General features: G+C 60.5%; 44 protein-coding genes and 1 pseudogene (1 of these 45 only partly in view). 15 read left to right on the top strand and 30 right to left on the bottom strand.

Annotation, left to right across the window (positions count from 1 at the left end):
* From E4Q08_RS03215 to E4Q08_RS03200, 4 genes and pseudogenes are all read right to left on the bottom strand, one after another.
* On the bottom strand, positions 1 to 185 hold a 185-nt coding region (locus E4Q08_RS03215), incomplete at its 3' end, for an IS4/Tn5 family transposase DNA-binding protein (RefSeq protein WP_169069310.1).
* A 225-nt stretch (positions 186 to 410) separates the two neighbouring features.
* The gene (locus E4Q08_RS03210; RefSeq protein ID WP_169069309.1) at positions 411 to 1,073 is read right to left on the bottom strand and encodes an AlbA family DNA-binding domain-containing protein; all 663 of its coding nucleotides are present in this window, start codon (positions 1,071 to 1,073) and stop codon (positions 411 to 413) included.
* On the bottom strand, positions 1,060 to 1,545 hold the full coding sequence (locus E4Q08_RS03205) for a hypothetical protein (RefSeq protein ID WP_169069308.1): 486 nt from the start codon (positions 1,543 to 1,545) through the stop codon (positions 1,060 to 1,062). The genes E4Q08_RS03210 and E4Q08_RS03205 overlap by 14 nt, the downstream gene beginning before the upstream one ends.
* Before the next feature lie 351 nt (positions 1,546 to 1,896).
* Positions 1,897 to 2,352: pseudogene (locus tag E4Q08_RS03200) on the bottom strand (UPF0758 domain-containing protein); the annotation flags it as partial.
* A 241-nt stretch (positions 2,353 to 2,593) separates the two neighbouring features.
* On the opposite strand from E4Q08_RS03200, the gene E4Q08_RS03195 reads away from it, so the two are divergent.
* The 6 genes from E4Q08_RS03195 (at position 2,594) to E4Q08_RS03170 (ending at position 8,673) form a co-directional block, all read left to right on the top strand.
* Positions 2,594 to 3,649 carry a DUF3592 domain-containing protein gene (locus E4Q08_RS03195; protein ID WP_169069307.1) on the top strand — a complete coding sequence of 352 codons (1,056 nt, stop codon included), beginning with the start codon at positions 2,594 to 2,596 and terminating at the stop codon, positions 3,647 to 3,649.
* On the top strand, positions 3,642 to 4,283 hold the full coding sequence (locus E4Q08_RS03190; RefSeq protein ID WP_034911242.1) for a hypothetical protein: 642 nt from the start codon (positions 3,642 to 3,644) through the stop codon (positions 4,281 to 4,283). The genes E4Q08_RS03195 and E4Q08_RS03190 overlap by 8 nt, the downstream gene beginning before the upstream one ends.
* 39 nt (positions 4,284 to 4,322) lie before the next feature.
* Positions 4,323 to 5,954, top strand: coding sequence for a methyl-accepting chemotaxis protein (locus tag E4Q08_RS03185; protein WP_169069306.1), 1,632 nt, complete (start codon positions 4,323 to 4,325; stop codon positions 5,952 to 5,954).
* Between the two features lie 23 nt (positions 5,955 to 5,977).
* Positions 5,978 to 7,174, top strand: coding sequence for a bifunctional phosphopantothenoylcysteine decarboxylase/phosphopantothenate--cysteine ligase CoaBC (gene coaBC, locus E4Q08_RS03180; protein ID WP_169069305.1), 1,197 nt, complete (start codon positions 5,978 to 5,980; stop codon positions 7,172 to 7,174).
* On the top strand, positions 7,171 to 7,632 hold the full coding sequence (dut, locus tag E4Q08_RS03175; RefSeq protein WP_034911247.1) for a dUTP diphosphatase: 462 nt from the start codon (positions 7,171 to 7,173) through the stop codon (positions 7,630 to 7,632). Before coaBC ends, dut begins: the two co-directional genes overlap by 4 nt.
* A 621-nt stretch (positions 7,633 to 8,253) precedes the next feature.
* Complete coding sequence (locus E4Q08_RS03170; RefSeq protein ID WP_034919130.1) at positions 8,254 to 8,673, top strand: OsmC family protein; 420 nt, start codon at positions 8,254 to 8,256, stop codon at positions 8,671 to 8,673.
* Here E4Q08_RS03170 and coq7 read toward each other — a convergent pair.
* The 3 genes from coq7 to E4Q08_RS03155 are packed head-to-tail and all read right to left on the bottom strand — an operon-like array spanning position 8,670 to position 10,455.
* Positions 8,670 to 9,290, bottom strand: a complete 621-nt coding sequence (gene coq7, locus E4Q08_RS03165; RefSeq protein WP_034919136.1) for a 2-polyprenyl-3-methyl-6-methoxy-1,4-benzoquinone monooxygenase — start codon at positions 9,288 to 9,290, stop codon at positions 8,670 to 8,672. The two genes, E4Q08_RS03170 and coq7, sit on opposite strands and share 4 nt — an antisense overlap.
* Before the next feature lie 47 nt (positions 9,291 to 9,337).
* Positions 9,338 to 9,913, bottom strand: a complete 576-nt coding sequence (locus E4Q08_RS03160; protein WP_169069304.1) for a CNP1-like family protein — start codon at positions 9,911 to 9,913, stop codon at positions 9,338 to 9,340.
* On the bottom strand, positions 9,910 to 10,455 hold the full coding sequence (locus tag E4Q08_RS03155) for an RNA pyrophosphohydrolase (protein WP_169069303.1): 546 nt from the start codon (positions 10,453 to 10,455) through the stop codon (positions 9,910 to 9,912). The genes E4Q08_RS03160 and E4Q08_RS03155 overlap by 4 nt, the downstream gene beginning before the upstream one ends.
* A gap of 216 nt (positions 10,456 to 10,671) precedes the next feature.
* Here E4Q08_RS03155 and E4Q08_RS03150 point away from each other — a divergent pair, with 216 nt between their 5' ends.
* Both E4Q08_RS03150 and E4Q08_RS03145 read left to right on the top strand, forming a co-directional pair.
* A complete protein-coding gene (locus E4Q08_RS03150; protein ID WP_169069302.1) occupies positions 10,672 to 12,396 on the top strand; it encodes a proline--tRNA ligase in 1,725 nt (574 codons plus the stop codon).
* A complete protein-coding gene (locus E4Q08_RS03145) occupies positions 12,384 to 12,986 on the top strand; it encodes a lytic transglycosylase domain-containing protein (RefSeq protein ID WP_034913497.1) in 603 nt (200 codons plus the stop codon). Before E4Q08_RS03150 ends, E4Q08_RS03145 begins: the two co-directional genes overlap by 13 nt.
* 27 nt (positions 12,987 to 13,013) lie before the next feature.
* Here the strand turns inward: E4Q08_RS03145 and ffh are convergent, their stop codons facing one another.
* A complete protein-coding gene (gene ffh / locus E4Q08_RS03140; protein WP_169069301.1) occupies positions 13,014 to 14,369 on the bottom strand; it encodes a signal recognition particle protein in 1,356 nt (451 codons plus the stop codon).
* Between the two features lie 30 nt (positions 14,370 to 14,399).
* Between ffh and E4Q08_RS03135 the strand changes: the two genes are divergently transcribed.
* Positions 14,400 to 15,239 (top strand): cytochrome C assembly family protein, encoded by an 840-nt coding sequence (locus tag E4Q08_RS03135; RefSeq protein WP_169069300.1) that lies wholly within the window; start codon positions 14,400 to 14,402, stop codon positions 15,237 to 15,239.
* A 115-nt stretch (positions 15,240 to 15,354) separates the two neighbouring features.
* On the opposite strand, the gene E4Q08_RS03130 is transcribed toward E4Q08_RS03135, so the two are convergent.
* Together E4Q08_RS03130 and E4Q08_RS03125 are read right to left on the bottom strand one after the other, a co-directional pair.
* Positions 15,355 to 15,798: an outer membrane lipoprotein gene (locus tag E4Q08_RS03130; RefSeq protein ID WP_034917794.1), complete on the bottom strand. Its 444-nt coding sequence runs from the start codon at positions 15,796 to 15,798 to the stop codon at positions 15,355 to 15,357.
* Positions 15,799 to 16,037: 239 nt separating this feature from the next.
* The gene (locus E4Q08_RS03125; protein ID WP_169069299.1) at positions 16,038 to 17,942 is read right to left on the bottom strand and encodes a pyruvate kinase; all 1,905 of its coding nucleotides are present in this window, start codon (positions 17,940 to 17,942) and stop codon (positions 16,038 to 16,040) included.
* A gap of 259 nt (positions 17,943 to 18,201) precedes the next feature.
* On the opposite strand from E4Q08_RS03125, the gene E4Q08_RS03120 reads away from it, so the two are divergent.
* From E4Q08_RS03120 to E4Q08_RS03095, 6 genes are all read left to right on the top strand, one after another.
* Positions 18,202 to 18,855 (top strand): DUF4194 domain-containing protein, encoded by a 654-nt coding sequence (locus tag E4Q08_RS03120; RefSeq protein WP_211203293.1) that lies wholly within the window; start codon positions 18,202 to 18,204, stop codon positions 18,853 to 18,855.
* A complete protein-coding gene (locus E4Q08_RS03115) occupies positions 18,848 to 22,222 on the top strand; it encodes an ATP-binding protein (RefSeq protein WP_169069297.1) in 3,375 nt (1,124 codons plus the stop codon). Before E4Q08_RS03120 ends, E4Q08_RS03115 begins: the two co-directional genes overlap by 8 nt.
* Before the next feature lie 164 nt (positions 22,223 to 22,386).
* The gene (gene tfpB, locus E4Q08_RS03110; protein ID WP_169069296.1) at positions 22,387 to 24,180 is read left to right on the top strand and encodes a type IV pilus assembly ATPase TfpB; all 1,794 of its coding nucleotides are present in this window, start codon (positions 22,387 to 22,389) and stop codon (positions 24,178 to 24,180) included.
* A gap of 181 nt (positions 24,181 to 24,361) precedes the next feature.
* Complete coding sequence (moaA, locus tag E4Q08_RS03105; protein ID WP_169069295.1) at positions 24,362 to 25,435, top strand: GTP 3',8-cyclase MoaA; 1,074 nt, start codon at positions 24,362 to 24,364, stop codon at positions 25,433 to 25,435.
* Between the two features lie 84 nt (positions 25,436 to 25,519).
* Positions 25,520 to 26,809 (top strand): molybdopterin molybdotransferase MoeA, encoded by a 1,290-nt coding sequence (gene moeA / locus E4Q08_RS03100; protein WP_169069294.1) that lies wholly within the window; start codon positions 25,520 to 25,522, stop codon positions 26,807 to 26,809.
* 121 nt (positions 26,810 to 26,930) lie between these two features.
* Positions 26,931 to 28,463 carry a mechanosensitive ion channel family protein gene (locus E4Q08_RS03095; RefSeq protein ID WP_169069293.1) on the top strand — a complete coding sequence of 511 codons (1,533 nt, stop codon included), beginning with the start codon at positions 26,931 to 26,933 and terminating at the stop codon, positions 28,461 to 28,463.
* A gap of 36 nt (positions 28,464 to 28,499) precedes the next feature.
* Here the strand turns inward: E4Q08_RS03095 and E4Q08_RS03090 are convergent, their stop codons facing one another.
* The 20 genes from E4Q08_RS03090 to E4Q08_RS02995 all read right to left on the bottom strand — a co-directional run.
* Entirely contained in the window at positions 28,500 to 29,876 is a 1,377-nt protein-coding gene (locus E4Q08_RS03090) for a hypothetical protein (protein ID WP_169069292.1), read from the bottom strand.
* 171 nt (positions 29,877 to 30,047) lie between these two features.
* Entirely contained in the window at positions 30,048 to 30,998 is a 951-nt protein-coding gene (locus E4Q08_RS03085) for a glycosyltransferase family 2 protein (protein ID WP_169069291.1), read from the bottom strand.
* Positions 30,999 to 31,033: 35 nt separating this feature from the next.
* A complete protein-coding gene (locus tag E4Q08_RS03080) occupies positions 31,034 to 32,161 on the bottom strand; it encodes an N-acetylneuraminate synthase family protein (protein WP_248594650.1) in 1,128 nt (375 codons plus the stop codon).
* 209 nt (positions 32,162 to 32,370) lie between these two features.
* Positions 32,371 to 32,652, bottom strand: coding sequence for a type II toxin-antitoxin system VapC family toxin (locus E4Q08_RS03075; RefSeq protein ID WP_169069290.1), 282 nt, complete (start codon positions 32,650 to 32,652; stop codon positions 32,371 to 32,373).
* Positions 32,649 to 32,912, bottom strand: coding sequence for a type II toxin-antitoxin system Phd/YefM family antitoxin (locus tag E4Q08_RS03070; RefSeq protein ID WP_248594649.1), 264 nt, complete (start codon positions 32,910 to 32,912; stop codon positions 32,649 to 32,651). Before E4Q08_RS03070 ends, E4Q08_RS03075 begins: the two co-directional genes overlap by 4 nt.
* A 59-nt stretch (positions 32,913 to 32,971) precedes the next feature.
* Positions 32,972 to 34,780, bottom strand: coding sequence for a thiamine pyrophosphate-binding protein (locus tag E4Q08_RS03065; RefSeq protein WP_169069289.1), 1,809 nt, complete (start codon positions 34,778 to 34,780; stop codon positions 32,972 to 32,974).
* On the bottom strand, positions 34,768 to 35,700 hold the full coding sequence (locus E4Q08_RS24020; protein WP_211203284.1) for a P-loop NTPase family protein: 933 nt from the start codon (positions 35,698 to 35,700) through the stop codon (positions 34,768 to 34,770). The genes E4Q08_RS03065 and E4Q08_RS24020 overlap by 13 nt, the downstream gene beginning before the upstream one ends.
* Before the next feature lie 148 nt (positions 35,701 to 35,848).
* Complete coding sequence (locus E4Q08_RS03055) at positions 35,849 to 36,856, bottom strand: glycosyltransferase family protein (RefSeq protein WP_169069288.1); 1,008 nt, start codon at positions 36,854 to 36,856, stop codon at positions 35,849 to 35,851.
* 7 nt (positions 36,857 to 36,863) lie between these two features.
* Entirely contained in the window at positions 36,864 to 38,144 is a 1,281-nt protein-coding gene (locus E4Q08_RS03050; protein ID WP_169069287.1) for a glycosyltransferase WbsX family protein, read from the bottom strand.
* A 25-nt stretch (positions 38,145 to 38,169) separates the two neighbouring features.
* Positions 38,170 to 38,973: a class I SAM-dependent methyltransferase gene (locus E4Q08_RS03045; protein WP_169069286.1), complete on the bottom strand. Its 804-nt coding sequence runs from the start codon at positions 38,971 to 38,973 to the stop codon at positions 38,170 to 38,172.
* A gap of 11 nt (positions 38,974 to 38,984) precedes the next feature.
* Positions 38,985 to 40,223, bottom strand: coding sequence for a hypothetical protein (locus E4Q08_RS03040; protein WP_169069285.1), 1,239 nt, complete (start codon positions 40,221 to 40,223; stop codon positions 38,985 to 38,987).
* Positions 40,224 to 40,278: 55 nt separating this feature from the next.
* Positions 40,279 to 40,770 (bottom strand): class I SAM-dependent methyltransferase, encoded by a 492-nt coding sequence (locus tag E4Q08_RS03035; RefSeq protein ID WP_169069284.1) that lies wholly within the window; start codon positions 40,768 to 40,770, stop codon positions 40,279 to 40,281.
* Complete coding sequence (locus E4Q08_RS03030; RefSeq protein WP_169069283.1) at positions 40,767 to 41,900, bottom strand: CDP-glycerol glycerophosphotransferase family protein; 1,134 nt, start codon at positions 41,898 to 41,900, stop codon at positions 40,767 to 40,769. The genes E4Q08_RS03035 and E4Q08_RS03030 overlap by 4 nt, the downstream gene beginning before the upstream one ends.
* A 311-nt stretch (positions 41,901 to 42,211) precedes the next feature.
* Entirely contained in the window at positions 42,212 to 42,961 is a 750-nt protein-coding gene (locus E4Q08_RS03025; protein ID WP_034908750.1) for a phosphocholine cytidylyltransferase family protein, read from the bottom strand.
* Positions 42,958 to 44,049 (bottom strand): 2-aminoethylphosphonate aminotransferase, encoded by a 1,092-nt coding sequence (locus tag E4Q08_RS03020; RefSeq protein ID WP_034908748.1) that lies wholly within the window; start codon positions 44,047 to 44,049, stop codon positions 42,958 to 42,960. The genes E4Q08_RS03025 and E4Q08_RS03020 overlap by 4 nt, the downstream gene beginning before the upstream one ends.
* Positions 44,046 to 45,194 (bottom strand): phosphonopyruvate decarboxylase, encoded by a 1,149-nt coding sequence (gene aepY, locus E4Q08_RS03015; RefSeq protein WP_034908746.1) that lies wholly within the window; start codon positions 45,192 to 45,194, stop codon positions 44,046 to 44,048. The genes E4Q08_RS03020 and aepY overlap by 4 nt, the downstream gene beginning before the upstream one ends.
* Complete coding sequence (gene aepX, locus E4Q08_RS03010; protein ID WP_169069282.1) at positions 45,195 to 46,811, bottom strand: phosphoenolpyruvate mutase; 1,617 nt, start codon at positions 46,809 to 46,811, stop codon at positions 45,195 to 45,197.
* An 18-nt stretch (positions 46,812 to 46,829) separates the two neighbouring features.
* Complete coding sequence (locus E4Q08_RS24370) at positions 46,830 to 48,065, bottom strand: ABC transporter ATP-binding protein (protein ID WP_308240043.1); 1,236 nt, start codon at positions 48,063 to 48,065, stop codon at positions 46,830 to 46,832.
* Complete coding sequence (locus tag E4Q08_RS03000; protein ID WP_034908783.1) at positions 48,055 to 48,882, bottom strand: ABC transporter permease; 828 nt, start codon at positions 48,880 to 48,882, stop codon at positions 48,055 to 48,057. The genes E4Q08_RS24370 and E4Q08_RS03000 overlap by 11 nt, the downstream gene beginning before the upstream one ends.
* 143 nt (positions 48,883 to 49,025) lie before the next feature.
* Positions 49,026 to 49,199: the 3' portion of an NAD-dependent epimerase/dehydratase family protein gene (locus E4Q08_RS02995; protein ID WP_308240042.1), read on the bottom strand. Its footprint extends 903 nt past the window's final position; the window shows 174 of its 1,077 coding nt (coding positions 904–1,077); its start codon lies beyond the right edge, outside the window; its stop codon occupies positions 49,026 to 49,028.

The raw sequence follows: 49,199 nt of genomic DNA, 5'->3' as shown, positions 1-49,199 counted from the left end.
CGCCAGTCCGTCGCGGGATTGTCCAGCAGCCGGTAGGCCGCTTTGGTTTCCGCCCAACCCCCGCAAGCCACCGGGATGCTTCCGGTCGGTTGTGCCGACAGATCATCCACCAGCTTGATCAAGCGCCGCGTCCGCCGCGCATCCCCCAAATCCAGATCCTTGAACTCCTCCGCTGCCCAACCCATGCCATACCTCCGCAAGATTACGAAATATACGTTTTAACAACAGCTTGAAAACTGTTGCCGTTTGCATATATGGGGTGGGTAAGCGGAAATGCAACAGCGTTTGCTATCGCGTTGGAGTCAAGCCACGCCGCGCGCTCCTATGTCAAGTGAGTTGTGGGTAATCGGGTGCCTTCTAGCCTCTCTGTTTGGGAGCCGGTTCGGACAAAGAATTCTTCAACTTCAGGATCATCCTTTTTTTTTCTTGACCTTTGCGAATACCTTCTGATCGCTAGGTATACATTTCACGTAGAACACATGCTTATCTTGAATCGGGACAACATGGCCGAACACGAAGGCTGCGTAAAACTGTATTCCAATCTTCGTCCGCATCAGGTTTGAGAAGTGCTTCTGAAACTCATCGAGGTTCTTGAACTTATCTGCTTCAATTCCTAGGCATTCGCCGTTATCCGTTACTCCTATAACTAGCTCACCACCGTCTTTATTCAGAAATCCACAGACAGTCTTCAGAACTTCACCCTCGATGACATATTGAGGTGTATCTTGTTTAGGCGGCAAGCTTACCCGAAGGGTGGATTTAAATTCGAGATGTGGCCCCTCACCGCGTTTAATGAGTGCGAAAACGTCGCCGGGTTCCGGTGCTTGTCGCCATGAGCCATTCATGCCTTTGTTTTTGTCGTCTACATAAGTATTATCGGATGGAAGCATTTGCTGATCAATTGACGATTCTTTGTTTTCTGTTGCATCTAGCCTAACCTTTAGCGCAGCCAATGCAGCACGCAGCCGTTCAACATGGAATTGAAGAAGCCATCGGTTATAAAGAATGTTTCCAAATTCTTGAGGTGCACTTTCTTCACTTATTTGATCCTTTACGCTGTCAAAAAACGACATTTGCGGACTGCAATTTCGGATCGAGTTCATAGATCAAGACCTGAATCACTTCAATACTGCGATGAGAACCACGCTCGACCAATGCATCAAGAATGCGTAAAAAATGAGTTGGGGTTTGACCGTTGCTAACGTGGTCGTAGATAATTTCTACTAATTGCTTCTCCACATCTTCATCATCAATCAATCCGACGAACCTATACCACTCTTCACGGCAAAGATTAAGAGTTTCCCTTCCTGCATCGAATATTCTTTTGGAGTTGGTCGCTGCAATAACTTTAGAGAGCAATTCGCTTGTAAGCCGGCGGCTCGCTCCTCGCTCGATTGCTTCTGCAATATCAGGTGCAAGCGACTCCGTAAGACGCCCCTGCTGGAGGAGTGTCTCCAGCAATTGCGGTAGTTCATCACGCTGAATTCGCTTTAACTTGAATCGGTAGGATGCGAGTTCTATTTCAGGTATTTGGTTCGACGTCATCTCTGGGCCATGAAATGTAATCAGGTTGCTTCGACATACAATTAGCGCTGAAACCCGCTAAACACAGTCTCCCGAACCAGCAGTGTTGTACTACCGTCACTGACTGCTCACCCCTGGAAACTGTCAGACGCCGCCTAGAACATGGCTCATTCTAGCTTGGGGTACGTGAGCATTACCGTGAGCAGTTCAGCGCCTTCTATAGCCGCTGTCGCCCCTGACAGCCCCCCACTTCTTGAGACTCACGCAGCGCTGTTCAGCGGAACAGGACGCTTCGATTGTATCCTGCCGTGGAAGCGAATGGGGATGCCTGAGCTACCGATCTGTGCTTTAGAATGTTCCTGCGTGTGCTTAGACACTGGTCTGCGTTAGCGTACCGCGGAAGAGCTCTTCAGCGACAATCAGGCGATTCTGTGCATCCAGCCACAAGGCAAGGAAGACCTCGTGCTCCAGGCCCGCGAGATGCAGCCGCAGGTAGTCGCGTACGGCACCAGGAGAGGCAAAGGTGAGTCCCTGGCGCATTTCCTCGCCGAGCGCGCGCCGAGCCATTTCCAGGACTGCCTGCAATTGGGCGTACTTCGCCGGCCCCATGCCGGGCACCGCAGAAAACTCCGCCTGGCTGGCAGCGAACATGCGGTTCAGGCCGCAGAATCGACCGATCAGCTCGCGCCCCAGATCGACGGCGCTTTTTCCCTTGACGCCGACACGCAGGAAAATTGCCAGCAATTCGGCATCCGACAAGGATGCCGCACCATGGGCGAGCAAGCGTTCACGTGGTCGCTCGTCCTCTGGCCAGTCGCTAATCGCCATCTTGTTACCCCCAGCAATGTGCTGCCATGCATTCTAACGGTCATGACTGTTGCAGGCACCCCCGATGATGGAAGTCATGACCGTTTCCCTTCCTTGCAGGGCGCATGATTGACGCAGTCGCAAAGGCAGGCTACTGTCTCGACTCCGAAGAGGTATCTAGCTCTGGACTCTGATGGCTGATTCATCACCAACACTCTCCATTCATCCATTGCTGCAAACCCCCTCTGCTCACTGGCAGGCAATGGTACGCCTCTACCGCGCCGTTACCCTGGGCGGACTGTTGCTGGCCGCGCTGCCGCTGGCCCTCGATAGTCCGCAGCCAGCCGGTCCGGCTGGCCTCATCAGCCTGCTGGTAATCGCCGCGCTACTGCTGCAGGCGCCGCTGCTGGTCATCAACGCCTTCCGTCGTCGGCTGCTTCGGCAAGTATCCGCCGTGATCGCCACCGTACCGGGTCACCCGGTTCAACTGCAGACGGAAACCACCGCCCGCGAGCTCGTTGTCCGCCTGGTCGAGCATCACGATAACGAATCCAAAGAATCGATCCGCATCCGCTGTGACCAGGTCGTTGGCGACAGCGTGCCGCCGACCAATATCGCGGTGGCCGCCATGCAGTATCGCGTCGATCCGGAAACGTCGGCGACAGCAGCTCCGGCCAGGTTCGCCATTGTCTGGGATCGAGGCGTGCTGTGGGGGCAAGCGCCCGATGCGCTGCGCGACCGGTGCAACAGGTGGCTCGGTGTGGCGGTCGTGGTGCTGGTTCTCGAAGGCATCCTTGCGGTCACTGCTGCGACATACTGGAACGACTATCGTACCCTGTCGGCCGAGTGGCAACGGGCCGAGGCCACGCGCGCCTGGCCCGTGACCGAAGGACAGCTACGCAGCATTCGCCTCAACGAAACCCGGGTGAGTGTCGGGCGCGGCTGGCGCCCAGCATGGGTGGCCGAGATCCATTACCGCTATCGCGTCGGCAATATCGTCCATGCTGGCGACGTCATCCGCCTGGGCATGCGCCCGAACCGCGACAAGGTAGCGGTCGAGCAGCGGCTGGAGGCGTATTCAATGCAGCTGCAGGGTGGCGGCACGGTGGCCGTTTTTCACGATCCGCAGGCGCCCGGCAATGCCGTCCTGGAAACGGGAGCAGACCCAGCGCTCGCCACCCTCCTTGGCGACGCGCTTGCCGGCGTCTGGATCTGCGTCATTCTCGGCTTGCTGGTGCTGACGGGCCTGCCGCTGGGGATTCTCTGGCTGACCCTTCGGGCAAGATCAGGAGGCGAACCAGGGCAACCGCATGGCTGACCTGCCAAAGGGCCCCGCGAGGCTGACCAGCGTCGTCGATTACCATGCTGTCGGCAGCGTGTTGCGGGAGGTGCTTTTTCCGCCGATGACTGTCGGAATATTCCTGACCCGGGCTGGCCGCGTGCTGCTGGGGCTGGCGGCCTGGATGGTCACTGCCCTGGCCATCGCCCTGGCCCTGATGAGATTCGATGTCGCGCGCACGACGGCAGGTACGCTCGGCGTGCTTGCACCGGTGATCATCGTGATCGTGCTCAACGGCTTGGGTATCTTCAATCGCCGTGGGGCCGGCGCAAAGCATCTCCGACAATTTCAGGAATGGCTTGCGGCCGTCGCCAGCCGGGGCATCGGCCTGGATGCCGCCCACATCGTTGCAGCGCATGTCGATGCTGACCAGGTGCTGCAGCTGCAGGTCAGCGACGCCTGGCTGCAGCAAGCGACGGACAAGCGGCTGCGCGATCTGTCGCAGTGGTACTATCTGTGGAACTGGAGCCTCGCCAGCCACGAGGGCACAAGCGCTGTGCGTATTGCCCTGCGTGACGCGTCCGGCCAGGCGGTTGGCGGTACCGGACCGCAGGGTGGCGATGAGGTGTGGCTCTCTGTTCTGGCTCGGCAGAGCGCCGACCTGGCGCGGTGACCATCAGCCAACGCCAATCATGCCCCGGAGGTCTTCCCGATGACTCGTTTCAGTCTACGCATACAACTTCTGCTGGTGACCCTTGCCCTGGCTACCGGCTTCCTGGTTTTCGGCGTCTGGACCTGGCATACGATCAACCAGACCAAGGTCGGTGGCCCGAACTACAATCGCATCGTCCTCTACAAGGATCTGGTCGCGGACATCCTCCCGCCACCCAACTACATCATCGAATCCTACCTCACCGCGCTGCAGATCGTCGACCCCGACCGGGTGGACGAACGTGCCGCACTGATTGGCAAGTTGCAGCAACTGCGACAGGACTACGACGGGCGTCACAGGTTCTGGTCCGGACAGCAATTGCCCGAAGGCATCAAGACCCGTTTCCTGAACGATGCACATGCGCCGGCGATGCGATTTTTTGAAATTGCCGACAAGGAGTTCGTTCCTGCCGTCCAGTCTGGTGACGCGACGACGGCGCGCACGTCCCTGAACAAACTCGCGACGCACTATGCTGAACATCGCAAGGCCATCGATGACGTGGTTTCCCTGAGCACCCGGGAACAAACAGAGGTCGAGACTGGCACGGCCGCCACCACCCAATCCGACCTGCGCGTGTTGCTGCTGGTGTTTGTCTTGAGTGCTACGCTCGCCGCCGCCGCCAACTACTTCTTTGGCAAATCGCTGCTGGCGGGCATCAGGGAGGCGAGCCAGCATTTGGGCAATATCGCCAGCGGTGCGCTCGACCAGCAAGCACAAGCCAGCGAGCGCGCCGATGAAATCGGTGACCTGCTGCGTTCCCTCGACACCACGACCAGCAACCTGCGGCGGACAGTCGGGGAAATTCGTGCCGCGGCCCAGACGGTCAGCGCTTCTGCCGCGCAGCTCTCATCGACGATCGCCACGGTCGCCGACAGCGCGCGCGTTCAGAGTGCGTCGGTCAGTGCCATGGTGTCCACTGTGGAACAGATGTCGAGCGGCATCTCGGTGATGGCCGCACAATCCGATGCGGCAAAGATCAAGGTTCAGCAGGCTGGGGAACGCTGCGATCAGGGCAGCGCCGAAATCACCAGCACGACGCGGGTGGTCGAGCACCTCGCGAGCGATGTTCAAGGCACCGCGGATTCGATGCTGTCACTCGGTGAACATTCCCGTGAGATTTCCAGCATCGTTGGCGTGATTCGCGAGATCGCCGACCAGACCAATCTGCTTGCCCTGAACGCGGCCATCGAAGCGGCCCGCGCTGGCGAACAGGGGCGAGGCTTTGCGGTCGTCGCCGACGAGGTGAGAAAACTCGCCGAACGTACCGCCCAATCGACCGACCGCATCACGGCGATGATCACCCAGGTCCAGTCAGGGATCGAGAGCGCCATCGATGCAATGGGTGCGGGATCGGAAAAGGCACGCGAAAGCATTCACTCCGTCCAGGCGACCAAGGCGACGATGGACGCCATTGCCGCCGAAACCGGCATGCTGGTCAGCCATATTCAGCAGATTGCCCAAGGACTCGGCGCGCAAAGCCAAAGCAGTGGCGAAATTGCCGCTGCGGTCGCAAGTATCGCAACCGGATCCCAGGAGAACAGTTCGGCCGCCGCGCAGGTGTCCGCTACGGCGACCGATCTCGCCACGACAGCGCATCGCCTGCGTGCAGCAGCCGAGTTCTTTCGCATTTAACGGTCATGATCTAGAGCAGCCCTATGGAACTCGCGGGAAAACGTATCGTCCTTGGCGTCAGCGGTGGCATTGCGGCCTACAAGGCAGCTGAACTGGTCCGCCTGCTGCTCAGGGAAGGCGCCTCGGTGCAGGTGGTGATGAGCGAAGCGGCGACGCACTTTGTCACGCCGGTCACATTCCAGGCACTCTCCGGCAAGCCGGTGTTTACCGATCAGTGGGATCCGCGAGTAGCCAACAACATGGCTCACATCGACCTGTCGCGGGAAGCCGACGCGCTGCTGGTCGCACCCGCCTCGGCTGACTTTCTCGCCAAAGTGGCCAATGGACTGGCCGATGACCTGTTGACCACTCTGGTCCTGGCACGCGACTGCCGACTTCTGGTTGCTCCGGCAATGAACCGCCAGATGTGGGAAAACCCGGCGACTGGTCGCAACATTGCCAGCCTGCGCGCCGATGGCGTGGACATCCTCGGTCCGGCCTGTGGCGATCAGGCTTGTGGTGAGACCGGGCTGGGGCGGATGCTCGAAGCGGAAGACATCCTTGCCGAGATGATTGCCCACTTTCAGCCGAAGTGGCTCGCCGGCAAGCACGTGCTGCTGACCGCGGGGCCGACCTTCGAGGCAATCGACCCGGTACGGGGAATTACCAACCTGTCGACCGGGAAAATGGGCTATGCCATTGCCCGCGCCGCCCGCGAAGCGGGTGCACAGGTGACCCTGGTTTCCGGCCCGGTCAGCCTGTCCTGCCCGCAGGGAGTCCGCCGCATCGAGGTCAGCAGTGCCCTGCAGATGCACGCCGCGGTGCACCAACAGGTCGCCGGCAATGACGTCTTCATCGCAGTCGCCGCAGTCGCCGATTACCGTCCCGCCAGACCCATCGCGCAAAAGATCAAAAAGGGCGAACAGGCGACGCCGCCGTCGATCGAATTGGTGCAGAACCCGGACATTCTTGCCGAGGTCGCTGCGCTGCGCGCACCACCGCTCTGCGTGGGTTTTGCTGCCGAGAGCGAGAACCTGCACGAATATGCGGAAAGCAAACGGCGTAGCAAGAAAATTCCGCTGCTCGTCGGTAACCTGATTGCCGACGGCTTTGGCGGCGACGACAGCAAGCTGATTCTCTTTGACGATGACGGCCAACACCCGCTGGCACCGGCACCCAAGCTGCAGCTCGCACGCCAGCTCGTAACCCGCATTGCCGCCCTGCTCGAGAAACGCCAATGACCAGCCGGGACCTGCGGGTAGACGTCAAGCTGCTCGACTCCCGACTGCGTGACCATCCGCCGCATTATGCCACCCCCGGCTCGGCCGGACTTGACCTGCGAGCGTGCATCGATACTCCAGTAGAAATCCAGCCGGGCGAAACGCTGCTGATTCCGACCGGTATCGCAATCCATCTTGCCGATCCGGGGCTGGCCGCGATGATCCTGCCACGCTCTGGCCTCGGCCACAAACATGGCATCGTTTTGGGCAACCTGGTCGGACTGATCGACTCCGACTATCAGGGAGAGATCATGGTCTCGACCTGGAACCGCGGCAAGGAAGCCTTTACGCTCTGTCCGCTCGATCGCCTGGCGCAACTGGTGGTGGTGCCGGTGTTGCAGATGGATTTCAAGGTCGTCGAGGAATTCCCGGCCAGCCCGCGCGGTGACGGCGGTTTCGGAAGCACAGGGCATAGCTGAGCCCAGTGCTCAGCAAAAGCGCGGCGCCCGGTATCACTGTACTTGCTGAGCACGCTCTTCCCCGCTCTTCCCCGCTCTTCCCCGCTCTTGGCGCTTGCTGGCCAGGCCCCCAATGCATTGGTAATGCCAAAAAAAAGCGCGGCTCGTTGGAACCGCGCTAAATCCACACCAAAGGAGGAGGGTGGAGGAGACAGGGGAAGCAGGCTGGAAGTGCTTGACTGGCCTAACTGCAAAGTGATTACGTTGAAGAGATTATGGATCATCCTACGCTGAACTTCAAGTATTTTTTGTGCGCTGCGCCATTTTTTTTTCCCGGCCGGGTTCGCTGGATGTCTCTTTAAATTGAAATTATTTATGTTCAATAGTTTGGTGTTAGATTAGTACATTGATTCCATATTTCATAACTGATAATGGCAGTATTTAAGCGCCAGCTCCCGTAGAATTGTTGCGATGCAACAGCAATTTTGCCGGGCTCTGCGGCAACACTTCCAGCTACAATCGATGTCCGCGGCGAAAGTTCAGCGCCCGTTCATTGGTCGCCGACGACCACAGGGTCGGATTTGCTTGTCGAGGTCTGACGCTTGGTCATTTGGTCATGCCCGTCTGGAAAAGGAGCAACGCATGGAATGCAAGGTAAGGTGGACCGGCGACGGGATGTCTTTTGTCGCTGAAACGGGGAGCAACCACACCGTGGTGATGGATGGGGCTCCCGAGGCCGGTGGGCGGAACCTGGCGCCGCGACCGATGGAATTGTTGCTTGCCGGAACGGGGGGATGTAGCGCGTTCGACGTTGTCCTGATTCTGAGGAAGGGGCGTCACGCAGTGACCGGATGTGAAGTCGTCCTGCAGGCTGAGCGTGCAGAGGCCGAGCCAAGAGTCTTTACCCGCATCCATTTCCATTTTCGCGTGAGTGGGAAGCAACTGAAACCGGAAGCGGTTGCGCGTGCCATCGAGTTATCGAAGGACAAGTACTGCTCTGCCTCGATCATGCTCGGCAAAACCGCCGAGATCACACACGACTTCGAGATTGTCGATGCTTAAATGTAGTACGCGGTACGAGTCATCGTTCGCGACGCCAGTTTCATGAGCAGGATGGTCGGCGTCGGCAATTCACGTGCGCCAAGGCGCACGGCGGTTTCGGCGTGCGCGATCTCGTCGAGCCGCATCTGCGTCACGATCGCGCGTGACCGGATGTCCTGGCTCGGCAACTCGCTCAGGTGATGGTCCAGGTGTGCTTCGACCTGTCTTTCGGTCTCGGCGAGAAATCCCAGGCTCCAGGGGTCGCCCAGCTTGCCGGCGGCTATTCCGATACCCAGCGCACCAAGGTACCAGAGCGGGTTCAACAGGCTTGGGCGTTCTCCGAGTTCAACCAGGCGGCGCTCGGTCCAGGCCAGATGTTCGGTTTCCTCGTCTGCCGCTTTCGCCAGTGCTTGCCGAAGGGTCTGATCGTCGCAGCTCAGTGCCTGACCCTGGTACAGTGCCTGTGCGCAGACCTCACCGACGTGGTTGATGCGCATCAGGGCGCCAGCATGGGCACGCTCGCGGTCAGACAATTCGGCTTCCGGCGCCTTGCTCCCCGGCATTTCGCGAGTGGTCTGTGCCGGCGCAAAAAGCGTGCGCAAGGCCTTGTCAAATTCGATGACAAATCGGTCGGTAATCATCAGCAGCCTCTGCCGTCGCGGTTCAAGTGCAGCAATGATCGATACTAGCGGCGCATCATCGATGGGTGGCCACCACGGCGCAGCGCCTCGCGGACTTCGTCAACATTGCGAATGGTGATGCCAACAGGGCAGAAAAAATCGGTATACAGCTCGGCGTGGTGTCGATTGAGCGAGTTGTCCACGATTTTTACCCACTGATCGCCGCGCGCCTTTGACCATGTCCTGTCCGAGCGGCCAAGGGCATAAATCCGACGTTCGGCAGTCGCACAGTTGATTGCCTCGAAGCTCACATTCTGGGCGCCGGAAGGACTGACGATCACCAAAGTGTAGCGAAAGATGCCGTCGCTGCTGATGCTCAGCGATTCGCTGTCAATCATGAACTGGTTGTCGGTCATCGCACTGACCGCAAAAGGGATCAGCTTGTCCGGTTGCGGAAACGCGGGCAATTGCAGCTCGCCCGGTATCTCGCGCTTTTCCTCGAAATCACGCGGAGCACTGGCCGACCAGCCTGCCGAAGGAAGCACCGCAGCTACCACCCCAAGCCAGCCTGCAAACATTCCGATCGACAAGCGTCGGCGGGTTCGCGGGCGCTTCTGCAGCGCTTCCAAAGAACGATTCATTCCTCGTTTACGATTTCAGCGGGCGCAGGATCCTGGCCATGCGGGGAGGCATGGCGCCCACGACGGTGATCCGAATTGAGAAAACGGGCGAGTTCATTCAAGGCCTGCTCATAGACCCGGCGCTTGAACTCGATCACCGCGTCAAGCGAGACCCAGTAGGTGTTCCAACGCCAGGCATCAAATTCGGGATGATCGCAGGAGCGCAGGGAAACATCGCAGTCACGCCCAACGAGACGAAGCAAAAACCAGATCTGTTTTTGCCCTCGGTAACTGCCACGCCATTCGCGTCTTACCCAGTGCGTCGGCACTTCGTAACGCAACCAGTCCTTGGTCCGACCGAGAATATACACGTGCTCGGGCAGCAAGCCGATTTCTTCATGCAACTCCCGGTACATCGCCTGTTCGGGTGTTTCGCCCCGCTTGATGCCACCTTGCGGAAACTGCCATGAATGTTCTCGGATACGCTTGCCCCAGAAGACCTCGTTCCTGGCGTTACAAAGAATGATGCCGACGTTCGGGCGATAGCCTTCACGGTCAAGCATTTCTAGAACCTGCAAATTGATTAGTTAAAGTATTTTTCCATACTTTGCTGCGCTTGCAAAGCATGGCGTAGCCCTTGGGCCAAGGCCGGCCCATCACTTTGCCGCAGCTGTCGCTCACCTTGCCCGGCAACACCGCCTCTTTGTACAATGATTGGCATCGCGGTTTGGCCATCCGTCTAGTAGAATCGCGGCTTCTTTCCTGTCCAAGCCATTGCCATGCGCACTTCCAGGTTTTTCCTGTCAACGCTCAAAGAAGCACCCTCTGATGCTGAAGTCATCAGTCACCAGCTGATGCTGCGCGCCGGGATGATCAAACGGCTGGCGGGCGGGATCTACACCTGGATGCCACTCGGGCTGCGCGTGCTGCGCAAGGTGGAGAAGATCATCCGTGAAGAGATGAATGGCGCTGGGGCGATCGAGTTGTCGATGCCGGCAGTGCAGCCAGCAGAACTGTGGCAGGAGTCCGGGCGCTGGGAGAAGTATGGTCCCGAACTGCTGCGCTGCAAGGATCGGCACCAGCGCGATTTCGTCATTGGTCCGACGCACGAAGAGGTGATTACCGATGTCGTACGCAAGGAGGTGAAGAGCTACCGCCAGTTGCCCGTGCACTTCTACCAGGTACAGGTCAAGTTTCGCGACGAAATCCGGCCGCGTTTCGGTGTCATGCGCGGCCGCGAATTCCTGATGAAAGACGGGTACTCGTTCCACAGCAGTTTCGATGACCTGCAGCGCGAATACCGCAACATGTTCGACACCTATACGCGGATATTCACTCGTCTCGGACTGAAGTTCCGTGCCGTCGCTGCCGACACCGGCTCGATCGGCGGCACCGGATCGCACGAGTTTCACGTCCTGGCGGATTCCGGCGAGGACGCACTGGCGTATTGTCCGGATTCGGATTTTGCTGCCAACGTCGAGCTGGCCGAGGCCCTGGCCCCGTCGGAGGGGCGCGCTGCGGCGGCTGCCGACCTGCAGAAGGTCGCCACACCGGGCCGTATCACCTGTGAGGAGGTCGCCGCATTCCTCGATATTCCGGTAACCCGGATGGTCAAGGCGATCGCCATCGTATGGAATGGCAAGGCCGAAGGTTTCGCTGGGCTTGCGTTGATTCTGCTGCGTGGAGACCATCATCTGAACGAACTCAAGGCTCAGAAGACCATCGGCGAGTTCCGCTTCGCGCGCGACGACGAGATCATCGCCGCTCTCGGCTGTCCGCCCGGCTACATTGGTCCCGTCGGTATAGCCAACATACCGGTCTTCGCCGATCGCAGTGTGGCGGTGATGAGCGACTTCGTTTGCGGCGCCAATGCAAAGGGTTTCCATCTTGTCGGCGTCAACTTCGTTCGCGATCTGGTCGACCCGATGCTGGTCGGCGATTTTCGGGATGTCGTCGCCGGTGACCGGTCTCCGGACGGCCGGGGTAGGATCGAACTGTGTCGTGGCATTGAAGTGGGGCATATTTTCCAGTTGCGCAGCAAGTACGCCGAGGCACTCAAATGCAGCTTCCTCGACGAATGCGGTCAGAGCCGGTTCATGGAAATGGGTTGTTACGGCATTGGCGTGACCCGCGTCGTCGGGGCGGCCATCGAGCAGGGGCATGATCAACGTGGCATCATTTTCCCGGCGGCGATCGCTCCGTTCCAGGTGTGCATCGTTCCCATGGCTTATGCCAAGAGCGATGCGGTGAGGGCGGCAGCCGACGCCTTGTACGCCGAACTGACGCACGCCGGCATCGACGTTCTGCTCGACGACCGCGACGAGCGTCCAGGCGTGATGTTCGCCGAAATGGAACTGATCGGCATTCCACACCGCGTGCTTGTCGGTGAACGCGGACTCGCAGCAGGAAAGTTCGAATACAAGGGGCGGATCGACGCCGAATCGCAGCTGCTGCCGATGACCGAGATTCGCCAGTTCCTGCAGGACCGCCTGTGCGCTGCGTAGCGGCACTGTTCGCGCTGCTGCTGTCACTGGCTGTACACGCCGGAGCGCAGAAGTATGAACCCCTCTCGGCGAGTGTGCAGTCGGCACTGTCGAGAACGGTCTCGGACCGGGCGCCGCCGAGAAGTTCCTTTCAGGACTCGATGGATGCGATCGACTGGTTGACCGAGATGTCAGGCAGGCTTGAAAAACGCATCCCTGACCGTGAAGCACGTTTCGAATTCCTGCGTTCGGTGCACTACGAAGCAACGCGCGCGGGTCTCGATCCCCAACTGGTGCTCGGCCTGATCCATGTCGAAAGCGGTTTCAAGAAATACGCGGTATCAAGCGCTGGTGCGCGGGGTTTCATGCAGGTGATGCCGTTCTGGATCAAGATCGTCGGAAGCGGCGACGACAACCTCTTTCACTTGCGCACCAATCTGCGTTACGGGTGTACCATTCTTCGTCACTATCTCGACATCGAGCGCGGCGACCTTTACCGCGCGCTGGGCCGTTACAATGGCAGTCTCGGCCAGCCCGCATACCCGAACATGGTACGCATGGCCTGGCAGAACCAGTGGTCCTACGCGAAGAGCAAGCTGGCTCTGCGTTGACTTTGCTGAGCAGGGGTTGCCCCGGCATCATCGCATCCCCGGTAACATCCCCTTGATGCCACGCATCAGCTGCGCCATGCCTCCTCTGGAGAACTGCTTCATCATTTTCTGTGCCTGCTCGAACTGTTTGAGCAGACGGTTGACCTCTTGCACCTGAACCCCGGCACCCAGAGCAATGCGGCGCTTGCGCGCGGCCTTGAGCAACTCGGGCCGGCAGCGCTCGGTAGGGGTCATCGAATTGATGATGCCTTCAATTCTCGCGACCGCTTTCTCCTCTCCGCCTGCCGGTAGCTGACCGGCCCCCTGCGAGAATTGCGCCGGCAGTTTCTCGATCATCGAAGACAGGCCGCCCATCTTGCGCATCTGGCCGATCTGGTCCTTGAAATCGTTGAGATCAAAGCCCTTGCCTGACTTCAGCTTCTTCGCGAAATCAAGCGCCTTTTCCTCGTCGATGCCCTTCTGCGCATCCTCGATCAGCGACAGCACGTCGCCCATGCCGAGGATTCGCGAAGCCATCCGCTCCGGGTGAAAGGCTTCGAGTCCCGTCAGTTTTTCGCCGACCCCGGCAAACTTGATCGGTTGGCCGGTGACGTGCCGAACCGAAAGTGCGGCACCGCCGCGTGCGTCGCCATCGAGCTTGGTGAGAATGATGCCGGTCAGCGGTAGCGCATCGCTGAACGCCCGCGCGGTATGGATGGCATCCTGACCGAGCATCGCATCGACGACGAACAGGGTTTCGATGGGTCTGGTGGCGGCGTGAATTTCGGCGATTTCCTTCATCATCGCCTCGTCGATTGCCAGGCGACCGGCGGTATCCACGAGCAGGACATCGTGATAGTGCCGCTTTGCCCAGTCGACCGCCTGGCGCGCGATATCGACCGGCTGGTCAGTCGTCGCCGAGGGAAAGAAATCGGCGCCCGCCTGTGCGGCAACCGTTTTCAACTGCTCGATCGCTGCTGGGCGGTAGACGTCGCAGGAAACCACGAGGACCTTCTTCCTTTGTGTCTCGCGCAACATCTTGGCAAGCTTGCCGACCGTAGTGGTTTTACCGGAGCCCTGCAGGCCGGCCATCAGGACGATCGCCGGCGGCTGGGTGGCCAGATTCAGCCCCGTATGAGCCTCGCCCATCAGCCTGGTGAGTTCGCGATGGACGACACCGACCAGTGCCTGTCCCGGGCTCAGCGAGCCGATCACTTCCTCGCCAACCGCCTTTTCCCGTACGGCGGCGATCAGAGCCTTGATTGCGGGCAAGGCGACGTCCGCCTCGAGCAAGGCGAGGCGAACCTCGCGCAAGGCATCGGCGATATTGGTTTCCGTCAGGCGCGCTTCGCCGCGCAGCGTCTTCATGACACGGGCAAGGCGTTGAGTCAGGTTGTCGAGCATTTGAATTCCGGCTTGGTGTAGACTTCAAGAATGTCAGACATTCTACTTCACCTTCTCCCGCACGTCCTTGCCTCGCTGCTCTACACCGCCCTCGGCATCCATTTCTGGCAGACGCGCTGGCGTGAAACCAGACAGCCACTGCTTACCCTGCCGATGCAGCCCTGGGAGCGCGCGGCCATCTTCGGCGCCCTGGCGGTGCAGGGCATTGGCCTGTACGCAGGGCTGTTCAGCGCGGGCGGCATGCGCTTCTCATTCAGTTTCGCGCTCTCCCTGATGCTCTGGCTGGCCGTCCTGATTTACTGGCTGGAGAGTTTTCGCTCACGTATGGACGGACTGCAGCCGATGGTCCTGCCACTCGCGGCGATCGCTGCCCTGGCGCCGGCACTGTTTCCTCAACTGCGGGAAGTGGCCAATGCCAATGCCTGGGGCTTTCAGCTTCATTTCCTGACGGCAATGCTCGCCTACAGTCTATTTACGCTGTCCGCACTGCACGCCGTGTTCATGGGTTTTGCCGAACGTAAGCTGCACCAGCGGGCGGTCACCAGAAGCCTGACCAGTCTGCCGCCGATCCTGACCATGGAAGCACTGTTGTTTCGCATGATTCTCGTCGCCTTCTGCCTGCTCACGGCCGCGCTGGTCAGCGGCGTCATGTTTTCCGAAGCTCTTTTTGGCAAGGCCATGGCTTTCGATCACAAGACCCTGTTTGCCTTTGCCTCGTGGGGAATCTTTGCCGCCCTGCTGGTCGGGCGTCGCGTGTATGGCTGGCGCGGCCGTGTCGCGCTACGCTGGACACTGGCCGGATTCATGGTGCTGTTGCTGGCGTACATCGGCAGCCGCTTTGTCGCCGAAGTCCTGCTCGGTCGACTCTGAAGCTGCTGCGTACGCGAGACCCGACGCTGGTCCGGTGTGGCGAAAGTCAGGCGGCTAGCGCCTGAGCGTTGTTCGCGAGTATCCCTTTCCAACAGAAAACTGAGTGCTCATCTAGCTAGCGTGGAACGACGCGTGCGTTCTCGCCGCTGCCTTCGACATACACTCGCTGGCCCTGGCGAAGACCCGGATTGACCGGCTGTGTCAGGGAAACCAACACGCCGTTGGCCACCCGGACAATAATTTGCTGGCCCTGGACAGGCTGCTCGTACTTTTTCTGGACTTCGTTGCCGACGAGAGCGCCTCCGACAGCACCGAGCACCATGGCCACATCGCGACCGGTGCCGCCACCGATCAGGCTGCCGATCCCGAGGCCGGCCACACCGCCGACAATCGCACCAACCCCCATATGGTGATTGCTCGGCAACTGCACCAGGGTGATCTGTTCGATCACCCCGCTGCGGATTTCCATCTGCTCCGGTTGCATCCCGGGTGCAGCACAGGCGGTCAGGAACAAGGCGAGGGCGAAAGCTGACAGGTACGACGAGATTTTCTGGAACATGGCGGACTCCTTGACAGGTTGGCGAGTTGAGAAGTGGTATGAAGGGCGCGATCTCGAAATCCAGCAGGAATGCCGCGAGCACGGCCTCCTTGGCCTTGCGCCAGCGGCTTTGCCGTACGCCGTAGCTCATGAGTATATACACAACCCTTGGGTCCAGACAATGGATTGGGACGATTGCCGGGCGCAAGCAGCTGTGGCCGCAAACCCGGCTTCTCCGATGGCCAGATGAATGCCTGTGGCTAGTCCAGTGCCGAGATAGACAACTTGCGCAGCCTGCTGCGCTGTTTGTGCTGGTGGGCATCCATACGCTCCAGCACGCCGTTGAGGAAGCGCACCGCCTCGACGATGAAGGGTCCCTTGTTGAGCATCACCGCCTCGGCCCGGCCGCTCATCACCGCGTCGGAGACCTCCGCACGTGTCGGAGCGCCGGTCTTGGCCAGACCCTCCAGTACCTGGGTCGCCCAGATCACCGGCACGTGCGCGGCCTCGCACAGCCAGAGGATCTCCTCCTGCACCTCGGCCAGCCGCTCGAAGCCCACTTCCACGGCCAGGTCGCCGCGTGCCACCATCACCCCCAGCGGCGGCGAGTGCATCGCGGTCAGCAGCAGCCGGGGCAGATTCTCGAAGGCCTCGCGGTTCTCGACCTTGAGCACCACGCCGATAGCCTGGCCGCCCAATCGCTGCAGATGCTCCTCCAGCAGCAGAATATCCTCTGGCGTGCGCACGAACGACAAGCCGACCATGTCCACGTGCTTCACCAGGAATTCCAGATCGTGCAGGTCCTTCTCGGTCAGGGCCGAGATCGAGAGTTCGGTGTCGGGCAGATTGATTCCCTTCTCCGGCCGCAGCTTGGCCGTGGTCACGCCGGTGTAGGCAATTTGCAGGACGATTTCCTCTCCGTCGTTGGCGAGCACCCGACTGCCGATCTTGCCATCGTCGAAGTGGATGATCTCGCCAGGTCTTGCTGCCGCGAAGGCGGCGTCCAGCGAGCAGTGAATGCGTGCCGCTTCGATCACCCGGCCGTCTGCGTCGCGCACGGCAGCCCGCCCGGGAACGTCATTGCGCGTCAGGATGAGGATGTCGCCGACCGCGAGTTCGATCGGCGAAACGACCTCCGGCAGGGGGCCGAAGCATCCTTCGGCGAGGAATTTCCCAGCGCGCACCAGGCGGGCCGGGGTTCCCTCTTCGACATAGGCGGTCTTGCCTGACGATGCCAATCGGGAGGCATTGCGAAGCTCGGTCACGATCAGCTCACGATGTTTTCCTCGGCAATCCTCGAACTCGATCACGTCGCCCGGAATCGCCTGTTCGAGCACCCCGCGCTCGATCGGCAGGACCAAGGCCACGCCGGGAGGAGCGGGCTCCACTGCATCTCTGGGCGTCAGCCAGATCTGGGCTGGCTCGATCACTGATCCGCGCAGGTCGCGGCGCGGCCGACACTTGAGCACACGCTCGATCGGCCCGATCATGCCGGTACGCAACTTTGGACCAGCCAGGTCCGCATAGATTTTGGCAGAGCGTCCGAGCTCTCTTTCCGCGCTGCGCAGGTTGTTGACCATGCCCAGCCAGGCCGTTTCGTCGTCGTGCGCGCAGTTGATGCGCAGCACGTCCATGCCGGCAGCCAAAAGGTTGCGCACCAGCAGGTAGTCCGATGCCGCTTCGCTGGGCATGGTCACCATGATGCGCACCGAGCGCTTGCCGGCCGGGGAACCCAGCAGAAGCTGGCTGTGGTGATCGAGAACGATCGTTCCGTCATCGATGCTCAACTGCGACAGCGGCGGATAGCCGGGTTGCCAGGGCCGGCCAGCCAGGGCATGCAGCGCCACCAGAAGCGCATCCAGCGAGCTCAGTATTTGCGCTTCCCGGCCGCCCAGTGAGGTCAGCCCCAGCGCCGTCAGCTCTTCCTGCAAGGGCCGCAGATCGCTCTGGCGCAGCGCCAGATAGTGCAGCAGGTTGCGAGCGCTGGCCTGATAACCTGGTTCGATGCTGTGGATCTCGTCGCGGTGGCTCTGCTCGAGCGCGATGGCACGCGCGCGCAGATCCCTGATCTTGGGGATCAGGCGTTCCGCCCGCGGGTGCCCGCGGCTGGCGATGAGCTGCGTGCTGATGAGTTGGCCTGTGTCCACCCGGCTGTATTCATTCATGGTGGGCATGCTTGTTTCGTCCTGCCTTGATGATTCATGGCGCGTTCCCCGTTCCTCTGATCGGCTGAGCTTAACCAGCCTCTGTGAAGGTATTGTGACGGTCGTGCAGAATCTTTCCTCGTTCCGTAAGGGACGACACGATGGCGAGGAAGATGGAACAAGCATGCTGACTTCTGGTATACCCTCGGTGGAGATGTCTTCCAGATGTTCATCGATACGGTTCGCATACTGGGTTTCGGGAGAGTTTTCTGAGGTGATGATGGCAAGGGACGAAAGGGAGACAGCGGCAGGCGGTATTGCCGGCGACGCCGCCGCACATGAGCTGTCGGCGCTGGTGATTCCCCTGCTCAAGGGGGTGATCTACCAGGAGAGCGATGCCGGTCTGTGGAATTCATTGTTGGCACTGCAGGTGCGGGTGCGCGACTATGTCGCGGTGCTCAAGCTTGAACTGGTCCTCGACGAAGCCGAAGGCTACGCTTTTCTGCGCTCGCGCCCCGATCCCGAGGACGCTTCGACGCCGCGGCTGCCGCGTCTGGTTGCACGACGTCCGCTGTCGTTTCCGGTCAGTCTGCTGCTGGCCTTGCTGCGCAAGAAACTGGCCGAGTTCGACGCGAGCGGCGGCGATACCCGGCTGGTGCTGTCGCGCGAGGAGGTCGCCGAACTGATGCGGGTGTTCCTGCCCGAGGGCAGCAACGAGGCAAGGCTGATCGACCAGATCGACGTTCATCTCGGCAAGGTGGTCGAACTCGGTTTCCTGCGCCGCCTGAAGGTCGAGACCGGGCAGCCGACGATGGTCGAGGTGCGGCGAATTCTCAAGGCCTTCGTCGATGCGCAGTGGCTCGCCGAGTTCGACCAGCGGCTGGCGAGCTACCGCGCGCAGCTCGCCGGGCAGTCAGGAGAAGATCATGAATGAGCCGCAAAGCCTCGGGCTGGACTTCGTCGCCGATGACACCCTCTCGGGCTTCCGGCTGCAGCGCCTTGAAGTGTTCAACTGGGGCACTTTCGACGGCCACATCTGGACGCTCGAACCGAACGGCAGGAACGCCCTGTTGACCGGCGACATCGGTTCAGGCAAGTCGACACTGGTCGACGCCGTGACGACACTACTGGTACCGGCGCAGCGCATCGCCTACAACAAGGCTGCCGGCGCCGACAGTCGCGAGCGCACGCTGCGTTCCTACGTGCTCGGCCATTACAAATCCGAGCGCAACGAGATCAGCGGTACGGCTCGGCCGGTAGCCTTGCGCGACCATAACCACTACTCGGTGATCCTCGGCGTCTTTCACAACGCCGGTTACGACCAGACGGTGACGCTGGCGCAGGTGTTCTGGATCAAGGACGCGCAAGGGCAACCGGCGCGTTTCTTCGTCGCCGCTGAACGCGATTTGTCGATTGCCAATGACTTTGCCCATTTTGGCTCGGACATCGCAGCGCTGCGCAAGCGGCTGCGGCGACCGGGCAGCGAGGTGTTCGACAGTTTTCCGCCGTACGGCGCCTGGTTCCGGCGTCGTTTCGGCATCGACAACGAACAGGCGCTGGATCTGTTTCATCAGACGGTGTCGATGAAGTCGGTCGGTAATCTGACCGACTTCGTTCGCAGCCACATGCTCGAACCTTTCGATGTCGAGCCCCGGATCGCGGCGCTGATCGGCCATTTCGACGACTTGAATCGCGCGCATGAGGCCGTCCTCAAGGCCAAACGACAGGTGGCGCTGCTCACGCCGCTGGTCGCCAACGGCGAGCAGCATGGCACGCTGAGCGTACAGGTCGAGGATCTGCGTGCCTGCCGCGAAGCGCTCAAAGCCTACTTCGCCAGCCTCAAGCTCGGGCTGCTCGACAAGCGCATCACCGGCCTCGCCGAAGACTGGCGTCGCCAGGATGCGCAGGTCAAGCGTACCGAGGCGCAACGCGACCTGCAGCGAGCACAGGAGGCCGAACTCAAACAGAACATCGCCGAGAACGGCGGCGATCGTCTCGAACGGCTGGCCGCCGAGATTCGCCGCATCGATCAGGACTGCCAGGCGCGCCAGCGCAAGGCGCAACGCTTCACCGAACTGCTGCGAACGATCGGCGAAGCTCCCTGCCGTGATGAAAGCAGCTTTCTCGAGCAACGGCAGCGCTGGTCATCGTTGGCTGAAGAGGCTCGGGAACGCGAGACGGGCCTGCAGAACGAACTCACCGAGCACGGCGTCAGCCTGCGTCAGGGCAAGCTCGAACACGACCAGCTTTGCACCGAGATCAGCAGCCTCAAAGCCCGGCGCAGCAACATTCCGGCCGAACAGGTCCTGATGCGCAGCGCCCTGTGCAAGGCCCTCGCGTTGTCCGAAGAGGCGATGCCCTTTGCCGGCGAACTGCTGCAGGTGCGCGACGACGAACGCGACTGGGAAGGTGCCGCCGAGCGACTGCTGCGCAACTTCGGCCTGTCGCTGCTGGTGCCCGATGACGATTACCCAGAAATCGCGGCCTGGGTCGACAAGACCCAGCTCCGGGGGCGCCTGGTCTATTTCCGGATACGCCGGAGTTCGCGCAAGGAACTGCCCGACCTGCACCGCGATTCGCTGGCGCGCAAGCTGTCGATCAAGCCCGATTCGCCGTATTACGACTGGCTCGAGCGCGAGCTGGCGCAGCGCTTCGATGTCGCCTGCTGTGCCACCCAGGAACAATTCCGGCGTGAACTGCGGGCGATCACGCGCGCCGGCCAGATCAAGGCTCCCGGCGAGCGGCACGAAAAGGACGATCGCCACCGCCTCGACGACCGCAGTCGCTATGTGCTGGGCTGGACCAACGCCGCCAAGATCGCTGCGCTCGAAGCCAAGGCGAGGACGCTCGAAGCACGGCTCGCCGAGCTTGGCAGCCGCATCGGCAGGATCCAGCTCGAACAGGACGGGCTCAAAGCGCGTCTGACGGCCTTGTCCAGGCTCGACGAGTACGCCGACTACAATGAGCTCGACTGGCCGTCGCTGGCGACCGAGGTCGCCAGGCTGCAGGAAGAGAAGCGCTGCCTCGAATCCGCTTCGGACCTGCTCAAAGAGCTCAGCGGGCGCTTGCACGCAGTGGTCGCCGCGCTGAAGGCACTCGAAACCCGCCTGGAGGAACATCGGGACAAGCGCTCGCGAATCGAGCAGCGGCAAAGCGACGCCGCTGCGTTGCGCGAGCAGACGCAGGCGCTACTGCTTGAGCCGGGCATGGCGGCGCAGGCGTCGTACTTCGATCGCCTCGATGGCATGCGCCACGAAGCGCTCGGCGAGCATCCGCTCAGCGTCGAGTCCTGCGAGCATCGCGAACACGAGACGCGTGCCTGGCTGCAGGGGCGGATCGAGGCCGAATCCCGTAAGCTCAATTTGCTGCGCGACCGAATCATCCAGGCTATGGTCGCCTACAAGGAGCAGTTCAAGCTCGACACCGCCGAGGTCGATGCCAGCATCGAAGCGTTTTTCGAATACCGCAAGATGCTCGACAAGCTGCAGGCTGACGACCTGCCGCGCTTCGAGGCGCGTTTCAAGGAATTGCTCAACGAGAACACCATCCGTGAAGTGGCCAACTTCAACGCGCAACTGGCGATGTGGCGCGAGACGATCAAGGAGCGCATCGCACGCATCAATACCTCGCTGACCCAGATCGACTACAATCCCGGCCGCTACATCGCGATCGAAGCGCAGCCGACGCCCGACGCCGACATCCGCGATTTCCAGAGCGAGTTGCGCGCCTGTACCGAAGGGGCCTTGACCGGTTCGGACGATGCACAATACTCGGAAGCCAAATTCCTGCAGGTCAGGCAGATCATCGAGCGGCTGCGCGGGCGCGAGGGTCTGTCCGAACAGGATCGCCGCTGGGCGGCCAAGGTCACCGACGTGCGCTACTGGTTTGTCTTTGCCGCCAGCGAACGCTGGCGCGAAGACCATAGCGAGCACGAGCATTATTCCGACTCGGGAGGCAAGTCGGGCGGTCAGAAGGAAAAACTCGCCTACACGATTCTGGCGGCGAGCCTCGCCTATCAGTTCGGCCTTGAATGGGGCGCCGTGCGTTCGCGATCATTCCGCTTCGTGGTCATCGACGAAGCCTTCGGGCGTGGATCGGACGAGTCGGCGCAATACGGCTTGCGGCTGTTCGCCCAGCTCAACCTGCAACTCCTGATCGTCACGCCGCTGCAGAAAATTCACATCATCGAACCCTTCGTCTCCAGCGTCGGCTTCGTGCATAACGAGGAAGGGCGCACCTCGAAGCTGCGCAAGCTGTCGATCGAGGAATACCGTGCCGAGAAGGCGAGGGCGGCCGGATGAACTCCCGAGTCATCCTTTTTCTTCCCGACCCCGCTTCAGATCTTGAGTGTCGACGGTGACGGTGCTCCTTCCAGGATCTCCTGTGCTGGCAGTGTAGAATTCTCCATGGAACTCGCATTCCCTATTCGCCTGTAGTACCGGCACATTCTCCTGGAACACTGCAAATGCCCCAAGCAGCCGTCAACACCGTTCATGAACATCGCCTGACGCTGGCGGAAGTCCTTAAGAGCTTGCTTGAAGATGACCTGGTCAGCTCGTCCGACGCCGATGCCCTGCTCAAGGAGAGTCGCCTCAAGCGTCTGGTGGCCCATCCGCTGGTGATCATTGCCGATCAGAAATGGAAGTCGCAGAAAGAGCCGCATCGGCCATTGACTCTCGAAGATCTCGGCGAGTGGCTGGCGCGCAGGGTTGGCCTCGAGTACCAGCACATCGACCCCCTGAAGGTCGATTTCACTGCGGTGACCGAAGTGATGTCGAGTGCCTACGCAACCCGCTTCGGGATGCTGCCGATTCAGGTAACGACGCGTGAAATCGTGGTGGCGACGACCGAGCCTTTTCTGCGGGACTGGGAGAAGGAGATCAAGGCGATTAGCAAGAAGGAAATCCGCCGGGTGATCGCCAACCCGGTCGACGTCGCGCGTTATCTGGTCGAGTTCTACAATCTTGCGCGCTCGGTCAAGAAGGCTGCCCAACTCGGTGGCCCGACCGGCAACCTGTCGTCGTTCGAACAATTGGTAGAACTCGGTCGTACCAATCGCCAGTTCGATGCCAATGACCAGCATATCGTCAACATTGTCGACTGGCTCTGGCAGTATGCTTTCGACCAGCGCGCCAGCGACATCCATATCGAGCCCAGACGCGAAATCGGCATCGTGCGTTTCCGGATCGACGGCGTCCTGCATCAGGTCTACCAGATTCCGATGAGCGTCATGGCGGCGATGGTCAACCGCGTCAAGATTCTCGGTCGCATGGACGTGGTCGAAAAGCGGCGTCCACAGGATGGCCGCATCAAGACTCGCACCGCTGAGGGTCAGGAAGCCGAACTGCGTCTGTCGACGCTGCCCACCGCCTTCGGCGAGAAGCTGGTGATGCGGATTTTCGACCCGGAAGTCCTGGTCCGCAGTTTCGCTGATCTCGGCTTCACCGACGATGATCAGGCGCGCTGGAAGGACATGTCGGAACGGCCGAACGGGATCATCCTGGTGACCGGCCCGACCGGTTCCGGCAAGACCACGACGCTCTATTCGACGCTGAAGCAGCTCGCCACCCCGGCGGTCAATGTGTGCACCATCGAGGATCCGATCGAGATGGTCGAACCGGCGTTCAACCAGATGCAGGTGCAGAACGTGATCGACCTCGGTTTCGCGCAAGGTGTGCGCGCGCTCATGCGGCAGGACCCGGACATCATCATGGTTGGTGAAATCCGTGACCTGGAAACTGCCGAGGTGGCGATCCAGGCCGCCCTCACCGGCCATCTCGTGCTGTCGACCCTGCATACCAACGACGCCCCGGCGGCGATCACGCGCATGCTCGATCTCGGCGTTCCCTCGTATCTGCTCGGCGCGACGGTACTCGGCGTCATGGCGCAGCGCCTGGTACGCATCCTCTGCCCGCATTGCAAGCAGGTGCACCAGGCCAGCGCGGTCGAGGAGAAAATGTGGGATCAACTCGTCGCGCCCTGGAAATCGAATCGTCCGGTGCGTTTCTACCGGCCGGTCGGCTGTCTCGAATGCCGGATGACCGGTTACCTCGGGCGTGTCGGGCTGTACGAGATCCTCCTCCTGTCGCAGGATATCAAGCTGGCGATCAGTGAAAACAAGGACATCGCCAAGATTCGCGAGCTGGCCTACCGGGAAGGAATGAAACCCCTGCGCATCTCGGGAGCGATGAAAGTTGCTGCCGGGGTGACCACCCTTGCCGAAGTATTCAAGGTCGCCCCGCCGGTCGAACATGCTTGATTCTCTGCGGAACACCGTACATCAACGAATCAAGCGACTCTGGCAGGAAGTCGAAGAGCGCCAAGATGGATTGCCCTGGATCATGCGTGAGTAGTGTGCAGTGCGCTCGACGAACTCCGCTATAATCTGCCGCGAACCATTTCTTCCCTTCGCCACGGGCACGCCCGAGGGAGTTTCTCCCATGCGCAATGAATCGCTGACGCCCGAAGTCGTTCCCGATTCGCGGATCGGCTTTACCCCGCCGACTTCGCCGGCAACCTCGCGGCATGCCGACAGGACGCTGGTCGACAAGTATGGCCGACACGTTACCTACCTTCGCCTGTCGATCACCGACCGCTGCGACTTTCGTTGCAGCTACTGCATGGCCGAGGAGATGACCTTCCTGCCGCGGGCGCAGGTGCTGACGCTCGAGGAATGCCTGCGTATTGCCAGTGCCTTCGTCGATCTCGGTGTGACCAAGGTACGGGTCACCGGTGGCGAGCCGCTGGTTCGACACAACGCCATCTGGTTGCTCGAACAGATCGCCCGCCTGCCGGGTTTGCAGGAGCTGGTGATCACCACCAATGGTTCGCAGCTCGATCGTTTTGCCCCGGCCTTGCGTGCCGCCGGTGTCAAACGCATCAACATCAGCCTCGACACGCTGCGTGCCGACCGTTTCCGGGAGATCACCCGCGTCGGCGATCTCGCCAAGGTGCTGCGCGGTCTCGACGCGGCGCAGGCGGCCGGTTTCCAGCGTCTCAAGATCAACACGGTGATGATGCGTGGCAGCAATGACGACGAGTTGATCGATCTTGTCGAGTTTGTCGTCGGACGCGGGATCGACATTGCCTTCATCGAGGAAATGCCGCTCGGCGACATCGGTCACGCGCGCCAGACCTTCGGCAGTGAAGAAGCACTGGCCCGCCTGCGGACGCGCTTCGTGCTTCTGCCGTCTACCGAAACCACCGGCGGACCGGCGCGCTATTGGCGGATTCCCGGCACCTCGACGCGCGTCGGTTTCATCTCGCCGCACAGTCACAACTTCTGCGCCAGCTGCAATCGCGTGCGCGTCACTGCTCGCGGCGAGCTGTACCCATGCCTCGGTAACAACGATGCCCTGGCGCTGCTGCCGCTGCTGCGTTCGCATCCGACGGATGATTCCCCGCTGCGCGCGACGATTGTCGGCAGCATGGGCATCAAGGCCAAGGGCCACGACTTCGGCAGCCAGATGGATGCACCGCAGGTGCTACGCTTCATGTCGATGACCGGCGGCTGATCGCCGGCAGTCTCCGATCGGGGCGGTGCCGCGTGAACCCGCCCGGCGATCCGACAACCCTCCACTCCTCCCGCGAAAGCTGCCATGTGTCTCACTGCCCGTTTCAGTTGTCTCAGCGATTACGATCCCGATGCGCTTTCGGTCGAGCAGGCGCGCGCCTTCATTCGCAGCCAGTTGACGCCGCTGCGAACACACCAGCGGCTGGCGCTGCGCAGCGCGCTGGGGCGTGTGCTGGCCAGTGACGTGATCGCGCCGGTCAATGTGCCGGCGCACGACAATTCTGCGATGGACGGTTACGCGCTGCGTCATGCCGACCTGTCGAGCAGTGGCGAGACCCGCCTGCGCGTCGCCGGGACAGCGCTGGCCGGTCAGACTTTTGCCGGCAGCATGGCCGCGGGCGAGTGCGTGCGCATCATGACCGGTGCGCCGCTGCCGGTCGGTAGCGATGTGGTGGTGATGCAGGAAGTCGTCGAGCCCGCTGGCGACAGCGTCGTGATCCCGCCTGGGCAGCGCCGTGGCCAGAATATCCGCCGCGCCGGCGAAGACCTCGCCGCCGGCCAATCGGCGCTCGCTGCCGGACGACTGATCCGCCCGGCGGAACTCGGTCTGATCGCCTCGCTGGGTTGTGCCGAGATCAGCGTCTACCGCCGTCTGCGTGTCGCCTTTTTCTCGACCGGCGACGAACTGTGCTCGATCGGTACGCCACTGGGCTGTGGCGAAGTCTATGACAGCAACCGCTACACGCTTTTCGGCATGCTCCGCCGCATGGGTTGCGAAATCCTCGATCTCGGGGTCGTTCGCGACGAGCCGGCGCTGCTCGAGGCGACCTTCCGGCAAGCGGCCGCTGCTGCTGACGTGGTGATCAGCAGCGGCGGTGTCTCGGTTGGCGAAGCCGACTTCGTCAAGCCGCTGATGGCGCAACTCGGCGAAGTCCTGTTCTGGAAAATCGCCATGAAACCGGGTCGCCCGATGGCTTTCGGCCGCATCACTGCTGCCGGGACGAGCGGCGAGGAGGGTGCTGCAGCCTGGCTGTTCGGTCTGCCGGGGAATCCGGTGGCGGTGATGGTTACTTTCTACGCCTTCGTCCGCGACGCGCTCTACCTGCTGATGGGCGCCGACCCGTTGCCCGTCGTGCCGCTGCTGCCGGCGCTATGCAGCGTCGCCCTGAAGAAGTCTCCTGGCCGTACCGAGTACCAGCGCGGCATCCTCAGCCAGGAGCAGGGTCAATGGTACGTCCGGCCGACAGGTGCGCAGGGTTCGGGAATCCTGCGCTCGATGTCCGATGCCAATTGCTTCATCGTCCTCGAACAGGATCGCGGCAGCGTCGCCGCTGGGGATTCGGTCAGCGTGCAGGTCTTTGACGGTCTGGTCTGAGGTCCGGGTCGGCTGCAGTCGAGGCTCACCGAAAGATCTGGCCAGCGGCACAAGCGGCAGACTGCTCGAGCGGCCCCAGGAAAACGCGGGCGCCATTGCCTGAGAGGACGAAGGAGAAGCGATGACAGAAGTGATGCAGCGAATCTGGGCCTATTTCTGGCTGCCCGAGACCAAGTACGTCATCGCTACCGTCGTGATATTCGCGCTGCTGTCGCTGCGTCTGCTGCCCAGGGAACGCCGGCGGGTCGGCGGGACGGTGGTGGTGTTCGGGCTCTGCCTGGTCGGGCAACTCTTCGGTGCCTTGCTCGAGGCGCTCGACTATTCGCGCGTCGCGGTGATGCTGCACGAGATCTTCGTCATCGGATCGGGGATGGCGCTGTTTCGCCTGCTGGCGATCTTCGTCTTCCGGATTGTCCTGCCGCGCTTTGGCATGGTCGTCGTGCGTATCGCCGAGGACATCATTGTCCTCATAATCTATGCCGCTTTCATTGTTGGGCGACTGCACATTGTCGGATTCGACCCGTCGAGTCTGCTGACCACTTCGGCGGTGATCACCGCGGTCCTGGCCTTCTCGATGCAGGATACCCTCGGCAACATTCTTTCCGGTGTCGCGCTGCAAGTCGATAATTCGCTGCGTACCGGCGACTGGATCCGGATCGACGACATCACCGGCCGGGTCGCCCAGATACGCTGGCGGCAGACGACGATCCGGACACGCAACGGCGACGTGGTGGTAGTTCCCAACAGCCAGTTGATGCGTGGCAAGTTCACCGTATTCGGCCGCACCGACATTCCCCTTTGGCCCTGGCGACGCTGGGTGTGGTTCCACGTCACCTATGCATCACCGCCGACCCTGGTGATCCAGAAAATCGAGGCGACGATCGGCTCCGCCGAAATCCCCAACGTCGCCCGGGAACCTCGACCAAGCTGTGTGCTGATGGAGTTTGGCCCGGGCTACGGGCGCTACGCGCTGCGCTACTGGATGCTCGACCCGCAGCCCGATGATCCCACCGACTCCGCGGTGCGGATTCATATCTTCGCCGCCTTGCAACGCGCGGGCATGCAGTTGGCGGTGCCCGAACAGTCGCTGCATATCACCAAGGAGAACGATGCTTACCGGGAGTCGCTCCACCGGCGCGAAATCGAGCGACGCATGCTCGATCTGCGCAAGCTGGAACTGTTTGCCGGGCTGCAGGAAGAGGAACTGCGGACCATCAGCGAGCGCATGGTGCATGCGCCGTTCGCCTGCGGCGACGTGATCTTTCATCAGGGTGACGCGCCACACTGGCTGTACCTGCTGGCGGTTGGCGAAGCCGAAGTGTGGATGGATTTTCCCGACCATTCACGGCGTCTGTTCCGCACCATTCATGCCGGCGGCACTTTCGGCGAGAAAGGTGTGCTGACCGGTGAGGCTCGCCGCGCCTCGATCATCGCCAAGACCGACGTGGTCTGCTACCGGCTGGACCAGGCCACGGTCGAAGAAGTCATCCGCTCGCGCCCGGAAATCGCCGAGGCGATTGCCGAAATTCTCGCACGCCGTGAGGCCGAGATGGACGCCTTCATCCGCCAGTTCAGCAACTCTCCCGCCGATAATGCAGCGTCGCAGCCGAAAGCCGGCATTCTTGCCATGATCAAGGATTTTCTTGGGCTGTAGGCATTGGGTGAATGGGAAAGTCGCGTCAGCGACTCACTACTCGTCGCGGACCTTCGTTGCCTGTCGCTGGGCGCGGCCTGGAATGATGGCCGGATCGCGGAGAATCCATTGCAGGTCCACCCGGTCGAAGCGGCCGATGTAGTGTGGTGGAAGCACTCCGTGCTGCTGGTCGACCAGGGTATGGTCATAATTCGGTAGCCAGCGCCGCACCATCACTGCGCGGCCGAATTCATGGATGGGCGTAAAGGCACCAATGCTCAGCATGGCGACGATCAGCCATGGTTTTGTGCCTTGGGCAGGCGGGGTGTTCGCCGGTTGAAAGATGGTCAGTGTCAGGATCAAGAGCATCACCAGCGAGGGCGCTGAAGCTCGTAGCATCAGATCATTGTTCGGGCCGAAAACCAATAGTGGCAGTAGCCCTAGAGTGGCTACCGAGATCCACAGGATGCCGCAGGAGTGCCGCAGCCGCAGCGACATGGCGAGCGACAGTGCGCCGAATTCCAGCAGGGCAAACACCAGGTAGCTCAATACAAATCCCTTTGCCGTTCCCGCTTGCTGGAGACTGCTGGTGGCCGGTATCTCGTCGATGTTCAAGGTCAGGAGACGGCCCATCAATGCCATGACGAGGATCGTGGTGATCAGCGGTGTCAGGGGGATTTTTTGGTTTTGGGAGACGCCATACTGCAGTACGCTGAGCAGGAAAAAAGGGGCCAGGCCAAGCAGCGCAAAAGGGGTCCACAGTGCCAGCAGCGAGCAGAGAAGCAAAGCAAACGGCGGGAATGCAGGGTGTCGCCAGTGCCGATAGAAGAGGGTGGTTCCCAGCCAGATCGGCAGGGCATGATTCGGTGCCCAGAAGAGTTGTCCTGAAAGGGATGGGTAACTGAATCTCGTCCACCATTCCAGCCGGACGGGAAACTCTGGCCATTCTCCCCAGTAGGCGAGCGCACCGAGCAAGTCCATGCCGCTGAACATCACGGCCACAAGCAACAGGAGCAGCAGCCGCAAACCAGGTCGCTGCGGCAGCGGCAGGCTGAGCAGAAAAAGGGCTGCGCCCAGGGCGGTCCACAAATACAGCGCGAGGTCCACCACCTGGATCCCCAACATTTTCGCAAACAGCGCTGCCGGCAGGAAGTACCCGATCGCAGAGCGGAGGATGTAGTGGACACCGTCCCTGATCGCATAGGAGATTGGCCAGTCGCCATAAACCAGGTCCCCGAGAACTACGTCGCGCGCCTGCCAGTCGATGGAAGCGGCGACAAAATGCCCCGCGCCGCCAAATGCACACCAGACCAGAGCGGCAGTAACGATGGTCAGACATACCGATTTGCGGTACGGCAATTGCCAGACGACCTGTTGCCAGTCAATCGCGGTTCTGAACGAGTACGCCAGCAGCAATGAAAAAAATGAGGGCAAATGGCCAGCGTAGCCAGCCGATAAAAAAAAATGAAGTTGGGCAAGGCAAGGTAGGCCAGAGCCGCGATCGTCAATGAATCAGGCGGACGAACCGAGTTGACCCTGTCGTGTGATAGCAGGCTGGCGAGGAGCGCTCTGGTCACTGAGGCGCGCGTGCCTGCCGATCGTGCTTCAGTGAGCGGGTGGGGAGGCATCGAAATTGACACGTTCCTTTTCAACCACCAAAGGCCGCTTCAACACCTGCGTGTGGATCGCGGCGATGTATTCGCCGAGAATGCCGATGAAGAAAAGCTGCACCGAGGCGAAGAAGAAGAAGCCGATCAGTACGGGCGCAATACCGACTGAAAACTGCTCCCAACTCAGCAGCTTGTAGACCAGGTAGGCGATGGCCACCAGCAGGCTGAGCGCCGAAAGTGCGAATCCGGCCATGGTCGCCAGACGGATCGGCACCTTCGAGTGGCTGGTGATGCCGAGGATGGCCATGTCATAGAGCGTATAGAAATTGTTCTTGCTGATGCCGCGGCTGCGCCGGGGCTGTACGAAAGGGATTTCCGCATGTTCGAAACCGATGTCGGCAATCAAGCCACGAAAGTAGGGATACGGATCGTCCATCTGGCGGATGACTTCGACCACTGCCCGGTCATACAGACCAAAGCCCGTGAAATTCGGGATCAGCCGGGTGTCCGAGATGCGTCCGATGGTGGCATAGAAGAAGCGTCGGATGAAGGACATGGCCGTGGTGTGCTGGCTGCTGGGTTTTACCCCGGCAACGACGCGGTAGCCTTGTTCCCACTGGGCAATGAATTCGGGAATCAGTTCCGGCGGCTCTTGCAGATCCGAGGCCATGGCGATCACCGCATCGCCACTTGCCTGCAGCAGGGCATGGATCGGTGATCGAATGTGGCCGAAATTGCGGGTGTTGACGATCAGTTTGACGCGCCTGTCCAGCGCCGCCATCGCCTTGATCTTGCGGACGGTGCCGTCGGTCGATGCGTTATCGATGAAGATGTGCTCGTAGTCGTAAGCAGGGAGCCGTTCGAGTTGTGCGCGGATGCGCGTATACAGTTCTTCAACGTTGTCCTCTTCGTTGAAACAGCCGGTCACGATGCTGATCAGTTTCATTGGGTCCGGTCGTGTCGAAACATCGCGTGATCCGGTCAGAGTCCGCGTTGATAGATGAGGGCCTTGAGCTGCTCATTGTCGGCGTAGGGGCTGTCGATCATGTCGATCAGGATCGCGCCGTCCGCCGCGACGTCGCGCAGCAACAGCTCGCCACGCATCAGTTCGCGGCAGGAGATCTGACCTTTCTGCAAGGGAATCGCGAGGTAGACGTCTTCGTCGCCGAGCGCATGTCCTTGTCGGAGATCCCGTCGGGCATAGACCCCGCGGACCAGGGCATTGAGATAGGCGATTTCCTGACTGGGTGGAATGCGCTTCTGGGTACCCGGTGCGCCGCACATTTCGACGACTCGCCGATGCGCCCTGAACCACTGGTCGATCTGATGAGGCAGGCTGCAATACGCCGCGACCGGGCTGCCGTCAGTGGCGATGTCGATATGCCGTTCAAAGGTACGCGCGCCCTTGGCGTAGGCAATGGCAATCGAAGTCTGCCAATCCCGATGTTCGTGTGTAGAAAAGCCGATCACATTGTGTGGATAACGCCGGCGCAGGAAGTCCACCTGATTCAGCTCGATTTCGTGGTTCTCGGACGGGTAAAGCGAGACGCAATGATTGATCGCCAGCGGAATTCCACGCCGGTTGAAGAACTTGACGAGATCGTCGACATCTTTCAGGGACGAACCGCCAGTGGATGCGATCACCGGACGCTTGGTGCTGGCGATCTTTTCGATCAGCACCCAGTCGTTGATGTCGGAACTGGCGATCTTGATGATCTCGACGCCCAGTTTGACGCACAGGTCCACCGAAACCTCGTCGAAAGGCGTCGCCATCGGGATGCAACCGGCCTGCCGGATGGCTGTCGTGAGCTTGGCGTATTCCGCCTTGGAGAGGCGGCTGTCGAGCGTTCGCCGGATGTAGCGGATATCCGTGCGCTCGCGGAACTCCTTGTGGATGAAGGCTTCGACGTCGCGGAACTGGAGCTTGATCGCCGCCTTGACATTGTTGAAGCGGACGATTCGCGAAAAATCGGTGACGATCCGCAATCCGCGTTCAAGACGGCCCTGGTGGTTGTTTGCCAGTTCGAGGACGAACAGGTCTTCAAAGATCTCCGAAGCTTGCGACTGCTGCGAATGGCTCATGGTCTGGCGGGTGAAGGGATGATGCATCAATCTAGCATGTTCGGGGCCGGTTTGTCGCTCACAAGAGATGGAACGAAAGGAGAAGGCGCGATGCAAAGCGATGCCGGGGCTTCTGCGAGGAGTACATTCAGCCCGCAGTCGCGAGCGAAGGGCGGCCGAACACGGCGCTCCACGCGCGCTTCCATGCTTTTACATGAGTATTGCTGGCATTCTTTATAAGGGAGATTTGCTGCGGGCTATGCGGGAATCCCTCGCCTTGCTTTTATCTTGCGCTTTCTCGCAGCGAAAATCAGACCATCATCGAGCGAATCAAAAGCCTCGATGAGTTTACGCGCGGTTACCGCGTCCAGGGTTTTCATGCGTACATCGCGAGCAATGACACTGGCGAACTCGACACGCGTCCATTGGCTGATGGCCAGCGTACCCGCGGGCACGGTAGCCAGAAAACCCTCGATACGCTCCGAGACTGGCTCCTCGCGAAACAGCGGAGTGAGGAAGCTGGTATCCAGATAGATCATTCGGCATCCCGCAATTGGCGCACGATGCCCGCACTCGGCTCGGTCCAGGCGGGCGTCGTCTTGCGCAACGTAGCCAATTTTTTGATCGGAAGAGGCTGCTTCGTTTTCTCGGCTGGCGATACCCGGGCAACGGCGCGACCATGACGGGTGATGACGAATTCTTCGCCGGCTTCCACCGTATTCAGTAATTCGCTGAGATGTGCTTTTGCTTCGGCGAGACTTACGGTACGCATGTTGCTCTTCAGCCAATGACCAATCATAGGGTCATATTGGGCGATTTTTGAGATTCCGGCAAGCCGTTACGGCTGGAGGCTGGCGATCATGAATTGGAAAGCATGTTACGGGCCAATTCCGCGGGTTCGAGAAAGGGGTACATGTCCTCGAGCGGCGCCGAAACGATGCTGCCATCGTCAAGCTGGCGCGAACTCATCCGGGGTTCGAACGGCTGCGTCTCGTCGAGCACGACCTGGCATAAATGCGGGCCGGGTGCGTCGAGGAGTGCCGGAAGCCGCTTGGCGAAGTCAGCCGAGTCAAGGCGTGACGCCGGAATCGCAAAGGCGGTGGCGATGGCGACGAAGTCGGGCAGTGAAACGCCCGAGTCAGGATCTGCGCCGGCCACGCGCCGGAAGAAGTTCGTTTGCGAACTGCGTATCGACAGGTAGCCGTGGTTGTCGAGCACGAAGATCTTGATCGGCAAGCGATGCTGGGCGACCGTCTGGAGTTCCTGCAGGTTCATCATGATGCTGCCGTCACCGGCGAGGCAGACGACGCGGCCTTGCCTGCCGCGGCTGGCGACCGCGCCGAAGTAGGCGCCGATCGCTGCCGGCAGGTCGTAGCCCATCGATGCGCTGCCCGAGTTCGAGAACATGCGCATACCATGCTTGATCGCGCCGGCCTGGAACGGGAGGATGGTTGCGCTGGCGTTGCCGCAGGCGACGATGTCGTCTTCGTCGAGGCAGTCGAAAAGCGCCTCGACGAAGTGGTAGGGATTGATCCGGCCCCTGAACTCGCGGTGTTTTGGCAACACTGCCGGGTAAGCAAAGAAGCGTTGTCGGCACCAGGCGAGCCAGTGCTCGTGCTCGGGGTTGCGTGGCAGCGGCCTCTCGGCGAGCTGCGCGTTCAGCGCCACAAGGAAATCGCGGAGGTCGCAGCAGATGGCGAGGTCGGGCCGGACCAGCGGTTTTTCCAGTTCGGCGGCGTCGATGTCGACCTGGATCTTGAAAGCGCGTGCTGCAAAACCCGGCCAGTCGTAGCTCACCTGGCGGATATTGAGGCGGCTGCCGAGGACCAGCAAGAGGTCCGCATTTTGCACCGTGAAATTGCCGGCGCGGGTACCGATGGTGCCGGGGCGACCGCAGAACAGCGGGTCGTCGGTGGCGATCAGATCGTGGGTCCAGGCCGTCGTCACCGGGATGCCGAGGCGGTGAATCAGCGTTGCGAACTCCTCGTTCGCGTGCGCCGCACGTACGCCGGTTCCGGCGAGAATGACCGGGCGGCGGGCCTGACCCAGCCGCTTGATCAAAGCGTCCAGCTCGACATCAGAAACCCTGTGCCCAGGTTCTTGCGGAGGAACGAAGCGACGCATGCCGGCTGGTTCCACCTTTGCGCTCTGCACGTCGATCGGGATATCGAGCCAGACCGGGCCGGGCCGGCCCGAAGTCGCGAGGTGCAGCGCCTGATCGAGATGCCAGGCGAGGTCATCGGGCGAGTCGACAATCGTCGCGTACTTGGTGATAGCACGCACCATCGGGATGATTTCGCTTTCCTGGTCGCCCAATTGGCGCAGGCCGCGAACGGGCGTCGTCGCCAGACAGGTGGCGCGCTTGACCTGGCCCGAGAAAACCAGCATCGGTACCGAGTCGGTCCAGGCGCCGAAGACGCCATTGATCGCGTTGATTCCGCCGGGACCGGTAGTGACGTTGAGGATGGCCGGCTTGCCGGCGATGCGGGCGTAGGCTTCGGCGGCCATCGCTGCCGCCTGTTCGTGGTGGAAAAATACGGGCGTGATGTCGGGATGATGACAGAGTGCATCATTCAGGAACATCGCCCCGCCACCGGTGACGAGGAAGACATGGCGGTGGCCGTGATCGGCCAGGCGTTGAGCCAGGTAAGTGGCTACGGTAAGCATGGGCAGGTCTGAGCCGTGGGGATGAGCAAAGGCGCAGTACTCCTGGAGTCTGTCACGCATGCATCGAGGCTGGCCACCGGGACCGCAGTAATTTCCTCGCTCAGTTGCCAAGGCGCGTCTTCCACCAGTCCATCGAGTCCAGAACCCTCCAGTTCCTGAAATGTGACGCGGTCCGCCAGACTCTCGGCGGCACGCCAAAGCAGTTCCGGTGTGGCGTTGCCCAGAATCAGGAAGCGTGCCGGTGTCTCAGTGCGGTCGGCGAGAACCCGCAACAACGGGAAAAGATCCGGTCGTGTCTGGATTTCGTTCAGAACGACCAAACCGGTCAGCGGAAGCGGCACGGAAGCGGGATCGGATCGTCGCGCCGGATCGTCGGGATCTAACGGCAAACTGCTTGACCAGGCTATCCTGGCGTGTCGCAAGCTGTCGCGCCAGGGTGGATTTTCCAAGCTGATGTGGTCCACAAAGAGAGCAGGCTCCGGGAATTGGTACAAGCGCTGAAGCCGCTGGGCAAGATGAACAGAGCAGCATGTTCGCAACATACCATGAAATGTCGGGTTTGGAATTCGATATTCCATCGTAATTGCCTCTGGAAGATGGAGATTTTTTTCGTCGAAGATATCGTTGCCACTCAGGTGCGCGAACAATTCCTCAATGAAATGATAGGGATTGATATTGCCCTTGAATTGGCATTGCCGGGGCTGCACCGTCGGGTAGCTCGCCAGGCGTTGCCGGCATCGATCCAGATCTACTCGCGGTGTGCCGACGGCGCGGTCCAAACCCGCATTTTCCGGTCGAAGGTGGCGAGGAAGCGTTTGAGGTCGGCTGTCACCGCCATGTTCAGCCTGACAGTCGACTTGTTGAATTCGGTGGAGGATGGGCGGCAACGCGGCGATGCGGGCGTCTGCCTCCACGAGCATGGCAGCGGCCTGTTCGTGTGAAAGAACGCCAGGATCAGGCCAGCGATGGCACAAGGCGTTGTTTGAGGAACATGGCACGGAACCACCGCCGATAACGAGAAAAGCATGCCGGGTGTCAAGCCCGGCTGGCTATTGGCGAGATAGTTGGCTACACTGGGCATAGCGCGAATTCTCCACGCAAACCTTTCCTTGCGGCATGGAAAATCAGCTTAAGGCGTCTGGCCGTGGTGCGGATATCCGCAGACCTGAACAGGGCCAGATAGGCAATGCCCAGCCAGAAGCCAATTCCATTAATGAAAAACGCAACACGACTTGTCGTCATTGAGCGATAGAAGATGAAGGCATTGCGCAGATCGAGATAAACCTTTTGATCAGGCGTCTGGGGCGAAAACGCGGGATGCACCCGAGAATCTTGCGCGTGCCATGAGGCCTCCAGATCGTCTACGACTGCGCCGGCACAGAGGAAGATTGTGACACCTCTTTGCGTCAGGCGGTTGCTGAAGTCAAGGTCGTCATAATAACAGAAGTACCGCGGATCAGGGAGCTCGCCAAGCAGAAGCGTTTCCCGGGTAGCGAATAAGCCGCCATAGGCGGCGAGGCCGATTCTGAAAATACCATGGGCCGGTGGCGCCGAATCCTTGCCTGTCGAGTTGGCGCCAAACAGTTGACGCTTCAGCAGATGTCGTTCGTTGAATGCATGAAACCAACCAAAAGTATTCGGACGACCGATCGGCATCACTCCTTGGCTTACTAGGATTCTTTGCCAGGGCTGGGACCGGCGAAAGGCTTGCAACGCCAGAAGCGGACCGCTTCCGAGACGCAAATGCTCGGCGAACAAACTGTCGATGCAGTTCGATACCGGTAAGTTGTCGTCGTCTAGGAAGAGAAAATAATCGCAGTCGAGTTTGAGTGCTGTCTCAATACCCGCGCGGTAACCCCAGGCGCTACCGAGGTTTTCCGGCAGGACGACCGGCACGATGGACACGGACGTCGGAATCAGTTCCGGATGGTAGTTGCCATTGAAGACCACGACGATATGGCTGACCGGCGCGCTGGCCAGTTGGCCGATTACCTGCGCGAGGAAACTGTAGCGTTCGCCATAGGTGACGATCACAGCGCAAAGTCGCCGCTCGACAGAGGCATCAGGGATGGACATGTGCGCGCTACCGCAGCAGAAGGAACTTCACGATACGCTTGATGCGGGGCATTTGGTGAATCTTGAATATCAGGCGGCGTTTGTAACGGAAATAATGGTGGGTGACCAGCGCGGTCAGATGACCAAGGAGCGACCAGCCGCCGGGTTGCTCCTGTTCCGGAATCTCCTTGTCGGAAAAATCGGTCCAGCGGCTGATTCCCAGCACGGAAAATCGGGTGGCTTCCAGAAACTGTCGCCCGAATTTCTGGTCAGGCTCCAGGTGGCAACCTTCTGCCCACTCGTTCCAAGCATTGATGAAGACCAGGCGTTCTTTTCCCGGAAAATCCATCGCCGTGCGCCGGATTGCCTCGCTCAGCCAGTACTCGTAGTTTGCCGGAGTTCCGTTCAGAACAATCAGAGCGCGGTTCCCGGTCCGGGCGGTATTGTCCCAGGACGGGAATACGCAGCGGAACACGTTGGCCGCCGTGTAAGTCCTTTTCAGGTAGCTTTCGGCAATATCATGGAACATTACGGCGTGTCCCAGGAAGGGTTGCGAGAACGCCAATCTGTCATCTCGTCCCCTGACCGTCAGGTTGTGCGGAGGAAATTCAACGCCGCTGTCGAAACCGAACGCCGAGTAGTCGAAATTACCGTGGGTCAGCGCTGCACATAAGTATATTTCGCCGATACCGTTGGCTTTGCAGTAGTCGCGCCAGATCGAGGCAGTCTTCCTAGGATCCGGAAGCTGCTGGGGACGATAGACGATCAGAAGGGGCACACCGTCAAACCTGAGATAGCGCGCATCGCTGAGGTAGGGTGTCAGGTCGCGAATGAATTTCAGATCATCGTCAGGCAGATAGTTTTGGGCAATGAGGATCTCATGCTCGGCTGCATCCCAGCGCCGGGTCCAGTTTTCGTTGGCCCAGCAAAGACAGAAGGGCATATTGCTTTCGCTATCAGCGAGCATCTCGTCCAGCGGTCGATTGAGCAACCGCTTGCCTGAGAACCAGTAGTAGTGGTAGCAGAAGGCGTCGATTCCGTAACTCCGCGCCATTGCAATCTGCTCATGCCGGGTCTCCGTCAGGCGCAGGTCGTAGTAACCCAGATCGGCCGGGTAATGGGGCTGGTAGTGGCCGGGAAAAAGCGCGGCTGCCTTGGTGACATTGGTCCATTCGGTAAAGCCCTTGCCCCACCACGCATCGTTTTCTGGAATAGGGTGGAACTGCGGCAGAAAAAACGCTACCGTCCTGATGCCGCGGGCTGCCGCTGATTGTTTGCTGTCGGGTGTTGCGCTGATTGCTGGATCCATACTGGTTTCCGAATATCACTATCGCCTACATGGCGGTTGAGACGGGAAGTTCAGTGAGCTTTAGTGCGGGGCTGCCTGCCGTCGCTTTTACGACCACTTGATAGACCTTAGCGTGCGGGCCTAGTGCAAGCATCGCGCGCAGAGGCGCCGGCAGATTGTTCCAATGCGCGACGAGTTCGGTCTGCTCGGGTGCTTTGACGACAAAGTGTGCATCCACGATACTGAGCCCGGCGCCATCGAACAGGTTCTGTATGTTGCGCATGCCAAAGAAACGGATATGGGTTCGGTCCAGCAGTCCCCAATCGCGATACTCGAAATCGCCCTCGATCAGGCAGGCAACGATCGCACAGTGCGCTGCATGTGGAAGCGAGACGACCAGATGGCCGCCCGGTGCCAGCAAGCGCTTGGCGTCCTGAAGTACTTGCCATGGATCGTAGAGATGCTCCAGCACGTCGGCGATAACCACCACCTCGAACAAGCCCTCTTCCTGCAAGCTGTCCGTCCAATTCGGCGCGTTCAGATCCAACTTGATCACCCGATCGCAGAACTGCCGGAGTTTTTCGATGGCACTGTCGTCGACTTCGGCCGCCGTCACGTGGCACCGATTCTTTCCGCTCAGGAATCTCGTGATGGAACCGGGGCCGGCGCCGATTTCGAGTACCTTGCGGTCTTGTCCAACAAAGCGCACGACACTGGCGGGCGCGGAGTCATCGGCCAGATCCACCAGGTACTCGTAACGATGGAGCGACCCACTGTGAAAGCGCGTCTTGAGCTTGAATATCAGGGAACGCGCCCTTATCAATATTCGGTTCATTGGACTATCAATCATGGGGCAATCAGCTATTTTCGCCCAAGCAAGACGCGGGCAAGGTATCGGAGCGGCCGGGTAATGCGCCAGGATAGCGAATTCTCGTAAGCTTCAATTCGCGCCACAAGCATTTCAACCTCGCACGCTCTTTCCACGGGTGCCCGCTGCGGAACAGCGTTCGCCAGAGCAACTCGAAAATCATCCCGGGACAGATGGTCATCACGGCAAGCCTCTTGAAAAGCGGTTTCCAGTACAGCAACATCTTCGTACGTGGCGGGTTTGACATCAACATCCATCAGCGAGAGCAATTCGGCAATCACTCCTTGGCAATTTCTGTGTCCGAAATTATCTGGAAACGTGCATTGATAAAGTGTGTTGACAAGGCCACGCAGGATAACCCAAGCCAATGGAATCGGTTCGCGCACATGCCATTCAAGATCAATCATGGTCAAGACCCCTGTATCCGTAACAATCAGATTTGCAGGGATGCAGTCCAGGTAATGGCCCGGGACTAGACGATCACTCAAGGAAACGCCACCAGGGGCGTTACCCTGCAGAAGAAAATCAAGCCATTGACGAGCCAGCTTGGCAAATTTCTCAAGATCGCCATCCGGAGCCAGGCGCTGGAATTTGTGCAGCAGCAGATCGCCCGGTAGGTAGGGCTCGTCGGATGAGAGCTGGTGCGAGAGAGTAAATGATCCAACAGCTATCTCCTTGCTGTTGGCTATCCCAAGACCTGATTTCCCGACCCTCAGACCTGATGAGTTGCGGCGTATGGTTGTTTCTGAAGCCCACGCAGGCTTTCTCGATGCGGCATAAATTTTTGCCAGCCATGGATCATGGAACACAGAAAGGACATTGGTTTCGTCGGTGCTGGCGACGATCAGAAAAGAATTTGCCAGGTCGCCAATGAGGCCGTTACGCTCAATGGCTCGCCAGACGAGATGCTCATCGAATGTTTTCAGGCGATGCCCGGAATAATCTCGACCATGGCTTTGGGTGAGCAAGTTGTACAAACTAAGGCCAGCAGCAGTCTGTGCCTCTTCCGAGATCAGGATTTCGGGAAGCTTATAGTCCGGGAAAGGAAACAGGAAATGGGTATGGCTAAAACCCACAGTTTCAACAAGACGCTTCAGTTCAGTGCGCCCGAAGGTTACAGGCGTAGAGGGACTGTACTGGTCCTGGACTCCGAAGAAAAGTTTGCGCGTGTGATCCTCTGTGCAACCGTTGAAGTACTTCAGACCAAGCTGATTTTCAATGGCGAGCAGCATTGTTCCACCTGGAGCTAACAAATGACGAGCGGCAGCAAGGCATTGCAACGCTGGGTTATCGCCCGCGAAAAAAAAGTGGTGCATATTCCAGAACGCCAATCAGCGTGACCATATCGAATCCACCTGCTGACGTAAATAATTCGATGCTATCAGCCACGATCATGACATTGGCGAGGTCACGACACCGCTCCGCGGCGATGCTCGCACGTACGACGCTGCCCTCAACCGCGGTGACATGTGCCCCGGATTCTCCCAGATAGCGCGTTAGGTTGCCGCACCCGCATCCCAATTCCAATATGCGTTGCGATTTGTCAATACGAAAGGGTCGCAGCAGGTTGGCGCGAGTAGGACTGAAGTGATATTCGGTGGGCCAATCGACAATCTGCTTTCGCAACTCATCCGAGGTCGAACTCAGGTCGCGAGTCTGCTTCAGGATGGACAGTAGGCGGCGCTCGACCTCGTCACCGTCGGAATAAGCAATGCTGTCGTGCGTCGGTGTTCTCCAGATTCGCAGTTCGGAATCGAAGATGTAAGTGCGATCGTTCATCGGCAGTGGCCGAGTGCGCACAGCTTTGACCAGATGCGCGACGGCAGCGAAGTGGGCGCTGCCGAAAGGGGCGCGTGCGGGATCGGTCGGTCTTCGACGCAGGCGTCGAGGACGTCCATGATCCGCGCCGCGCTTTGGCCGAGGCATGAAAAGTGGCGCTCGCGTACCGCGGCGAGTTCTGAGCGTGTTTCGGGTAGGCACTCGATCATGTTGGTTACCATCGCCCGCAGCGCGCCTCGCTCGATCCGGGTGACGAAGTCGAAAGGCACGCAGGCTCTTCGCGCTGGTGAGGTATCGGGAATCAGCCAGTCCATCACGGCGATGCCGGGGACGTCGAGCAATAGTGCCTCGATCAACACGCTCGATTCGTCTGAAACCATCAGGTCGGCGAGTGCCAGGCAGTGGAGGATGCCGACTTCGGGGTCGATGATGTGGACATTGGGACTGGCGTTGCGGTGCAACATATTCATTTCCGCGATGCTGGCCAGTACTTCGGGATATCGATCCGACCACGGGGCTTGCTTGAGCAGCAGGTTGAACGGTAGATCGCTGAGCGCACGGACGAAATCGTCCTGTTTGCCGTGGTTTTCCCATGACGGCGCGTAGAGAATGCTGAAATCGTGGCGTAGCCCAAGCTGGTGACGCAGTTCGTCGGCCTCGCGCTGGAAGTTTTCGCGACAGTTGAATAGCGAATCGGCTTTTGGCCAGCCGAGTTGGAAGACGCCGCGCCTCGGCCGACTCTGCGGCTGCAGCGACGACCGGTACCAGCGTTCACCCCAACTCGGTCCCGGCAGGAAGCCGAGATCGAATTCGTTCCATGGCTCGGTCAGCCAATAGTCCGGCCAGATATCGTGCCGCTGCGCGAGGTCGTGCAGCATGATTGCCGAGAAGCGACTGTTCCTCGGCGAAGGGCTATGCGAGCAGTAGACGCCGATCTCTGAGGGTGCATCGATGCGGTCGCTGAATTCGACGCGGTAGCCACGCCGTTCGGCTTCGACGGCGACCGGCCGCATCGTCTGCCACTCAACCTTGTCGGTGTGGAAGAAGGTGATTTCGCGCTTCATGAAATGCCGCGGCCGTACGTTGACTAGACCTGCGGGGTCATCGATCAGCAGAGTCTCGATATCCATTGTCCGTTCAAGGCGACGGTTCCAGAAATTCCTGTAGCGGTTGCGATTCATCGGCTCGGTTCCCTGCACAGCAGGCAGTTGAAGTGGAAGGCGTTCTACGCGTAGTTATCGATGCACTGGTCGAAGATCTCGACACTGAAGCCATGCTCGCGCGCAGTTCCGCGGAAGCTATCGCGGTGCTAGCAAGCACGTTCGGCGATGCACCCGGCGCCTTTATCAAAGCAGCATCGAGGTCGATTAGCGCCTGCGGTGGTGAGCTTGCAGTGTTGGTTGTATGGCGGCCCCAAACGGATTTCCAGTGGTCCATGGGCCTAGTCCGCAAGGCCGTGCTCGCGCGAAACGATGTGCGGATAGATGTACTGTGCCGCACGTTCGAGTTGGTGGGCGTCGTCGATCTCGGCCCACAGCAGATTGTCTACGAGCAGGCAGTCGACTGCGCGGTCGCAACCTGCGGCGACCAGCGCGTGCTCGTACTCGAGGCGCAGCGAATTACGGAAATGTGCTTCGGCGCTGGCCAGCATGCCCCGGTAGAGCGGTGCCGACACGCGCGTGATGCCGACCAGTTCGCCGATCACCGCCCCTCCGAGATCGGCGCGACGCTTGGATACATTAACCAGGCGGTTGCCGTCAGCCTCGACATATACCTCGTCACCGGATGCGCTGGTTCCGGAACATAGCAGCACGTCGGTGCCAGCATGCTCGAGCACGGCCGACAGCGCGCGTTGCTCGAAGGTCAGGTCCGATTCGAGCAGCAGGAAATCGCTGTCGGTTAGCAGGTCACGTGCGGCGTACAGCGAGTGCATGCTGCCGGATTCAGAAAACAGCGGATTGTGCACTCGTTCGATGCCGCTACCCAAGCGTGCTGCTAGGTCCCGGTAGTGCTCGTCGAGGTGACCGGTGACGATGATGATGCGGCTGATGCCGGCGCGCCGCAGGCGGATAATCGATTCCTCGACGATGGGTCGCTCGCCGAGACGGATGAAACCCTTCGGGATCTGCGTCCCGAGCGCCTCCAGCCGAGTGCCGCGGCCGGCCGCGAGAATGACCGCCGTATCGATCATGGCGCCGCTTCGGGGCCGGCGAGCAGTTCGCAACAGGCAGCCAGCAGGCGGTCTACGTCGGCATCTGTGATGGCGCCCATGCCGGCGATGCGGAAGACATCGGCGGCCAGCGGGCCTTGGCCGGCGTAGATGGTGAAACCGGCGCGTTTGAGCCCGTCGTGCACTGTCGCGTAGCGGTTGCCGAAGGGTAGCCTGAAGGATGTGAGCATCGAGGCATAGTCGGCCTCGGCGAGCAACAGTTCGGCTCCCAGCGTCGGCAGTTCGCGGCGTAGGCGTGACGAGATGGCCAGGTAGCGATGCCGCCGCGCCGGCTGGCCGCCGGCATCGGCGAACTCGCGCAAGGCTTCCTGCAGGGCGAAGAATCCTTGTACCGATTGAGTGAAGGGCGACCAGCCGGCCTGCTGTTCGCGGAACAGCGGGTACAGGTCTAGATAGAGCGAATCGGCGTGGTCAGCGCAGCCGGTGAGCAGGTCGCGGCGGGCGAGGACGAAGGCCGTGCCGGGGATTCCGTGCAGGCACTTGTTCGCCGCCGCAGCAACAGCGACCAGGTTCCACTCTGCGAAGCGCAGCTCCTCGGCGGCGAAGCTGCTGACTGCGTCGAGCAGCAGGTTGACGCCGTGCCGGCGGCAGATCGCGCCCAGGCTGTCGATGTCGTTGAGGCGGCCGGTCGTCGTCTCGTGCTGCACGCAGGCGACAAAGGCGATACCAGGATCGGCGACCAGAGCCTCGTCGATCCGTTGCAGCGGGATCGGGGACAGCCACGGCGAATCGATCAGCGCATGCGGGCGACGATGTCGTGCCAGCATCGTTGCCATTCGTTCGCCATAAACGCCGTTGGCGACCACCAGGCATCTCGCTGTCGGTGGCACGATGCTGTTCAGCATCGCCTCGACTGCAGCCGTGCCCGATCCGGTCAGCAGCACCGCCGTAAAGTCCGCTGCCGCTTCCGGGTAGACCCGTTCGATGCGGGCGCGGAGGTCGAGGCTGAGTTCGGCAAACTCGCTTTCACGATGGCAGAGGTCCTCGTGAAGTAGTGCGTTGCGCACGCGTTGCGACAGTGTAACCGGTCCAGGATTGAGCAGGATCATGGCCGGCCGCCTACGGCGAGCGTGGCGCGCAGGCGTGCTGCGACTTCCGCCGGCGCGACGCGCGGGCGCGGCAGGTCGGGCAGCGCGCCGGGAAGCACCGGTACTTGAACGAATCGCGGGCCGTCTGCCGTGCCGAGTTGCGCCAGCAGTTCGGCCGGAGTCGTCGCCACCCCGGCGTGGCGGTAGCCGCAAGCAGTAGCGATTGCAGCGAAGTCGATACCGGGCGCGGCGGTCGCCTGACCGCCTGTGGACTCGTGGATGCCGTTGTCGAAGACGACGTGCGTCAGTCGGGCCGGTGCCTCGCGGCCGACGGCGGCGAGCGCGCCGAGGCGCATCAGGGCGGCTCCATCTCCGTCGAGGACAATCACCCGACGCTGCGGCTGTGCGATCGCCAATCCGAGACCAAAGCTCGAAGCGCAGCCCATTGAACCGACCATGTAAAACTGATTGCAGCGGTCAGAGAGTGCGTAGAGTTCTCGGCCAGTGTAGCCGGTGGTGGCGATGATCAGATCGTCGGGGCCGGTACTTTGCTGGATGGCACGCAGAAATTCGTGCCGGCAGAAGAGCGCCGGGGCCGGCGGTCCACCGCTTCGCCCAGAAACCCGCACGGCTTTGAGTGGTGCCAGTGGTGGTGACGGCCAGGCCTCGACCGAATTCTTGCGCATGACTAGTGCGTAGGGTCGTGAACTCCGCCGGGAGTAGTCGTCGACCCGGTCGAGGCAGACTCCGATCGTACCGGCCTTGCTCGGGAAATATTCCCAGGGAATTTCCATGGTCTCGAGCATGCATGTGGTGATTGGGCCCATAAGCGCATGCTGTGGTTCGTCCGGGGGGCCACCGGGCTCGCCGCGCAGCGTGATGATAAGAAGGCTGGGGATGGCGAAGACGTGGTTGAGCGAGGTCAGCGGGCTGAGCGCATTGCCGAGGCCGGAATTCTGAAACATGGCGATCGCCCGGACGCCGCCCAGTTCAGCTCCAGCGGTGATGGCCACGGCGTCGCCCTCGTTGGCCGCTGAAACGTAGCGCACATCGTCGCGACCGATCACATGGTTGATGAAGGGTTGCAGGTAGGAGCACGGGACACCTGCCCAAAGACCGTAGCCGCGCCGCTGTGCAGCGTCGACGAAATCTGCAGCGTTTATCATCTAGAAGCCTCCGGCATAGACCAGATCCTCGACGCTGTCGATGTCGAGCCAGTTTCCGGTCGTGTAGAGCGCTCGCACCGGTTGACCACGCAGGATCAACTCGTGCAGAAGTGCCGGGAGTTTGGCATGACGATCGCGTTGCAAGATTTGCTCGGTAATTGCGCGGACTTCGGGGAGGCTGGACACGGAGATTTTCATGAAACCCATCCACTCGCCGTGAATCTCGTCTGCTGTGAGTTGCGGATCAATCTCGAGCAGATGAACTTCGCGGTTGTAGGCAGAGCGTGAGTATGGCAACGAGCAACGCGCGTAATCAGCCTTTCGGTGCCGATTGACACTTTCCTGCCAGTTGGTGTCGACAGCGACGGCGACCGGTACGTCGACATCGCGTAGCAGTTCGACAATATACTTCTTGAACAGCACGTCGCCGTAGCAAACGATCAACGGTGTATCGGCATCGACGCAGGCAAGGGCGAGGGCCAGCGAATAGATCTCGCCACTGTCAGCGTAGCGGTCGTTGTCGACGTAGTGCAACCCGGGCAGATTGATCGCTTTCTTGCAGTAGCCGCGCACGACATGGATGCGATTGATGCCGAGTGCATTGAATGTGGCGACGATGTGGCCGAGCAGCGGCTGGTTGCCGATCCGCAGCATCGTCTTCGGCAGCTTTGCGGTCAGTTCGCCGAGTTCCGCGCCGCGCGCGGCGGCGAGTACGACGGCCCCGGGCGCATGCCGGGCTTTCGGCAGGTAACGGTCCTCGGCTTCCTGCAGGGCAGCGGCACCTTGCAGCCGGAAAATCTCGCGCACCGGCGCGATGGAGTCTTCGACGGCGACCAGACTTTCGCTGGTGAACAACGCCCTCGCCGTCTGCTGCATCGCCCGGACGCTGGCACGGAGGGTTGGGTTGGCCCAGATGACGAGGGCGATGCCATGTTCGCGGAAGACTTCGCTCGGAGTGGCGTAGTAGGTCGTTGGCACGATGACCACCGGGCACCGTTCACCCCAGGCATCCTTGAATGCGAGAATCTCGTCGGGCGTGCGCAGCGCGCTGTGGATCAGGATCGCATCGGAACCGGCTGCGTGGTAGGCCTCGGCGCGGCGCAGGGCCTCGCCGAGGCCCCATCCGGCAATGAAGGCCTCGACACGGGCGACGATCGAGAAATTGTCGTTGAACTGGGCATCCTTGCCAGCCTTGATCTTACCGCAGAATTCGTCGATGTCGGCAAGCGGCTGGCGGTTGCCGTCAATGAAGCTGTTGGCCTTCGGAAAGATTTTGTCCTCAAGGCAGACGGCGGCAATGTCGCGTTGCTCCAGCTTACGGACCAAGCGCTGGACATTGTTGAAGTTACCATAGCCGGTATCACCATCAAGCATGATCGGCAGCGACGAGGCGTCGGCCATGAACTCGATGACGTCGAGCACCTGCGTCCAGCTCGCTTCGTTGTTGTCGCGCACGCCGAGCTGCGCCGAGATCGCCAGGCCGCTCGCCCAGATGCCCTTGAACCCTGCCTCTTCGACGATCTTCGCGCTGAGGCCGTTGTGTGCCTCGCAGATGAATTCCAATCGCGGCGATTCGAGCATTGAACGGAAGGCTGCAGCCTTGTCGATTCTATTCATGAGTAGGTTTACCAGGAGTCACGCGAGCTTGCGCCATCGGCAGGGTAGGTATACTTCCGAATTCGCTTTGCTGATGATATCGAATTTCGCTTCGCGACCGCCCACTTGGCCGCGGTCGACAATGGTGATCGACAGCGCTGCACGCACGTAATCGTCAGAAGGGATACCTAGCGCCCGCTGCCCCCATGCGCCGAGGTAATAGGTGCCAGGATAGACCATCAGCGGACCGGTGATGATTTCGAAGGCATGGCTTCCCTCGTCGAGGCCGACGATGTCGGCGAAACCGGAGGCGAAGTCATGAATCAGCGAGTCAGCTGAATTCGTCAGCAGCACGCCAAAGCGTGCCTCCGGTACCGGTTCGGAGCAGCGCAAGTGCAGACGAATGTGCATTTGTTCGCCCATCGCAAAGTTCGAGCAGGGTTCGCCGCTCATGTTCTTGACAGCAAGTTCGAGCAATTCGATGCAATGGCGCAAGCCACGCCGGCCGCTCTGCGGCTTGCGCAGGTCGATACGGGTCGCCATTGCGAATTGACCTCGGTGTAGGTCAACCGCCTGTTCCGGGCTGCCGTCGAAGCGTAGCCGACCGTCCTCGAGCAGTAGCGCACGGGTGCAGTAGGCATTGACGGCCTGCATGCTGTGACTGACGAACAGGGTCGTTACCCCGTTGGCCATCAGTTCGCGCATACGTGTGAGGCACTTGGCCTGGAAGTCGATGTCGCCCACCGATAGTGCCTCGTCGATAACCAGGATATCCGGCGCAACCTCGACCGAGACGGCGAAGGCGAGGCGGACGAACATGCCGCTAGAATACAATCTCACCGGTTGGTCGATGAACTCGCCGATGTCCGCAAAGGCAACGATATGGTCGAACCGTGACTCCATTTCGGGGCGTGAGAAGCCGGCGATTGCTCCTTGCAGGAAGACATTCTCGCGCCCGGTGAACTCCGGATGGAAGCCAGATCCGAGTTCGAGCAGCGCCGACACACGCCCGTGGGTGCGAACGCTTCCGACGGTCGCCTTGCGGATGCCGCAGATCAGTTGCAGCAGGGTACTCTTGCCCGACCCATTGCGACCTATGATGCCAACAGTCTCGCCGTGACCGACGTCGAAGCTGAGATCCTCAAGGGCGCGGTATTCCTTGCGTCGACCGATGCGGTCGCCGCTCAGACGTGACAGCAGTCCGTGCAGCGGGTGATCGTAGACCCGGTAAGTCTTGCTGAGGCCGCGTACCGAGATCACCGGTTCAGACGACATCAGCGAACTCCTCTCGGCAACGCATGAAGAAAGCGTAGCCAGCGACGGCAGCGACTACGCCGGCCAGCAGCGATGCGCACCAATGCGTCCAAACTGGCGATTCTCCTTGCAGCAGCGTTCTCCTCAGATCCTCAATCGCAAGCGCCAGAGGATTAACTCTATTCAGCGTGAGCAGGACGCCTGGCGCCGCGGTTGCCGGATAGAAAACCGGCAGCATAAACATCAGGAACTGCGCTAGTACCGGCATGCCGTGCGCCAGATCCCGGACGTAAGCACCGGCTGCAGCGATGAACCAGGCTGCGCCAAGCGTGAATAGCCAGACTGGCAGAAGAACGAGGGGCGCCATCAGCATTGATGCGCTGCTGTGGCCGGCGAGCAACGCAGTACCGGCAAGCAGCAACAGGTGAACGGCACAGTGGATCATCGCAGCCAGTACGGCGACCAGTGGCAAGATCTCGACTGGAAAAACGATTTTCTTGATGAAATTCTGGTTGGCGATGAGCAGGCGTGGGCTGCTGGTGATGACCTCAGAGAAGGGCGTGAACACCGCCAGTCCGCAGTAAATGAACAAAGCCATCTCCATGCCGTCGCGGCTTGATTCTGCCTCACTCCAGCGGCCGCCGAAGACACCGCCAAAGACCATCGTGAAGGCGAGTAGCAGTAACAACGGGTAAAGGAAGGACCAACCAACCCCGAGCAGCGAACCACGGTACTTGACTAGGACCTCGCGCTTGACCAATTGACCGATCAGGTAATGGTATCTGATGAGCCGGATGATTGCGAACTGGGGATTTGATGGGGCAGAAGTGTTGGACATGTGGGCGGTCAGCGGTTCGGCTACGGCTTGCTCGCCCTCGTGGGAAGATGCGCTGAGGCGTTCAGCCTGGGGCTGCAGGGATCTTTGGTGTTGCTCCGAAGCGACTGTTCTGACTTCGGGCAGATGATCACCTCGAACATGTTTCATTGTCGCACACTGACGTGCCTTGATCGGGTGGCGCATGTCTGCTGAGCGAAACGAAAGGTCCTTTCGAGTGCCGTGTCGAGATCGGTCCACATGTCGAGGCCGAGTTCGTTGCGGGCGCGCTGGATGTCGGGAACGTAACGTGCCGGGGGATTGCCGTCAGGCTCGCAGCG

This window comes from Candidatus Accumulibacter contiguus (assembly GCF_012940005.1).
GTDB lineage: Bacteria > Pseudomonadota > Gammaproteobacteria > Burkholderiales > Rhodocyclaceae > Accumulibacter > Accumulibacter contiguus.
This window is presented reverse-complemented; position numbering and strand designations above follow the sequence as displayed.

Excerpts from the sequence above, each read along its gene's own strand:
- ffh (WP_169069301.1), bottom strand. The coding sequence starts at position 14,369 with ATGCTCGACAACCTGACTCAACGCCTTGCCCGTGTCATGAAGACGCTG.
- E4Q08_RS03130 (WP_034917794.1), bottom strand. The coding sequence starts at position 15,798 with ATGTTCCAGAAAATCTCGTCGTACCTGTCAGCTTTCGCCCTCGCCTTG.
- E4Q08_RS03125 (WP_169069299.1), bottom strand. The coding sequence starts at position 17,942 with ATGAATGAATACAGCCGGGTGGACACAGGCCAACTCATCAGCACGCAG.
- E4Q08_RS03205 (WP_169069308.1), bottom strand. The coding sequence starts at position 1,545 with ATGACGTCGAACCAAATACCTGAAATAGAACTCGCATCCTACCGATTC.
- E4Q08_RS03065 (WP_169069289.1), bottom strand. The coding sequence starts at position 34,780 with ATGCTTACCGTAGCCACTTACCTGGCTCAACGCCTGGCCGATCACGGC.
- coaBC (WP_169069305.1), top strand. The coding sequence starts at position 5,978 with ATGGAACTCGCGGGAAAACGTATCGTCCTTGGCGTCAGCGGTGGCATT.
- E4Q08_RS03185 (WP_169069306.1), top strand. The coding sequence starts at position 4,323 with ATGACTCGTTTCAGTCTACGCATACAACTTCTGCTGGTGACCCTTGCC.
- E4Q08_RS03025 (WP_034908750.1), bottom strand. The coding sequence starts at position 42,961 with ATGATCGATACGGCGGTCATTCTCGCGGCCGGCCGCGGCACTCGGCTG.
- E4Q08_RS03000 (WP_034908783.1), bottom strand. The coding sequence starts at position 48,882 with ATGTCCAACACTTCTGCCCCATCAAATCCCCAGTTCGCAATCATCCGG.
- E4Q08_RS03095 (WP_169069293.1), top strand. The coding sequence starts at position 26,931 with ATGACAGAAGTGATGCAGCGAATCTGGGCCTATTTCTGGCTGCCCGAG.
- E4Q08_RS03075 (WP_169069290.1), bottom strand. The coding sequence starts at position 32,652 with ATGATCTATCTGGATACCAGCTTCCTCACTCCGCTGTTTCGCGAGGAG.
- E4Q08_RS03120 (WP_211203293.1), top strand. The coding sequence starts at position 18,202 with ATGGCAAGGGACGAAAGGGAGACAGCGGCAGGCGGTATTGCCGGCGAC.
- aepX (WP_169069282.1), bottom strand. The coding sequence starts at position 46,811 with ATGAATAGAATCGACAAGGCTGCAGCCTTCCGTTCAATGCTCGAATCG.
- E4Q08_RS03150 (WP_169069302.1), top strand. The coding sequence starts at position 10,672 with ATGCGCACTTCCAGGTTTTTCCTGTCAACGCTCAAAGAAGCACCCTCT.
- tfpB (WP_169069296.1), top strand. The coding sequence starts at position 22,387 with ATGCCCCAAGCAGCCGTCAACACCGTTCATGAACATCGCCTGACGCTG.
- E4Q08_RS03210 (WP_169069309.1), bottom strand. The coding sequence starts at position 1,073 with ATGTCGTTTTTTGACAGCGTAAAGGATCAAATAAGTGAAGAAAGTGCA.
- E4Q08_RS03195 (WP_169069307.1), top strand. The coding sequence starts at position 2,594 with ATGGTACGCCTCTACCGCGCCGTTACCCTGGGCGGACTGTTGCTGGCC.
- E4Q08_RS03050 (WP_169069287.1), bottom strand. The coding sequence starts at position 38,144 with ATGGATCCAGCAATCAGCGCAACACCCGACAGCAAACAATCAGCGGCA.
- E4Q08_RS03115 (WP_169069297.1), top strand. The coding sequence starts at position 18,848 with ATGAATGAGCCGCAAAGCCTCGGGCTGGACTTCGTCGCCGATGACACC.
- E4Q08_RS03155 (WP_169069303.1), bottom strand. The coding sequence starts at position 10,455 with ATGCTTGACCGTGAAGGCTATCGCCCGAACGTCGGCATCATTCTTTGT.
- E4Q08_RS03190 (WP_034911242.1), top strand. The coding sequence starts at position 3,642 with ATGGCTGACCTGCCAAAGGGCCCCGCGAGGCTGACCAGCGTCGTCGAT.
- E4Q08_RS24370 (WP_308240043.1), bottom strand. The coding sequence starts at position 48,065 with ATGTCGTCTGAACCGGTGATCTCGGTACGCGGCCTCAGCAAGACTTAC.
- aepY (WP_034908746.1), bottom strand. The coding sequence starts at position 45,194 with ATGATAAACGCTGCAGATTTCGTCGACGCTGCACAGCGGCGCGGCTAC.
- E4Q08_RS03040 (WP_169069285.1), bottom strand. The coding sequence starts at position 40,223 with ATGCTGCTCGCCATTGAAAATCAGCTTGGTCTGAAGTACTTCAACGGT.
- E4Q08_RS03085 (WP_169069291.1), bottom strand. The coding sequence starts at position 30,998 with ATGAAACTGATCAGCATCGTGACCGGCTGTTTCAACGAAGAGGACAAC.
- dut (WP_034911247.1), top strand. The coding sequence starts at position 7,171 with ATGACCAGCCGGGACCTGCGGGTAGACGTCAAGCTGCTCGACTCCCGA.
- moaA (WP_169069295.1), top strand. The coding sequence starts at position 24,362 with ATGCGCAATGAATCGCTGACGCCCGAAGTCGTTCCCGATTCGCGGATC.
- E4Q08_RS03045 (WP_169069286.1), bottom strand. The coding sequence starts at position 38,973 with ATGATTGATAGTCCAATGAACCGAATATTGATAAGGGCGCGTTCCCTG.
- E4Q08_RS03055 (WP_169069288.1), bottom strand. The coding sequence starts at position 36,856 with ATGTCCATCCCTGATGCCTCTGTCGAGCGGCGACTTTGCGCTGTGATC.
- E4Q08_RS03080 (WP_248594650.1), bottom strand. The coding sequence starts at position 32,161 with ATGCATCATCCCTTCACCCGCCAGACCATGAGCCATTCGCAGCAGTCG.
- E4Q08_RS03170 (WP_034919130.1), top strand. The coding sequence starts at position 8,254 with ATGGAATGCAAGGTAAGGTGGACCGGCGACGGGATGTCTTTTGTCGCT.
- E4Q08_RS03020 (WP_034908748.1), bottom strand. The coding sequence starts at position 44,049 with ATGATCCTGCTCAATCCTGGACCGGTTACACTGTCGCAACGCGTGCGC.
- E4Q08_RS03030 (WP_169069283.1), bottom strand. The coding sequence starts at position 41,900 with ATGGATATCGAGACTCTGCTGATCGATGACCCCGCAGGTCTAGTCAAC.
- E4Q08_RS03135 (WP_169069300.1), top strand. The coding sequence starts at position 14,400 with ATGTCAGACATTCTACTTCACCTTCTCCCGCACGTCCTTGCCTCGCTG.
- E4Q08_RS03035 (WP_169069284.1), bottom strand. The coding sequence starts at position 40,770 with ATGAACGATCGCACTTACATCTTCGATTCCGAACTGCGAATCTGGAGA.
- E4Q08_RS24020 (WP_211203284.1), bottom strand. The coding sequence starts at position 35,700 with ATGCTCGTGGAGGCAGACGCCCGCATCGCCGCGTTGCCGCCCATCCTC.
- E4Q08_RS03070 (WP_248594649.1), bottom strand. The coding sequence starts at position 32,912 with ATGATTGGTCATTGGCTGAAGAGCAACATGCGTACCGTAAGTCTCGCC.
- moeA (WP_169069294.1), top strand. The coding sequence starts at position 25,520 with ATGTGTCTCACTGCCCGTTTCAGTTGTCTCAGCGATTACGATCCCGAT.
- E4Q08_RS03160 (WP_169069304.1), bottom strand. The coding sequence starts at position 9,913 with ATGAATCGTTCTTTGGAAGCGCTGCAGAAGCGCCCGCGAACCCGCCGA.